At 43.6% G+C, this 57671-nt stretch carries 47 protein-coding genes (1 of these 47 running past the window's edge); 12 read left to right on the top strand and 35 right to left on the bottom strand.

Annotated elements, in window-relative coordinates; genetic code table 11:
• On the bottom strand, nucleotides 1-4780 hold the 5' portion of the coding sequence (locus EAE90_RS16435; RefSeq protein ID WP_246550853.1) for a Tc toxin subunit A-related protein. Its footprint begins 1865 nt before the window's first position; only the first 4780 of its 6645 coding nucleotides appear in the window; it begins with the start codon at nucleotides 4778-4780; its stop codon lies beyond the left edge, outside the window.
• A 966-nt stretch (nucleotides 4781-5746) separates the two neighbouring features.
• Here EAE90_RS16435 and EAE90_RS16430 point away from each other — a divergent pair.
• A complete protein-coding gene (locus tag EAE90_RS16430) occupies nucleotides 5747-6466 on the top strand; it encodes a class I SAM-dependent methyltransferase (RefSeq protein WP_214054380.1) in 720 nt (239 codons plus the stop codon).
• Between the two features lie 138 nt (nucleotides 6467-6604).
• On the opposite strand, the gene EAE90_RS16425 is transcribed toward EAE90_RS16430, so the two are convergent.
• From EAE90_RS16425 to EAE90_RS16400, 6 genes are all read right to left on the bottom strand, one after another.
• A complete protein-coding gene (locus tag EAE90_RS16425) occupies nucleotides 6605-7750 on the bottom strand; it encodes a DUF3396 domain-containing protein (RefSeq protein WP_214054387.1) in 1146 nt (381 codons plus the stop codon).
• Between the two features lie 37 nt (nucleotides 7751-7787).
• Nucleotides 7788-8933: a type VI immunity family protein gene (locus EAE90_RS16420; RefSeq protein WP_214054379.1), complete on the bottom strand. Its 1146-nt coding sequence runs from the start codon at nucleotides 8931-8933 to the stop codon at nucleotides 7788-7790.
• 16 nt (nucleotides 8934-8949) lie between these two features.
• Nucleotides 8950-10308, bottom strand: a complete 1359-nt coding sequence (locus EAE90_RS16415) for a VRR-NUC domain-containing protein (protein WP_214054378.1) — start codon at nucleotides 10306-10308, stop codon at nucleotides 8950-8952.
• Nucleotides 10309-10571: 263 nt separating this feature from the next.
• Entirely contained in the window at nucleotides 10572-16559 is a 5988-nt protein-coding gene (locus tag EAE90_RS16410) for a Tc toxin subunit A-related protein (protein WP_214054377.1), read from the bottom strand.
• Nucleotides 16516-17205 (bottom strand): Tc toxin subunit A, encoded by a 690-nt coding sequence (locus EAE90_RS16405; RefSeq protein ID WP_214054376.1) that lies wholly within the window; start codon nucleotides 17203-17205, stop codon nucleotides 16516-16518. The genes EAE90_RS16410 and EAE90_RS16405 overlap by 44 nt, the downstream gene beginning before the upstream one ends.
• A 609-nt stretch (nucleotides 17206-17814) precedes the next feature.
• Complete coding sequence (locus EAE90_RS16400; protein ID WP_214054375.1) at nucleotides 17815-18702, bottom strand: LysR family transcriptional regulator; 888 nt, start codon at nucleotides 18700-18702, stop codon at nucleotides 17815-17817.
• 92 nt (nucleotides 18703-18794) lie between these two features.
• Between EAE90_RS16400 and EAE90_RS16395 the strand changes: the two genes are divergently transcribed.
• The 8 genes from EAE90_RS16395 to mtr all read left to right on the top strand — a co-directional run bounded on the left by EAE90_RS16395 (nucleotide 18795) and on the right by mtr (nucleotide 27664).
• Nucleotides 18795-20162, top strand: a complete 1368-nt coding sequence (locus tag EAE90_RS16395; protein WP_214054374.1) for an MFS transporter — start codon at nucleotides 18795-18797, stop codon at nucleotides 20160-20162.
• Nucleotides 20141-20545 (top strand): hypothetical protein, encoded by a 405-nt coding sequence (locus tag EAE90_RS16390; protein ID WP_214054373.1) that lies wholly within the window; start codon nucleotides 20141-20143, stop codon nucleotides 20543-20545. The genes EAE90_RS16395 and EAE90_RS16390 overlap by 22 nt, the downstream gene beginning before the upstream one ends.
• A 14-nt stretch (nucleotides 20546-20559) precedes the next feature.
• The gene (locus EAE90_RS16385; RefSeq protein ID WP_214054372.1) at nucleotides 20560-21501 is read left to right on the top strand and encodes a flavin reductase family protein; all 942 of its coding nucleotides are present in this window, start codon (nucleotides 20560-20562) and stop codon (nucleotides 21499-21501) included.
• 13 nt (nucleotides 21502-21514) lie between these two features.
• On the top strand, nucleotides 21515-22807 hold the full coding sequence (locus EAE90_RS16380; RefSeq protein ID WP_214054371.1) for an aromatic ring-hydroxylating dioxygenase subunit alpha: 1293 nt from the start codon (nucleotides 21515-21517) through the stop codon (nucleotides 22805-22807).
• The gene (locus EAE90_RS16375) at nucleotides 22800-23282 is read left to right on the top strand and encodes an aromatic-ring-hydroxylating dioxygenase subunit beta (RefSeq protein ID WP_214054370.1); all 483 of its coding nucleotides are present in this window, start codon (nucleotides 22800-22802) and stop codon (nucleotides 23280-23282) included. The genes EAE90_RS16380 and EAE90_RS16375 overlap by 8 nt, the downstream gene beginning before the upstream one ends.
• 8 nt (nucleotides 23283-23290) lie before the next feature.
• Nucleotides 23291-24991, top strand: coding sequence for an NAD(P)/FAD-dependent oxidoreductase (locus EAE90_RS16370; protein ID WP_214054369.1), 1701 nt, complete (start codon nucleotides 23291-23293; stop codon nucleotides 24989-24991).
• Nucleotides 24992-25006: 15 nt separating this feature from the next.
• Nucleotides 25007-26350: an amidase family protein gene (locus tag EAE90_RS16365; RefSeq protein ID WP_214054368.1), complete on the top strand. Its 1344-nt coding sequence runs from the start codon at nucleotides 25007-25009 to the stop codon at nucleotides 26348-26350.
• 69 nt (nucleotides 26351-26419) lie between these two features.
• Nucleotides 26420-27664 (top strand): tryptophan permease, encoded by a 1245-nt coding sequence (gene mtr, locus EAE90_RS16360; protein ID WP_214054367.1) that lies wholly within the window; start codon nucleotides 26420-26422, stop codon nucleotides 27662-27664.
• A gap of 220 nt (nucleotides 27665-27884) precedes the next feature.
• On the opposite strand, the gene dtpB is transcribed toward mtr, so the two are convergent.
• From dtpB to EAE90_RS16340, 4 genes are all read right to left on the bottom strand, one after another.
• Complete coding sequence (gene dtpB / locus EAE90_RS16355; RefSeq protein WP_214054366.1) at nucleotides 27885-29354, bottom strand: dipeptide/tripeptide permease DtpB; 1470 nt, start codon at nucleotides 29352-29354, stop codon at nucleotides 27885-27887.
• A gap of 332 nt (nucleotides 29355-29686) precedes the next feature.
• Nucleotides 29687-30205: a 4-hydroxyphenylacetate 3-monooxygenase, reductase component gene (gene hpaC / locus EAE90_RS16350; RefSeq protein ID WP_214054365.1), complete on the bottom strand. Its 519-nt coding sequence runs from the start codon at nucleotides 30203-30205 to the stop codon at nucleotides 29687-29689.
• Nucleotides 30206-30224: 19 nt separating this feature from the next.
• Nucleotides 30225-31787, bottom strand: a complete 1563-nt coding sequence (gene hpaB / locus EAE90_RS16345) for a 4-hydroxyphenylacetate 3-monooxygenase, oxygenase component (RefSeq protein WP_214054364.1) — start codon at nucleotides 31785-31787, stop codon at nucleotides 30225-30227.
• A 483-nt stretch (nucleotides 31788-32270) separates the two neighbouring features.
• Complete coding sequence (locus EAE90_RS16340) at nucleotides 32271-35120, bottom strand: RHS repeat domain-containing protein (RefSeq protein ID WP_246550851.1); 2850 nt, start codon at nucleotides 35118-35120, stop codon at nucleotides 32271-32273.
• Between EAE90_RS16340 and EAE90_RS16335 the strand changes: the two genes are divergently transcribed.
• Nucleotides 35119-35271: a hypothetical protein gene (locus tag EAE90_RS16335; RefSeq protein ID WP_214054363.1), complete on the top strand. Its 153-nt coding sequence runs from the start codon at nucleotides 35119-35121 to the stop codon at nucleotides 35269-35271. The genes EAE90_RS16340 and EAE90_RS16335 overlap by 2 nt on opposite strands.
• A 207-nt stretch (nucleotides 35272-35478) precedes the next feature.
• Nucleotides 35479-36249: a hypothetical protein gene (locus tag EAE90_RS16330; protein ID WP_214054362.1), complete on the top strand. Its 771-nt coding sequence runs from the start codon at nucleotides 35479-35481 to the stop codon at nucleotides 36247-36249.
• A gap of 37 nt (nucleotides 36250-36286) precedes the next feature.
• Here the strand turns inward: EAE90_RS16330 and EAE90_RS16325 are convergent, their stop codons facing one another.
• The 22 genes from EAE90_RS16325 to EAE90_RS16220 form a co-directional block, all read right to left on the bottom strand.
• Entirely contained in the window at nucleotides 36287-37204 is a 918-nt protein-coding gene (locus tag EAE90_RS16325) for a hypothetical protein (protein ID WP_214054361.1), read from the bottom strand.
• Between the two features lie 404 nt (nucleotides 37205-37608).
• Nucleotides 37609-38355: an SDR family oxidoreductase gene (locus EAE90_RS16320; protein ID WP_214054360.1), complete on the bottom strand. Its 747-nt coding sequence runs from the start codon at nucleotides 38353-38355 to the stop codon at nucleotides 37609-37611.
• A 361-nt stretch (nucleotides 38356-38716) separates the two neighbouring features.
• The gene (locus EAE90_RS16315) at nucleotides 38717-39031 is read right to left on the bottom strand and encodes a hypothetical protein (protein WP_214054359.1); all 315 of its coding nucleotides are present in this window, start codon (nucleotides 39029-39031) and stop codon (nucleotides 38717-38719) included.
• A gap of 45 nt (nucleotides 39032-39076) precedes the next feature.
• Nucleotides 39077-39379, bottom strand: a complete 303-nt coding sequence (locus tag EAE90_RS16310) for a contact-dependent growth inhibition system immunity protein (RefSeq protein WP_214054358.1) — start codon at nucleotides 39377-39379, stop codon at nucleotides 39077-39079.
• Between the two features lie 45 nt (nucleotides 39380-39424).
• On the bottom strand, nucleotides 39425-39745 hold the full coding sequence (locus EAE90_RS16305) for a contact-dependent growth inhibition system immunity protein (RefSeq protein ID WP_214054357.1): 321 nt from the start codon (nucleotides 39743-39745) through the stop codon (nucleotides 39425-39427).
• 126 nt (nucleotides 39746-39871) lie between these two features.
• Nucleotides 39872-40180, bottom strand: coding sequence for a contact-dependent growth inhibition system immunity protein (locus EAE90_RS16300; protein ID WP_214054356.1), 309 nt, complete (start codon nucleotides 40178-40180; stop codon nucleotides 39872-39874).
• 83 nt (nucleotides 40181-40263) lie between these two features.
• The gene (locus tag EAE90_RS16295; RefSeq protein ID WP_112894629.1) at nucleotides 40264-40584 is read right to left on the bottom strand and encodes a contact-dependent growth inhibition system immunity protein; all 321 of its coding nucleotides are present in this window, start codon (nucleotides 40582-40584) and stop codon (nucleotides 40264-40266) included.
• Nucleotides 40585-40710: 126 nt separating this feature from the next.
• A complete protein-coding gene (locus EAE90_RS16290) occupies nucleotides 40711-41004 on the bottom strand; it encodes a contact-dependent growth inhibition system immunity protein (RefSeq protein WP_214054355.1) in 294 nt (97 codons plus the stop codon).
• Between the two features lie 17 nt (nucleotides 41005-41021).
• Nucleotides 41022-41891, bottom strand: a complete 870-nt coding sequence (locus tag EAE90_RS16285; RefSeq protein ID WP_214054354.1) for an RNase A-like domain-containing protein — start codon at nucleotides 41889-41891, stop codon at nucleotides 41022-41024.
• Nucleotides 41892-41893: 2 nt separating this feature from the next.
• A complete protein-coding gene (locus tag EAE90_RS16280; protein WP_036779293.1) occupies nucleotides 41894-42373 on the bottom strand; it encodes an Hcp family type VI secretion system effector in 480 nt (159 codons plus the stop codon).
• Between the two features lie 264 nt (nucleotides 42374-42637).
• Complete coding sequence (locus tag EAE90_RS16275) at nucleotides 42638-42949, bottom strand: YjeO family protein (RefSeq protein WP_214054353.1); 312 nt, start codon at nucleotides 42947-42949, stop codon at nucleotides 42638-42640.
• A gap of 313 nt (nucleotides 42950-43262) precedes the next feature.
• Nucleotides 43263-44153, bottom strand: coding sequence for a 4-hydroxyphenylacetate catabolism regulatory protein HpaA (gene hpaA, locus EAE90_RS16270; protein ID WP_036779296.1), 891 nt, complete (start codon nucleotides 44151-44153; stop codon nucleotides 43263-43265).
• Between the two features lie 24 nt (nucleotides 44154-44177).
• Entirely contained in the window at nucleotides 44178-45554 is a 1377-nt protein-coding gene (gene hpaX, locus EAE90_RS16265) for a 4-hydroxyphenylacetate permease (protein WP_214054352.1), read from the bottom strand.
• A gap of 98 nt (nucleotides 45555-45652) precedes the next feature.
• Entirely contained in the window at nucleotides 45653-46459 is an 807-nt protein-coding gene (gene hpaI, locus EAE90_RS16260) for a 4-hydroxy-2-oxoheptanedioate aldolase (protein ID WP_214054351.1), read from the bottom strand.
• Between the two features lie 10 nt (nucleotides 46460-46469).
• Nucleotides 46470-47273 (bottom strand): 2-oxo-hept-4-ene-1,7-dioate hydratase, encoded by an 804-nt coding sequence (hpaH, locus tag EAE90_RS16255; protein ID WP_214054350.1) that lies wholly within the window; start codon nucleotides 47271-47273, stop codon nucleotides 46470-46472.
• A 4-nt stretch (nucleotides 47274-47277) separates the two neighbouring features.
• Nucleotides 47278-48750 (bottom strand): NAD-dependent succinate-semialdehyde dehydrogenase, encoded by a 1473-nt coding sequence (locus EAE90_RS16250; RefSeq protein ID WP_214054349.1) that lies wholly within the window; start codon nucleotides 48748-48750, stop codon nucleotides 47278-47280.
• Nucleotides 48740-49969, bottom strand: a complete 1230-nt coding sequence (locus EAE90_RS16245; protein WP_214054348.1) for a Bcr/CflA family multidrug efflux MFS transporter — start codon at nucleotides 49967-49969, stop codon at nucleotides 48740-48742. Before EAE90_RS16245 ends, EAE90_RS16250 begins: the two co-directional genes overlap by 11 nt.
• A 2-nt stretch (nucleotides 49970-49971) precedes the next feature.
• Nucleotides 49972-50358 (bottom strand): 5-carboxymethyl-2-hydroxymuconate Delta-isomerase, encoded by a 387-nt coding sequence (locus EAE90_RS16240; protein ID WP_036779306.1) that lies wholly within the window; start codon nucleotides 50356-50358, stop codon nucleotides 49972-49974.
• Nucleotides 50359-50361: 3 nt separating this feature from the next.
• Nucleotides 50362-51249 carry a 3,4-dihydroxyphenylacetate 2,3-dioxygenase gene (gene hpaD / locus EAE90_RS16235; protein WP_036779308.1) on the bottom strand — a complete coding sequence of 296 codons (888 nt, stop codon included), beginning with the start codon at nucleotides 51247-51249 and terminating at the stop codon, nucleotides 50362-50364.
• A gap of 64 nt (nucleotides 51250-51313) precedes the next feature.
• Nucleotides 51314-52780: a 5-carboxymethyl-2-hydroxymuconate semialdehyde dehydrogenase gene (gene hpaE, locus EAE90_RS16230; protein ID WP_214054347.1), complete on the bottom strand. Its 1467-nt coding sequence runs from the start codon at nucleotides 52778-52780 to the stop codon at nucleotides 51314-51316.
• The gene (locus EAE90_RS16225) at nucleotides 52780-53541 is read right to left on the bottom strand and encodes a fumarylacetoacetate hydrolase family protein (RefSeq protein ID WP_214054346.1); all 762 of its coding nucleotides are present in this window, start codon (nucleotides 53539-53541) and stop codon (nucleotides 52780-52782) included. The genes hpaE and EAE90_RS16225 overlap by 1 nt, the downstream gene beginning before the upstream one ends.
• Nucleotides 53538-54170: a fumarylacetoacetate hydrolase family protein gene (locus tag EAE90_RS16220; RefSeq protein ID WP_214054345.1), complete on the bottom strand. Its 633-nt coding sequence runs from the start codon at nucleotides 54168-54170 to the stop codon at nucleotides 53538-53540. Before EAE90_RS16220 ends, EAE90_RS16225 begins: the two co-directional genes overlap by 4 nt.
• A 502-nt stretch (nucleotides 54171-54672) precedes the next feature.
• On the opposite strand from EAE90_RS16220, the gene hpaR reads away from it, so the two are divergent.
• Complete coding sequence (gene hpaR / locus EAE90_RS16215; RefSeq protein WP_214054344.1) at nucleotides 54673-55119, top strand: homoprotocatechuate degradation operon regulator HpaR; 447 nt, start codon at nucleotides 54673-54675, stop codon at nucleotides 55117-55119.
• A 76-nt stretch (nucleotides 55120-55195) separates the two neighbouring features.
• On the opposite strand, the gene EAE90_RS16210 is transcribed toward hpaR, so the two are convergent.
• The gene (locus EAE90_RS16210) at nucleotides 55196-55939 is read right to left on the bottom strand and encodes a 4'-phosphopantetheinyl transferase family protein (RefSeq protein ID WP_214054343.1); all 744 of its coding nucleotides are present in this window, start codon (nucleotides 55937-55939) and stop codon (nucleotides 55196-55198) included.
• Nucleotides 55940-55984: 45 nt separating this feature from the next.
• Nucleotides 55985-56995 carry a fimbrial protein gene (locus tag EAE90_RS16205; protein WP_214054342.1) on the bottom strand — a complete coding sequence of 337 codons (1011 nt, stop codon included), beginning with the start codon at nucleotides 56993-56995 and terminating at the stop codon, nucleotides 55985-55987.
• Nucleotides 56996-57671 lie beyond the last annotated feature (676 nt).

The raw sequence follows: 57671 nt of genomic DNA, 5'->3' as shown, positions 1-57671 counted from the left end.
ACATCTTAGCTTCGTTAAGCGTATCTCGTTCTAACTGACGATAGGCGTAATCTCCACGTGCCAGCAGTAGATCAAGGGTGCGCGTAAAAGTGACGACTTTATAATGCATTGGATCATATTGTGCTATCGCATCAGGATCGACCGAATCCAGTGGATCATCATTCCAACTGGTCTCTTCCAATAATGGGCGGACATTCCAGTGGCAGTGTTGAGTCTGACCATGTTCAATATATCCCGATGGATTCCAGACATATTTCAGCCAACGGTTAGCTTCATCGAAGTTTTGCTCGTGTAGTAGACGTTGGGCAATCAGCATCGGAGCATAGTAGAACAATTCCCAGAAATAGAGGCTGTTAGCGCCGCTGAAATCCATCGGTTCCGTGTGCTGATCGATAAGAATGGAAACATCAAGAAAACCTTTATATTTCTTAACGATTGTCTCAATATCGTTTATCACGACTTTCTTATTATCTGCATCATTAACCAACATAATTTTCTGGTTAGTCAAATTAAACTTGAATAGGGCTGTTTCCCAGTTTTGTTGATTCTGATAAAACTTACTCTGATATTCTACTGCTATTTCGACGCGTTCTTGTGTATTAGACCAAGGGATAAAAAGAGTGACGCTAGTTTCAGTATCAGTTAGTGTTCCTTTGTGGTATAAGTTCATCAGTTTATTATCATTTCTTATATGAATTTTAAACCAACGTTCGCTGCCATGTACATTTTGGTCATATTTAGGAAGAGTGAGATAAGTAAAAAATCCTTTCCCTAACTGAGGCTCTGGCAATTTCTGCGTCTCGATACTTAAAATAGTATCGATCCCGGTTGTAGCGCGACTAATTAATTTACGGGCAAACAGCGTATTAAGGCGGATACGATAGTCTCCCCACTGCATATATTGCGCCCCGTTGGTATCATGGTGAATGACCAGAATATGATCGTCATTAGTTTTCTCTGATAAAGTGATTCCATACTGATTATTAATCTTTATGCTATGATTAGCCTCAGTACTGATATCAAACTGGTTACGAATGTGAATTATGTCGTCACTAGGATTGAGATCTTCAAATAACATGTTTGAGGAGATACGCAGCCCTTGCATTAGTACTTCTGGTTTTTCTTCTATTTCTATTCTTGTTTTTTTTCTTTCTGTTATTGATATTCCTTTTACATTATATTTTTCTATTAATTTCGCTTTTTTTTCTGCTGTTGTTATTATCTCTATAACTTCTCTTTCATATTCGTCTGTTTTATCTTGTTTGCTATACAATATGACCAGTAATTTATCTTCGCCTTGATAATTTGCACAATAGAGTCTTGGTGGTTGCTTCATCAGCTCCTCTATCTTCTGCTGCATCTGTATCTTCGATTTCTTCTGGCCCTCTATTGTTTCCTTTAGCTCCGTTATTGCTGGTTCCAGTTTCTTCTGCTCTGGTCTCTTCTCCAGTTGTGCCAGATTCTGCTCTAATTGTTGCAATATTTCCTTAAATCTTACCCATTGTTCCTTTAATGACTCAGGGATTAAAACATCAGATACTTTGTCACTGACATCAAAGGTTATTGGTGTATTCCAGGTACCGTCATAACGGATATGTGCTAATTTTAGTTCATAATGATAATCTTCAACGGCTTGATTATGATCTGCTTGTTTAGCAATTTTCTTTTGCTCCAGCCAGATAAGATGCAGGCGGGATTGGAAAATTACCGGGCGAATAGTGCTCTTATAGGGATTCATTGGACAGTCAATTTTGTGCCACTCATTCCAAGCGTTAGCAGGAAATTTACCGTCATTAAATTTATTGTGATCCACGCTACGCCAATAATATTGATTCACTTCTGTTTTACTGTGTCCGATAAAATAGGTTAATCCCTGATTGCTATTGATGTCGTCATGATAGGCGCTGATGATTTCCAGATTAGCCACTTGTTCGAATGACGTCAGATAAGACATAAAGGCGTCTTCTACCGTGTCAGTGTTTAATTGACTCTGGCTGATGGATTGCAGCAACGTATCCATCATGTTTGTTCGCCCGATGCGTATCGTCGGATCGATGTAATTTTCTGGGTAGTAAATGAGTTTAGTCATGCTGGCCCAGGTGCTGTAGCGTTTATTGTACTTATCCCAATCGGTAAAGAATGGTCGGGTGATGACCTGCGAAATCGCGTTTCCCTCCATGTTTTTCATGGCCCGGTTAATATAGAGCTGGATGCTGGTAATTGCTTCTGCGATCGGGGTGGTTTTGATGGCGGCGGAAACTTGGTTATCAATCAATAAGTATTGGTACAAGTCATCACGGTTTTTAATTTCTGCATCTTTATCTTGGTTGGCGATATAGTACGTGCTTAATGCAGCACTGCGAGACTCATCCAGAAAGGTGTGTAGGATATCGGCTTTTGGGGTATCCAATCCGGTGGTTAATATTGCCGCTACCTTTTCCCACTGGCTATAGTCAGTGGAAGATTCTATGTCCAATATTTGCGCCAGTGTAGAAATGTCTTGTGGAGCAATATTCAATTGACGAGCGATATTCACCCATTGTCGGATGGTGCTGAGAGATGTCCAGTTGGAGAAATTAACTTGTGCTTGATTACTGGCTTGCTCCAGTAAATTTTTATCAAGGCTCATGGCATCAGCCAATGGTTTGGCCTCTAACGTTCCCTTTTCAAATTCGGTCAGTATAGAAGAGGCTTTTTCACCAAGGGAGTTAACCCAGTTAGTAAAATCCGTCAGCATTATTAGTGATGATGTATCGTGTGTTGGCGCGGTCCCGACTTTAATGCCAAAGCGTTGTGGTGTTGTGACAAACAGACGTAAAGTGCTTTCGCTAAGGCCGGTGGAACGATAAATCAGTGCTAATTGTGCCAGGCACTGGCAATATTGGGCGGCTTGTTCTTCTGTTACTGCGGTTGATTGCTTTGGATTATGTAAAGCTTGCAACCATTCCCAGAGTTTTTTTGCTGTCATTGCACCAGAACCAGGTTTTAGTTGATCTGCCCAGGTGAGTACATAATAAGCGGTATTTTCAGACGGTAATTGTAGAGCGGCGGCGATATAAGGCGAGATCTTCAACAGGAGATTTGCCTCGTTTTCACGGTTAAAGCCTTGCAAACCATTGTAGACAGCATCTAGCAGGTGCTGGATTTCCGGCGTCAGGGTTTGGTTATAGTCGGTAGTGGTCATCATAAACAACAGGTACATATCCCATTTCTGTGTATGCAGCCATTGGGTAACGCCATAAAGTTTTTCAATCAGAGCAAACAGATTATTATCACTGATCCCAGATAGATTGGTTGATCCTTCACCTATGGCAATTAGCAGTAAATTCAACTCGTTAACAGTTAATTGATGGACATCTGCGAGTAATTTAGTCAGATAGAGATAAGAGATATTAGTTAAGTTATTGATGATTTTTCCATTGTCATTGTCAAGGTGAGTCATCTTTAGTAATTGATGAAGTGAGATATCATCGACATTAAAAGCACGTTTAAGCACTTCTTTTTGCCAGCTATTGGCATTATTTGGGCTTAAATCAATTTCTTCATCATCCCAAACGTGAAAATCCTGGCCATTCAATGGTGGGGCATTAAATAAGCGACTAAATTGATCGGGGCTACGGCTATAGTAGTTTTGTGAAATTGGTGCATTGCACAGTATTAATGCAGTTTCAGCATCAATATTGTAACGTTGCATATAGTATTTAACGCGAAAGGTTTTCTTTAATATTTCTGTATTGATGTCTGGTATATCGCTCAGTTCATCGTATATAGTAGGGGCATATTCTAGGATGACTTCTATAGGTTGGGATATTGCCTGATAAGTTCTACTAGAGGCAATTTTTTTAAGAATTTCTGGTGCCATTTCTGTGGCCCGTGACAGAAGAATAATTTTATTGAGTCTAAGTAGATAATATTGAGCAGGTTGTTGGCTACCATATTCGGAATTCATTTCATCGTATATTCGTTTAATATTTTGCTGATTAATAGACTGATTAATTTCTTCATCAGTTAAATTATAATAACTTTTTAGATATTCTGGTGTTGCTATTAAAGAGGGTTGAATATTGCCAAAGTTTTTTTCATAGAGCCTTTTAATTTCCTCTTCGTCATCGGTGATCTTTTCCGTTAAAATATTAAAGAGTTCTGGAGAGATAGAAATATTAATTCCCAATAGGGCCGTTTGATATTTCAGTTTAGCGATTGTTGTTTCTGGGGCGATATTGAATTGCTCAAATATCGGAGCCTGTAACTGAATAACCTTACGTACATTTTCGTAAGCATCGTGATATGGCAGAGAACCAGAAGAGCGAAAGATTGATAACGTTTTCATCACGTTAGTATGGCCTTCCAGCCCGGTCAGCGTCTTAATTCCTGCCAGAAACACCTTATTAGATAGAGAAAGTGTAGAAACTTCATCATCCATATTTTGCTGACTGAGTGTCAGTGATTTTAAATCAGGGCGGCGTTTATCCAGATGGTAAATGGAATTTTCTGCATGTAAATCTCTTGCCTGCCGATAAAGTTCAGTCAGATATGCCGCAGGAGAGAACATAGAAGCAACTGTGCCGGGGGTGACATATTGGCTGGCGCGGCCACCAAATTTACTGTTATAACCTTGTTGGTCGGCATGGGGGGTGGTTAAGGCAAGATGTACCACATTTTGTAATTGGGGGTTAGCACGTTTGAGGATACTCGCTTCATGCAGTCGGTTAGTTTTTTGTGCCTGTTGTGTCATTTCAGGGTATTCTGACGTGATTGTTTCTGACATGATTGTGTTCATGTTTATTCCTTTTAACTATTTAATAAATAAAACATTTATGCTGCCTTTCATCCATGAATACTTTAATATTCATTAAAATAAAGCAGCAAATATGATGTCTGATAACGGGCTGAAATAGGTTGAAAATAACGGGTAGATAAAACGGTATCATTCTGTCATTAACTATTTCATGACGTTATTATCTATTGTTTCTCTAAATTCCTGTGACAATGCAATAACAAAATTTATAATTACATAAATAATAAATACTTTATTAATGATAAAATTATGAAATAATTGCAATTGTTTTTAATGGTGTTTTATGGAAAGTAAAGTGATTAATATTTTGTGATGAGCGAAGAGAATAATTAGAAAAAACATTATTTCGACTATTTTCTGGCCCCATTTTTGCGTTGTTTTAGGCAATTGCCAGATGGCATTCAGTGAACATTTTTTCTTTTTGGTTATCATTATAGTAATTATTGCGACTATATATTAGTCTGTATAAAGTAGTGATTTTCAATGAAGATAGTTATTGTTTTTTAAATATATTTTTAGAATGATAATATACCCAATTAATTTTAAAGTGCAGGATTCAAGTATATACAAGAAATATCCTGTAAAAAAAGGAATATTGTGATTGGACTCAATGTATAGATAATACTTATATACATATGGTTGTATTTGTGTCATGTTGATGTTGAATTTTTTTCATGATGGAATTCTGGAGGAGTATGATCAATTTAAAGAAAAAGCAATATTGCTAAATATGATTTAGGCATTGCAAAAATCAATTTATTATTTTAGGTCCTGTTAGACCTGTTTATTTAACTCAGTTATGTTTTTTCTTTGCAAAAAACGCCGTAAGCCTTTGTATCTTGAAAATTGATTGCAATATGACTAGGGCGAGCGAGTGCAGCCAACAGATAGGCGACTTGAAAGATAACGGGTTTGGTTATTACTGTATATATGAATATGAGATGACAAATGAATACTGACTGGATGAATGAAGAGGTTTCGAATTTATTCGAACAATATGATAATTATTTGGAGGATAGACTTGGGTACACGCCGTTGATTGAGAACCTTAAGGAGAGCTTGGGGCAAAACATATCGGTTCTTGATTACGGTTGTGGCGGCGGGAAAGTGTCACGTCGGCTAATTGCTGGAGGCATACAGACGGTAACGGGGGTAGATATCTCACAAACTATGGTGGACAAAGCCTCCAGCCACATCAATCGTGGAAATAGCTCTTATCATCAAATCAAAACCGGGGTCCTTGACTTCAAAGATAATACTTTCGACGCAGCCATATGCTGTTATGTGTTCATCGGTAGCAGTAAAAAGTCTGATCTTTTAAAAATCGCCAAGGAAATTCATAGAACATTAAAACCTGGCGGCATTTTTTACGTATTGGATAACAATCCGGATTCTGCGGGGATTAAATTCAGTTCTTTTATGAGCGGCGATCTAAATAAAAAATACAATGATGGAGAGATCAAGCCAGTGTATTTAAATCTGCCAAATGGAACTATTTTTAAGATTTCAGATACGCATTGGCATAAAGATACATATTATAAGATCTTGAACGAGGCCGGGTTCAAAACTATTGAGCTTTTTGAACACAGTGACGTGGATGCTTTAAAAGATACTGGAGATCTACGATGTTACCCACCTTTCGCCATGTTTAAAGCGACTAAATTCTAGATGCTCTATATCTGACCGATGGAATTCCTTGCTTATTATAAAAAATGCCGGTGAGGGATTCCATATGACTAGTTTCGAAGATGAAAAGTAAGCTGATATGAGAGAGTTTCACTGAAAAACTGGCACTCCAGTGAATTCTTATTCCTCGCTGTTTTCCGCTTCCTGTATCAAATGCCATACCGTTGTGCCCGGTTCTGCGCCTTCAATATCAAAAGCCATCGCGCCCTGAGCAAAGAAGTACTGTTTGTCTGGCAGGCTATCGGTTTGCCAGATCCCGCTGACCAGTGCCGGATGGTCGCCTCTCAAAGGGGTTACATGCAGCGGTCCTTGGTCATAACGGGCATACCAGGCTTGTGTGGAAATAGCATCAAAATGACCTTCACCATAAAAGTGCAGGGAATCACCTTCTCCCGGAACAAAACGTATCGGACGTATCAACTGGTTAATGGCAAAGTAACTCTCCGGGACACTGCCCGGTAGTGGCGTTAAGTCAGGGTATTGACCAGCCCGGATCATCAGACCATTGGAGTAAGGGCTGATCACCACATCCGGGTAGCGTGCCAGCGTGCGGCGTATCCAATATTCTCCACCCAGTCGGTTTACAAATCGTTTGGACAGCAGGGTGATCCAGTTAATGCTTCGTATGGAGTGGGCATAATCGTCCAGTGCGGTGTGAACAGTGGAATTGACTTGCAGGGAAGGGTAGCGCAGGGCTAATTGATACTCTAAAGGAAAATAATCATGATAATCTCTAGGTAAGACCAGACAGTAACCACAGTCTCCCCAGTCAGGTTCGAGTTGATCACACAGAAAGTCTAACCATGCCATAAAGCGAGCTATGCCTTCTTGTTCTTTGAGATAATCCCAAGGCAATACCAGATTCAGGTAGGAGCTACTGTTATCACCGCTTATTTCCCTGGAGTCCATATAACGCATCAGATAGAGAGGGGCTTCATAGATATTTTTAGCATCACTGACCACCCAGCTAGAAGGCTGGTTTTTTTGTCGGTTAAGAATGCTCTCTTCGACTTTGGCAATATTTTCCGGTGAATATTTTTTTAGCCCTTCCAGCTCATGACGGTGAAAACGCAGGTGGGTGCTAAATTCTTCACGAAAGCGGCGATAGCAGGCCAGAATGTGCTGTTTTTTCTCCTGAGTGTAGCCTTGTTTAAAAAACAGGGTAATCGAGATACCCAGACGGGAAACGGTTAGCCCATCGCCATTGAGGAAGGTAAACGCGGTCAGTTGTGATTTCAACTGGGCAAAGTCATCTACATTTTCCATCATTTTCTCCGTAAGTTATGAGTCGGTGGATAATCTGTTATTCCCACATATTTGCCGCTTCCCGTACCAGATGCCAGATCGTTGTACCCGTCTCTGCACCTTCAACATCAAAAGCCGTCGCACCCTGAGCAAAGAAGTACTGCTGGCCAGGCAGGCTATCGGTTCGCCAGATCCCGCTGACCAGTGCCGGGTGGTCGCCTCTCAAAGGGGTTACATGCAGCGGTCCCCGGTCATAACGGGCATACCAGGCTTGTGTGGAAATAGCATCAAAATGGCCCTCTCCATAAAAATGCAGTGAATCACCTTCTCCCGGAACAAAACGTATCGGGCGTATCAACTGGTTAATGGCAAAATAACTCTCCGGGACACTGCCCGGTAGTGGCGTTAAGTCAGGGTATTGACCAGCCCGGATCATTAGACCATTGGAGTAAGGGCTGATCACCACATCCGGGTAGCGTGCCAGAGTGCGGCGTATCCAATATTCTCCACCCAGTCGGTTTACAAATCGTTTGGACAGCAGGGTGATCCAATTCATGCTTCGTATGGAATGGGCATAATCGTCCAGTGTGGTGTGAACAGTGGAATTGACTTGCAGGGAAGGGTAGCGCAGGGCCAGTTGGTACTCCAGGGGAAAATAATCATAGTAGTCTTTGGGTAAAACCAGACAGTAACCACAATCTCCCCAGTCAGGTTCAAGCTGTTCACACAGAAAGTCCAGCCATGCCATGAATCGGGTCATGCCCTCTTGTTCCTTTAGATAATCCCAGGGCAATACCAGACTGAGGTAAGAGCTACTGTCGTCTCCATCATCTTCATCGGAATCTAGGTAATGCATCAGATAGTGAGGTGCTTCATAGATATTTTTAGCATCACTAATATCCCAAGTAGAAGGCTGATTTTTTCTCTGATTTAGGATGCCCTCTTCCACTTTGGCAATATTTTCCGGTGAATATTTTTTTAGCCCTTTCAGTGCATGTCGATGAAAACGTAGATGAGTATCAAACTCTTCGCGAAAACGCCGGTAGCAGGACAGAATGCGTTGTTTTTTCTCCTGAGTGTAACCTTGTTTAAAAAACAGGGTAATCGAGAGACCCAGACGAGAAATTGTCAGCCCATCGCCATTGAGGAAGGTAAACGCGGTCAGTTTTGATTTCAACTGGGCAAAGTAATCTACAGTTTCCATATTTTCTCTCCGTTAATTATGAAGCGGTGGTGAATGTCACACTCGCTAATATTGCCAGGACGGCGGCTAACGCAGCGGCGCTAACTGCGGCAGCGGCAGCTAAAATTTCCACCAGTGCAATCAATGCGGCAGCGACGGCGATGGTGACAAGGATAACAACGGCAACACCGGCAATAATCACCACCATTTCCAGCATGCCTTCCCCCACCTCTTTTAATATCTGCATCCAGCTAATGTTTTTTAGCTCTTCCAGGGTGATATCTGAGCCTTTTTGCACAGTCTGCCACCGGGCTTTTATCTCACTCTCCGTCCAGGTCACGATTTTTCCCGTTTGTTCATTAACCCAGGAAAACGCATAGCTGACCTGATGGCTTATCGGGTCAATAATCTCTTTACACACCCACTTGCCGGCTTGATTGAACCATGCTCCAAACTGAGCAAGGAGCTCCCGGGTACTGTCGCGGACATAATTCAACCCGTTTTCGGCCAGACCCGCCACCTCCTGCCCGAGGACAACCCAGTCTTCATAGCTGGGTAAAAACGACCAGCGGGAAGTGCTGAGAAGCGGTGGATTTTTTGTCAGCGGCTGTGGAATGGTCCCCGGCGCACCCTCTGCGGGAGGGGTGGGTAAAGCTTCATCATCAGGAGGCGAACCGGACGGCAGCGGAGCCAGTGGGATCGGATTTTTATAGTGTTGGGAACCGGGTTGATAATGTTTTCGCCACTCTTCATCATACTGTTTTTGCTCTTCTGTGCGGCTATCGTCGATGCGCATTACGCCAAAGCGGTCACGGGTAGCAATTTGAATATAATCTTTTTCTTGATCTCTGCTTAGCTCATCCCCCGGAAATTTCACCTCAATCAACATCTTTAGATTATCAGGGTGCACAGAACCATCGAAGTAGGTAGCATTTCTGCCCGGCCAGCGGAGAGCTTCATTTTTAACCAAAATAATATCGGGGCGGCGAATACGTTTAACCCCAAATTTCTCTGCATCGTCGGCAGAAGGCCGGGCAAACGGATTACTGGATTGCGGTAAGTTATCGCCATAACGCTGCTTAGAGACTTGACTGGTCGCCAGCATGGGTAAAGGAACATCTTTCTTCCCCCGGATAGCAAACACCACTTCTGCTTTATAGGGCCACAGGAAGTCATGTTTAAGTTCCTCAACCTTAATCAACCCACTCATAATGACTTGATTGAGAAAGCGAATAGCGCCCAGTTTGGTGATAATCATTGCTGGCAGGCGCAGGGCATACTCGGCTTTTTCCGCCAGATAACAGGGATCTTCATCGGCGGGAAAGACGCCTATTTCCATCGTACAGGTGATTGATGTGACAGCCGGGCACATCTTGCCGCTGTTGGATATTGCCATACTTATTTCTCCGTAAATTCCATATTTTTCATACCTAACTTACGTCTGCTTATTTTGCGATCAAACATTAATGTAAATTTATATTTTGAACTAATGGATATCAAGGTTAATAATTTAACTAAGTGTAAATTTCTGTTTAAAACTGTTAATGGATGTAAGTTTTATAAATATTTAATTAACGTGACGATGTAATTTATTTGAATGAGGTTTATCAGCGGTCTGAGGCCCCGTTTTGGGGCCTGTTTTCGTGTTATGTTGAGTAGTTATTCAAGAATCGTGTAACGAATATGCAGAATGATATCGTTTAATGTTTGCAACATAGCTTTCTGCTTGCTGGTGGCATTTGGGAAACTTAATGTTAGTGTACCTTTATCATCAACGGTAATCCCTTCAAACGGCAGGAATTTGCCATCGTTGAAATCAAGCTGGAATTGACCGCTATCATTCATTCCGTGAGAAATTGCCAGCGCTTTACAACCTTTGGCTAACCCGGTGGCATCTCCGCTATAAGACAAAATCGCTTGTATGTCCTGATAGGGTCCTAACAGTGCTGGCAGAGAAACACTAATCTGCTTGATACGACGAGTTTTACCAATAGATGCTGGGTAATCGCTGCGAATGTTCAGGTCAGATAATGAAATGGACGCTTGTAGTGAGATTTTGGTATCGGTACCGGTGCCGAATGCCAGTTTATTACTACCGCTGCCGGCACTACCTGATCCTTTACCCGCCAATTCGGCGATTTTCTCCGCAAGATTGAATTTATCGCTGGATAATCCGGCATAGAATTCGGCCAGAGAAACGGTACGTTCCACTTCTAACGCGCGTTGATTCCGCTTCAGATGAGCATTTTCCATTTGTGCCAAGCTTAGCATCAAGGCTTCACCGGTGAGCAGGCCGGCATAGGTTCCTTGCCAGGCTCCGGGTTTAATGAAGCGCGCAGCGGTATCATTAGTTTCCCAACGATAAGCCAATTCAGCCATTAAACAACGGGCTACCGCCAAATCGTAGAATTGGAAGTAAATGGCGGCCAGCCGACCACGTAGCCAGTTATACAGTGCCTGATTGCTGAATTTACGTTGCAGGAAGGTCAGTTGCGCCTGAGTCTGTTCTTGCTGGGTTTTCAGGCTGGTTTTTTGCAATACGGCAGCTTCACGGCGCACTGTTAGCGATTTAAGCTGAGCATCGATTTGTTTTATCTCTGCTTCGGCATTATTACGCTGAATCTCCCATTCCTGACGGCGACGGCGATAAGTTTCAGACTGACCAATTTTATCCGCTTCGGTGTTCATGACATTAGCGGAGAATTCCATGACATTACCTGTCGCTTCGGCAATCGTCCCCCAACGGCTGCCACCATCAGCGAAGCCGAAAATGTTGGGCGCCAGATCAAGCGCAGCGCCTGCCAGACGTGATGCTTGCAGGGCGGTGCTGAGGCCAGCAACGGAGGCATACAATGCCATAGCCCGGTTTTCACCCGCATTGATATTTTCGTCGTATAACTTTTTGTAGCTGTCAAAGCGTGATTGCGCCCCGGCTTTGGATTTTTCCAGTACGGTTTTTTCCGCATCCAGCTCTGCGATGGTTTTGTCCTGTATACTCAGATTAGTCAATATCAATTCTGCTGCTTGATTCTGCAAGAGCGTGTTTAAAGCTTCCGCATCCTGACGTTCGATAATATTTTGTAACGTGGAGCCGAATTGAGTGAGCTGATTGACCATACCACGCGCATTTTCCAGCATGTGTGGGAAACGCCACAGTGACATAAATGGCTGTGAGAGAGCTACTCCACCTTCGGAGCTAGCGACAGCGGCGCTAAGTAATGCTTTTGGATCTGCCGGTGTAGCGTAAATAGGCAGATGTAGCGGTTGGCCGTCAATAGAGAGGTTATGACGCAGGTTATACAGCCGTTGTTCCAGTTTTTGCCAGTAGTTTTGCATCACTTCATTGACCTGTGGCAAGAAATGATCTGTCGGGTTGCTGTGCCGACTAACATCACCTTGTCGCAGAGCAGCCATTGCTTGGGCGTGTTGCTCTTGTTTTTCCGTTCTGGCAGCGTCGCCTAAACTCGGCTTGCTCCACTCTGAACTGAACGATAGATGAGGTTTATCGCCTAACAGATGCAGTGCTTGCATATACCACATCTTGGCTTCATTGAGCGTGTCTCGTTCTAACTGACGATAGGCATAATCTCCACGGTCCAGCAACAGATCTAGGGTGCGCATAAAAGTAACGACTTTATAGTGCATGGGATCATATTGCGCTATAGCATCGGGATCGACGGAATTGAGTGGATCATCGTTCCAACTGGTATCTTCCAACAACGGGCGAACATTCCAGTGGTAATGCTGAATTTGACCATGTTTAATATAACCAGATGGGTTCCAGATATATTTCAGCCAGCGATTAGCTTCATCGAAGTTTTGCTCGTGTAGCAAACGTTGAGCAATCAGCATCGGGGCATAGTAGAACAGTTCCCAAAAATAGAGGCTGTTAGCACCGCTGAAATCCATTGGTTCTGTGTTTTGATCGATAAGAATAGAAATATCAAGAAAACCTTTATATTTATTGACGATGGCATCAGTATCATTTATCACTATTGACTTATTATCTGCGTCATTAACTAACACAATTTTCTTATTAATTTCATCAAAATGAAATAAAGCAGTTTCCCATTTTTGTTGTTCAAAATAGAATTTATTCTTATATTTTACTGCTATTTCGACACGCGATTGTGTATTAGACCAAGGGATAAAAAGAGTGATGCTAGTTTCAGTGTCAGTTAATATTCCCTTGTAGTATAACTTCATCAATCCATTATCATTCCTTATGTGAATTTTAAACCAACGCTCATTGCCATGTACGTTTTGATCATATTTAGGAAGAGTGAGATAAGTAAAAAATCCTTTCCCTAACTGAGGTTCTGGCAATTTCTGTGTCTCTGTACTTAAGATAGTATCGATCCCGGCTGTGGCGCGATTAATTAATTTACGGGCAAACAGCGTATTGAGGCGAATACGATAACCTCCCAACTGCATATATTGTACCCCGTTTGTATCATGGTGAATAACCAAAATATTATCGTCATCAGTTGTCTCTGATGAAATGATCTCATGTCGATTGTTAACCCGTATGATGCGATTGCCCTCAATATTGGTATCAAACTGGTTACTAATATGAATTATATCATCGTCAGAATTGATATCTTCAAATAACATGTTTGAGGAGATACGTAGCCCTTGCATGAGTACTTCTGGTTTTTCTTCTATTTCTATTCTTGTTTTTTTTCTTTCTATTATTGAGGTTACTTCTAAATCATATTTTTCTACTAATTTTACTGCTTTATCCGCTGTTGTTACTATATCTATGATCTCTCTTTCATATTCGTTTGTTTTATCCTGTTTACTATAAAATATGACCAGTAATTTATCTTCGTCTTGATAATTTGCACAATAGAGCCTTGTTGGTTGCGTCATTAGTTCCTCTATCTTCTGTTGCATCTGTATCTTCGATTTCTTCTGGCCTTCTATTATTTCCTTTAGTTCCGTTATTGCTGGTGCTAGTTTCTTCTGCTCTGGTCTCTTCTCCAGTTGTACCAGATTCTGCTCTGATTGTTTCAATATTTCCTTAAATCTTACCCATTGCTCCTTTAATGACTCAGGTATTAAAACATTAGATACTTTGTCACTGACATCAAAGGTTATTGGTGTATTCCAGGTGCCGTCATAACGGATATGTGCTAATTTTAGTTCATAATGATAATCTTCAACGGTTTGATTATTATCTGCCTGTTTAGCAATTTTCTTTTGCTCCAGCCAGATCAGATACAGGCGAGATTGGAAAATTACTGGGCGAATAGTGTTCTTATAAGGATTTATTGGGCAATCAATTTTGTGCCATTCACTCCAGGCGTTAGCAGGAAACTTACCGTCATTGAATTTATTGTGATCCACACTACGCCAATAATGTTGGTTCACTTCTGTTTTACTGTATCCGATAAAGTAGGTTAATCCCTGATTGTTATTGATGCTGTCATGATAGGCGCTAATGATTTCCAGATTAGCCACCTGTTCGAACGACGTCAGATAAGACATAAAGGCGTCTTCTACCGTGTCGGTATTTAATTGACTCTGGCTGATGGATTGCAGCAACGTATCCATCATTTTTGTTCGCCCAATTCGTATTGTCGGATCGATATAATTTTCAGGGTAGTAGACAAGCTTAGCAATGCCAGCCCAGGTGCTGTAGCGTTTGTTGTACTTATCCCAATTGGTAAAGAACGGATGGCAGATGACACTTGTGATTGTATCGCCTTCCATCTTTTTCAATGCCCGGTTGACATACAGTTGGATGCTGGCGATAGCTTCCGCAATCGGGGTGGTTTTGATGGCGGCGGAAACTTGGTTATCAATCAATAAATACTGGTACAGATCATCACGGTTTTTAATCGCTGGATTTTGACTAGCAACTTGACCGATATAGTATTTACTCAATGCGGCGCTACGAGACTCATCCAGAAAAATATGCAGGGCATCGGCCTTTTGGGTGTCCAGTCCTGCGGTTAATGTCGCAGCGACGTTTTCCCATTTGTCATAGGTCTGGGGGAGGGCTGTGGTTAATAATTTCACCAGATCTGAAACGCTTTGCGGAGAAACGTTCAATTGACGCGCGATATTAATCCATTGCAGGATGGCGTCGATAGATGTCCAGTTGGAGAAATTAACTTTGGCTTGAGTCTTGGCTTGCTCCAGTAGATTTTTATCAAGACTCATGGCATCAGCCAGCTGTTTGGCTTCTAATGTTCCTTTTTCAAATTCGGCCAATACAGAAGAGGCTTTTTCACCCAGAGAGTTAACCCAGTTAGTAAAACGGGTTAGCATGATCAGCGATAATGCATTGTGTGTTGACGTTGTTCCTGCGGTAAGGCCAAAGAGTTGTGGTTGTGTGACAAACAGACGTAAGGTGTTTTCACTAAGGCCGATGGAATGATAAATCAGCGCCAGTTGTGCCAGACACTGGCAATATTGGACTGTTTGTTCTTCTGTTACAGTGGGGGAGTGTTCTGGGTTGTGTTGAGATTGCAACCCTTCCCAGAATTTTGTTGCGGTCATTGCACCAGCGCCAGGTTTTAGTTGATCTGCCCAGGTGAGTACATAGTGAGCGGCATTTTCAGACGGCAATTGCAGAGCGGCGGCGATATAAGGAGACATTTTCAACAGAAGATTTGTCTCATTTTCGCTGTTAACGCCTTGCAAACCATTGTAAACAGCATCTAGCAGGTTCTGGATTTCTGGAGTCAGGTTTTTGTTATAGCTGGTGGTAGTCATCATAAACAACAGGTACGTATTCCATTTCTGTGTACGCAACCACTGGGTAACGCGATAAAGTTTGTCGATCAGAACAACCAGATTGTCATCATTAATCCCAGATAAATGAGTTGATCCTTCATCTATGGCAACCAGCAGTAAATTCAGCTCATTAACAGTTAACTGATGGATATCCGCCAGTAATTTGGCTAAATAGAGATAAGAAATATTAGTTAAATTATTGATTATTTTTCCATTGTCATTATCACAATGAGTCATCTTTAGTAATTGGTAAAGTGAAATATCATCGACATTAAAAGCCCGTTTGAGCACTTCTTTTTGCCAGCTATCTGTATTGTTTGGGCTTAAATTAATCTCTTCATCCCAAACGTGAAAATCCTGACCATTCAATGGTGGGGTATTAAATAAACGACTAAATTGATCGGAACTACGGCTATAATAATTTTGTGAAATTGGTGCATTACACAGGATCAATTCAGTTTCAGCATCAATATTGTAGCGTTGCATATAGTATTTAACGCGAAAGATTTTCTTTAATATCTCTGGGTTGATGTCTGGTATATCGTTCAGATCATCGTATATAGTAGGGCTATATTCCAGAGCGATTTCTATCGGTTGGGATATTGCCTGATAAGTTCTACTAAAGGCAATGTTTTTAAGGGATTCTGGTGCCATTTCTGTGGCTCGTGACAGAAGAATAGTTTTATTAAGCCTGAGTAGATAATATTGAGCCGGTTGTTGGCTGCCATATTCGGAATTCATTTCATCATGTATTAGCTTAATATTTCGTTGGTCAATAAACTGGTTAACTTCTTCATCAGTAAAATTATAATAGCTTTTTAGAGATTCTAGCGTTGCCATTAAAGAGGGCTGAATATCGTCAAAGTTTTTTTTTATAGAGCGTTTTAATCTCTTCTTCGTCATCTGTAATCTGCTCTGTTAGGATATTAAATAGCTCTGGAGAGATGGAAATATTAATCTCTAATAGGGAAGCTTGATATTTCAACTTGGCGATATCTGTTTCTGGGGATGGGCTAAATTGGTCGAATATTGGATTTTGTAACTGAATAACTTTGCATATATTTTCATAAGCATCGTGATACGGCATCGAACCCGTAGGGCGAAAGGTTGATAGCGCTTTCATCACGCTAGTATGGCCTTCCAACCCGTTCAGCGTCTTAATCCCTTCCAGCAACACTTTATTAGATAGAGAAAGTGTAGAAACTTCATCATCCATATTTTGCTGGCTGAGTGTCAGTAATTTTAAATCAGGGCGGCGTTTATCCAAATGATAATTGGAATTATCTGCATGTAAACCGCGCGCCTGCCGATAAAGTTCAGTCAGATAAGCGGCGGGAGAGAACATAGAAGCAACTGAGCCGGGGGCGACATACTGGCTGGCGCGGCCACCGAATTTACTGTTATAACCTTGCTGATCAGCATGATGCTCTGTAATAGCAAGATGTATTGCATTTTGTAGTTGGGGATTAGCACGTTTGATAATATTTGCTTCATGCAGTCGGTTAACTTTTTGTTCCTGTTGCGTCAGTTCGGGAGTGAGTGTGCTCATGATTATTCCTTCTAAATGTTAAGTAAATAAAACACTTATGCTGCCCTGAGTCCCATGAATACCGTAAAAAGATGCTTAATGTTCATTAAGAGAAGACAGCAAATATGACGTTTGATAACAAAATGAAACAGGTTGAAAATGGCTGAAAAATAAAAAGGTATTATTCAACTGTTAACTATTTCATAAAGTTATTATCTATTGTTTCTCTAAATTCCTGTGACAATGCAATAACAAAATTTATCATTATATGACAACTAATATAATTAATTGATAATAACAATATGAAATAATTACTTTTGTTTCATATGATATATTATGAAAAATAAGATGATTAATATTTTGTGGTACTCATGAAAGGCTAATTGGAGGGCATTATGGTGGGGCGCCATGAAAAATAATAAATTAACGTTTATTTATTACCCCTCATATGTCCAATTCAGTATTGCTGCTAACACAGTTCGCTTCCTTTGAGCTGTGTTAGCGTATTTTTATCCGGTACAACTCAAAATCAACTAAGTTGATGAACAGATATTTTCGTGGGGGTAACATGGATGTCATATTTAAAAATACCATATTAAAATCATCCAGTTTCTCCATACTTACTCATAGCTAAATTCGTAAATTTTCCAGTAGATAATCAATAAAAATGCGGCTTTTACGCTGCATTCGGGCATTATTCGGAAAAATAATGGTGACTGCTTGTTCCGGTAATTGATAATTCGGAAAAAGCTGTACCAGGTCACCGCGCATCAGATCGTCACGTACCATCCATTCAGGCAGCACCGCCACACCTAACTTTGAGAGTGCCATTGAGCGTATCGCTTCTGAGGAGTTAGAAGTATATCTGGCTTTGCCGCGAATGCTGATGGTAGGTAGGGTCGGATGACCCAGATCCCATTGGGTGGGAGCCTGTAAATTATTGTTGGCGATCCAGTCCACGTTGTTCAGCTCGCTTGGTTCCTTAAGCTGATGTTGTTCAAGCCAGCCGGGTGAGGCCACAAGCTGAATAGCATAGCTGGTAAGGCGTCGGCTTTTCAGGGTGGAGTCTCGTAGTGTGCCAAGCCGAATAGCAAGATCAAGCCGTTCGGCAATGAGATCGTTCAGGGAAGAGCCTGCAAAATAACTGATCTCAAGCTGGGGATAAATTTTGCAGAATTCGCCAATTAAGGGTAAAAGAAACTTTTCACCAAATTCTGGAGTAGCAGTAATACGTAGTGCGCCAGCCAAAGAGTGGTGCCGTTCGGCTACATTATCAAAGGCGTTCTGAATATTATTAAATATTTCCTTGAAGTCGTTGTAAAAATTCTTTCCGGCTTCTGTCAATGCAATCCCTCGGGTATTGCGCAGTAATAAAGGAACATCTAATTCCTCTTCCAGCGATTTAACATGAATACTTGCCATTGCTTTACTGATGAAAAGACTTTCTGCTGCACGGGTAAAAGATCCGCAATCCACAACAGAAAGGAAGGTCTGGATTCGGTTTAAATGATTCTGCATTTTATTGTTAAATTAACTTAAAAGGAGTATTAAATTTATATTAATAGACGTAATGAATCAAGAAATTATATATTTACGCAGGAGGAAAAATAATGACTTATCGCTATCGTATTGCATTGATTTTTCTAGTTGGCTTTTTTATAGACTGTGTAAATATTTTCATGTCGGCAATTGCCTTACCGGATATTGCCGATGAAATGTCTGTTTCCGAATCCAGTGTCGCGTGGGTCGTAAACAGTTATATTTTGGGACTGACTCTGGTTATTCCCATCAGTAACTGGCTTGCTGGTCGTTTTGGCACACGCCAGATTATGACCGCTTCAATGTTGCTATTCTCTGTGGCTGCGTTGTTTTCTGGGTTGGCAAACCATTTTTACAGCTTGGTGCTATGGCGTTTCATTCAAGGGCTGGGTGGTGGTCTATTGATCCCTGTAGGTCAGGCGTTGGCTTTTGGCCTGTTTAAGCTACATGAACGTGCAAAAATTTCGACGCTGGTAATGGCTGTGGCGCTGATTGCTCCTGCCGTCTCCCCAGGCGTAGGGGGGATGATTGTTGATCAGTACAGTTGGCGTTGGGTTTTTCTTAGCAATATTCCTTTCAGTTTGTTGGCGGCGCTGTTGGCATGGATTTGGATTCACAGCGAAAAAAAACCTGTCCAGCGTCCTGATCTTAAGGGGTTACTGCTGGTCAGCTGCTCTCTGGCGTCGCTGTTGCTTGGTCTTTCCATGTATGCAGATGCTTCATCGAAGCTCCTGCCGGTAATAGCGTTAATTTGTGGTTGCTTGTTCGTTCTATTCTACCTGCGTCATTTCCGCCGCTCTGGAGAAGCGATCCTTGATTTGAATGTATTGAAAAATAGCCGTTTGCGTTTCTCTGTGTGGGTTTATTATGCAGTACCAGGGGTTTTCACCGGCGTCAATTTGCTGAACATCTTCTATTTACAACAGGAGTTGGGCTGGTCAGCGGAAAAAACCGGGTCTCTGATGATTCTATATGCCGTCGGGGCATTTTGCGCCATGCTGACTTGTGGTCGCCTATACAACCGTCTGGGGGCTGTACGTCTTTTCTTCTGCGGTCTGGTGCTCCATGCGCTTGGTATCGCTTTACTGGCCACTATCAATCATGGAAATGATCTACCAAGCCTCGTTGCTGCTTATTTGCTGATGGGTATCGGTGGTGGTATTGGCGCCAATACCGCGCAGACTACCGCATTGATGGATTTTGAAGATGAGGCGCTCTCTCGCGCCAGCGTGATCTGGAATCTTAATCGACAGATGTCATTCAGCACAGGCGCGGCCCTTTTTACCATGATTTTTAATCTGTTGCAGCGGGAGTATATTTCCGCCAGCGCTTATCACTTAACCTTTATTATTGCAGCATTATTCGGCTTGCTGCCGTTAATTAAGTTGCGTCAACTAAAAAAACATGCGGAGAAGATATGCGAGAAGAGCGAGAGTTAATTGCCCGTCAGAGCGTTATTGAACTTCATCAATGGATTGAAGACGTTTTTACCAATAATCAGCAAAAAGGTAATGCGTCTATGGAGAAATTGCTGGCGAGTTTCAGTCCTGATTTCTCCATGATTACCACTGGCTGTCAGAGTGTCACACTTAACCAGGTGGAAGCGTTGTTTCGTAATAATATCGGTAGTCGTCCGGGGTTAAAGATTGATATTGATGCTTGTGAAGTTATTATTTCGGCAGATGATCATGTTGCCCTGCGCTATCGTGAAACGCACACCAGAGATGGCGAAATTGAGCGTCGTTGGTCGCTGGTCATTATCACTTTCAGCGAAGGAAATGCTTGCTGGCATTATCTACATGAAACACCGGCTGTGGAATAAGGACGTACCATACCATGATGAAATATCTGGTCACTCATGCGTACAGTTTGTCGGACTCGGTACGGGAATTCACCCTGGCAATATCCGAAGGCTCTGCGCCGCAACTGACGCCAGGCTGTCATTTTCGTGTGTTTATTCCCACCATAAATGACTGGCGGCACTACTCCTGCGTGATGTTTTCATCTGAGACGCGGGAAATCACCTTTGCCATTCGCTTGAATGACTGCTCGTCAAGCAGTCGTTATTTGGCTTCGTTACAGGAAGGTGATGTGGTGACGCTGGAAGGTCCTTTTAATCATTTTCCTGTCCTCAATGCGGAAGGGAAAGGGAGAAACATTGTTATCGCCGGAGGAATTGGCATCACGCCGCTCACCGGCATCGTAGCACGACAATGCGAGGCTGGCCGTACACCTCAGTTCCACTATTACGCCGCCACGCGTGAGCAGGCCATTTACTCTGATGAAATTATCAAGTTGGTTGGTGAGCAATGTCATTTTCACTTTGCCGACGGTAAGAAAATCTCGATTCAGCAATTGTTGCAAGATCTTACTGCGGCAGATCGTATTCACGTATGTGGCCCAGCTCGCTTATTGAACGATGTCCTGCATTATTGCGACAGCCAGGGTTTTCCACGTTGTCAGATCGCTTTTGAACTGTTTGGTACGGTACCCGTCAGTATTGAGGGCGACGAGGGATATGAAGTAGAAGCCGTCGAATCAGGCATCACTGTTAAGGTGGCTCCCGGCCAGTCGCTATTGGATGCGCTGGAGGCAGTTGGCCTCGAGCTGTTGTCAGATTGCCGTCGGGGCGAATGCGGTCTCTGTGCTCTTGAAGTGCTGGAAGGCGAGGTTGAACATCACGATTTCATTATGAGTCCAGAAGAGGCCGCCGCCAGCGACATGATTTACCCTTGTGTTTCGCGTGCCAAAGGTACGCATCTGAAAATTGCTTTGTGAGTCATAATAACAAATGAACGAAAATCCCCGGTTTAAAGGCGGAGAGATTCATAAATCCGTCTATCTCGATCAAACAATCTTTGCTGCCGAACAAAAATATATTTTTGCTTCCTGTTGGAGCTATCTTGGCCATGACAGCCAACTCCCGGAAGTAGGAGATTATCTGACTACTACAATCGCGATGCAGCCGTTGGCTGCGATACGTCAGAAGAATGGCGAGATTGTTGTTCTTTATAACCGTTGCCCGCATAAAGGGGTTAAAGTGTTGGCAGAGCCAGCAGGGAATACCGGGCGTTTTCTACGTTGCCCCTATCATGCTTGGACGTTTCAGACTTCGGGCGAGCTGTTGAGCATTCCGGTGAAAAAAGAGTATTCCACCTGTACTTTCGCCGCCTGCGAGGCGAGTGCAGGGATGCAACGAGTACCGAACGTGGTTAATTACCGAGGCTTTATCTTTGTACGTCTAAGTGATGAAGGGCTTCCTTTTGAAACGTTCTTTGGCGACTCTTTGTCAACGTTGGATAACATGGTCGATCGTTCTCCAGAAGGATCTCTGCGCGTAGTTGGTTTACCTTTGCGTCACCGTCACCGCTGTAACTGGAAGATGGTCGTGGATAACCAAACCGACACTTGCCACCCTATGGTGGCCCATGAGTCATCGGCAGGTGAAGCGGTCAAGTTGTGGGAAAATGTTGATAAACAGACCACACAGCCAATGGCAGTGGAATTATTTTCGCCGTTCATGGCTTCACACGCTTTTTTTGCTGATATGGGCATCCGTGTCTGGCCCAACGGTCATGGTCATACTGGCGTCAGCAACTCCATCCATAAAGATTATTCCGCCATTCCTGGTTATTGGGAGCGAATGGTTGCCAGCTACGGGGAGACAAAGGCAGCTCAGATTCTGGGCGACACCCGTCACAACACCGTCTATTTTCCAAACCTGATGGTAAAAGGGCCAATTCAAACGTTACGCATCATCCAGCCAATCGCTGTGGATGAAACAGTGGTGGAGTCCTGGATTTTTGAGCTGGTTGGTGCTCCTCAGGCGATGCTGGAAAGGACTGTACAGTACAACAATCTAATCAACTCTCCTTGTTCCATGGTCGCACATGACGACGTAGAGATGTATGAACGCGCCACCGAAGGTCTGAAAAGCCAAGCCAGTGAGTGGGTTAATGTGGCACGTCTCTACGAACATGGTGAAAGCTGGTCACAAACGGCCATCACATCGGGCACCAGTGAAGTCGCAATGCGTAACTTTTACGCCATGTGGCAAAAAATGATGGAGATGGAATATGCATAATAACAATGTTGCTGAAATCCTCACGGATCTCATCTACAGAGAAGCTTGGCTGCTGGACGAACAAGATTACGACACATGGTTGAGCCTGCTTGCCGACGATTACATTTTCTGGATGCCGCTGAGTCGCAATCAGGATAGTCCCCTAACGGCATCATCGTTGTTGTATGAGGATCATTTCTTGACGCGGCTGCGTATTAACCGTCTCAATAACGCCCGGAATTTCTCGCAGCAACCACGTAGCCGCTCACACCATGTTATCCAGCGGCCGCAGATTTTCTGTGAAACCGGCGCCAGTGATGCACGGAGCGTCAGCCAGGTACTTTACACCGAAACCCGCAGCGACAATGAGAGGCATTATGCTGCACAAACCGAACATCATTTTCGTTTGCTAAATGGCGAATGGAAAATCACAGCCAGAAAAGTTGTATTAGTTAACCCTCAACGCCCTTTGGACAGTCTGCAACTAATTATCTAAATTCTATAATGAAAACATTAACTACCTCCGGGGATCGCCTGCGCGTTTTCCCCTATATTGACTTGCTTTACGATTATGGCTCCTTCCTCATTCGGGCGGAAAACTTTGGGTCTGCGGGCCAACTGTCACAGGAAGTAGCTGACAGTCGGATCGCAATCGTAGGAGCCGGTTTAAGCGGCCTTATTGCTGCTTATGAATTGCTACGCGCTGGGGCTAACCATGTAACGCTTTACGAGGCTGAGCCTGGTCGCCACGGCGGCCGTCTGTTCAGCCAAGTGTTCGATCCTGATATGCCGGAATATATCGCTGAAATGGGTGCAATGCGTTTTCCTCCTACTGAAGTCGGCCTTTTCCATTATCTGGAAAAGTTTGCTATCGACACTGCGGTCACCTTTCCTGATCCCGGTATTGTTGATACGGAAATTCATTATCAAGGTGAAGCGATGAGTTGGAGTGCCGGCTCCATGCCGCCTGATCTGTTTAGACGTGTCGATCGGGGCTGGAAAGCCTTTTTGACCGAAGGTGCGGAATTGGATGATGGAACTCGATTGACAGCGCCTCACGACATTACCCAGGCGTTGATTGAAGGTCGTCTTACAGATGCGCGTGAGGCTTGGCAGATCTATCTGGATAACTTTGGCGACAGTTGCTTCTATTCCGCACTGGTTCGGTTGTTTACCGGCCGTCGCCCACCCGGAGGAGAAGCTTGGCGGAAACCGCAGGATTTCCATTTGTTTGGTTCGCTGGGCATTGGTTCTGGTGGGTTTCAGCCGGTTTTTAGAGCAGCTTTTATTGAAATTTTACGTTTGGTGGTTAACGGTCTGGAAGATGACCAGCGTCTTGTACCGGCGGGGATTTCTACCTTAACCGACAGGCTGGCTGCCAGTAAATTTAACGGCCAGTCGCTGGCGCAACGAATTTGCTATCAGAAGGTCACGAAAATCCAGCGCCTTGATGAAGGCGGCTTCCTTGTCTACTGCGCTGACGGGAATGTCACCGTCAATGATCGCGTTATTGTCACGACTTCCACTCGTGCTATGCAGGTGAATTTGCAATTGATACACGATCGTGGGTTGTTGCCAGCCGGAGTGATACGTGCCGTCAATGAAACCCATCTGATCGGTTCTTCCAAGCTATTTGTGCTGACTCGCGACAAGTTCTGGCTAAAACAGGGGCTGCCACACACCATACTTTCTGATACTTTGGTTAAAGGGGTTTATTGCTTGGACTATCAGCCAGATAACCCGGATGGTCATGGCGTGGTGTTGATCAGCTACACTTGGGAGGATGATTCCCACAAGCTGGTAACCTTGCAGGACAAAGCAGCAAGGTTGAAGCGGTTGGTTTCCGAGCTGGCTCAGACTGCCCCTGATTTTGCCCGTTACTTGATGCCAATGAATGGTGATTCTCGTTATATTCTTGAATATGACTGGCTGACGGACCCTCAGGCGCTGGGTGCCTTTAAGCTCAATTATCCTGGCGATGAACGTTATTCGGAAGCGCTGTTTTATCAGTTTCAGAGCGCCAGAGATAAGGCAACCGACACAGGATTGTACCTGGCGGGTTGCAGTTGCTCCTTTACTGGCGGTTGGGCTGAAGGTGCGGTACAAACTGGCATTAATGCCGCTTGTGCAGTGATCCACAGTCTGGGGGGCAGGTTACTGGCTGACAATCCGCTAGAGAATATGTCCCGACATTATCATTATTAACCCCATGAAGAGACGATGATGATAAACCCTTCTTTGTTACTGGCCGCTGAGGCGGCCATGAATATGTCACCGCATGGTTTCAGGCAAAACCGTCAAAAACGATTGCGACAGTACCAGCGCAGTCGTCATCAGAAGGCGTTTATCGCGCTGGATGAAGCACGGCTTGGCGGCAGTATGAGCCAACAAGCAGATGGCCTCCTGCCGCTGTGCGGATTGCCTTTTTCCTGTAAGGACAATATTAATGCTGTCGGTTTCGCTACCACAGCGGGTACTCCTGGCCTTGCGGATTTCTTCCCCTCGAGTGACGCTGATATTGTCGCCCGGCTGAAAGTGCTAGGTGCGGAGCTCGTTGGCAAGAACAATATGCACGAGCTATCCTTCGGTGTCACTTCATGCAACGGCACCTGGGGCCATGTACTCAACCCGTGCAGTGAAGCGCATATTGCAGGCGGCAGTAGCGGCGGCAGTGCTGCCGCTGTCGCTGCTGGGGTGGTGGCCTTTTCAGTAGGCACGGATACCGGCGGCTCAGTGCGCATTCCTGCGGCGTTGTGCGGTGTGGCAGGCTTTCGTCCCTCCACGGGGCGTTACCCCACAGACGGCATTGTCCCAGTATCTCATACCAAAGATACCCCGGGGTTTATTGCCCCTCAGGTCGCTGATATTGCGTTTCTTGATGCGCAGTTGATGAGGGGGACCGTTCCTTTACCTGTCATGCCTCGTCGTCTTGGCGTGTCTGAAGCGTTTCTGTGGAGTGGGTTGGATGAAAGCGTGGAACAACCGTGCCGTGTGGCGTTGGCAAGGCTGGTTGAGGCCGGTGTTACGTTGGTGCCGGTGGATGACCGTCACTGGGGGGAGATGAATGCTGAAATTCAGTTCCCTGTACCCTTTTATGAATTTTTTATCGACTTCCCGCGTTTTCTACTGGCTCATGGCTTAGAAGAACGTTTCACTTCGATCTTGGGACAGCTTAAGGATGAGCATGTGCGCCGTATTTTGCTTAATCAGTTGGAGCAAGCTCCCCTCTCGTGGAGTGACTATCTGACAGGGTTGATGACCATTGGTAAGCTGCGTAATGCCTGGAGGGCTGCTTTTGAAAAACATCGACTGGATGCTATGGTCTTTCCAACGGTGACCTGTGCCACACCACGTCATGATCAAGCCAGTTGTGAAGGTATTTTTGAGCAGTTGGTGCGCAATACCGATTTAGCCAGTAATTTGGGGGCGCCCAGTATCACTCTGCCGGTGGCGCCTGCTGGGCAACTGCCTGTCGGGTTATCATTGGAGGGTTTGCCGGGTGACGATGTGAAGTTGCTGGCATTGGCTCAAGCGGTCACTTCCCTGCTGGGTAATCACTCGTAGTAATTGTGCGCATTTAATACTGCCGACGACGCAACCTGCTGCTGCCGTCGGCCTTTAAACGGAAAACATATGGCCGAGATATTTACATCACGCCGGGCGCCCTCTATGTTGTGGGGCACCATGATTATCAGCGGCACCATTGTCGGTGCCGGTATGTTCACCCTGCCAATTGTTATGGCTGGCGCATGGTATTTCTGGTCAGGCGTGCTGTTGCTGATCGCCTGGGGAAGTATGTTAATGTCCGGGCTACTATTTCTGGAAGCGAACCTCAACTACCCTCTTGGTTCGGGTTACGACACTTTAACCCGCGATTTGCTTGGCAGAAGATGGAGCATCATTAACGGGTTGAGCATTGCCTTTGTACTCGGTATTCTCGCCTATGCTTATATTTCGGCCAGTGGGCCGGTACTAAAGCATTCTCTGAACAGCTTTGGATTGAACGTCTCCGTAGGCAGCGCAAAGGTACTATTCACGCTTTGTGTTGCTGTGCTGGTTTGGTTTGGTACTGCAATGGTGGGAAGAATGATCCTGCTGTGCCTGGGAGCGAAACTTATCACTTTCTTTTCCCTTTTTGGCGGATTGCTGAAGCAGGTAGACACGGGGAAACTCTTCAATGCCGTAGATCACCATGCCAGTTACCTGCCTTACACACTGATGGTCCTGCCGTTTTGTCTGGCTTCCTTTGGCTTCCACGGCAACATTGCCGGGCTGGTGGCGTATTATCGCCAGGATGTGCGACGGGTGGTGGGGTCATTGTTGTTGGGCACATTGCTAGCTTTGGCAATCTATCTGATCTGGCTGACAGGCACTATGGGTAATATATCACGCCATGATTTCCCGGCGATTGCTGCACGCGGTGGTGATGTGGAAGCGCTGATTAGCACCTTGAGGCCGATGCTGCATATCCCTTACCTTAATGTGTTGCTGGAGGTTTTTTCCCATTTTGCTGTAGCCTGCTCGTTTCTGGGCGTCACACTCGGGTTGTTTGATTACCTTGCTGACCGTCTGGGCTGGGGCAATGCTCCTTTGCAACGGTTAAAAACTGTCATACTGACGTTTGGCCCGCCGCTGGCCTTTTCCTTGTTGTTTCCTGATGGTTTTCTCTACGCTATCGGTTTCGCCGGTTTGCTTGCTACCTTATGGGCGGTGTTTACCCCAGCACTGGTGGCGTTGCGCGCCCGACAGCGTTTCGTCACTATGTCATGGCGTCTGCGCGGCGGCGTACTACCGATTATTCTGGTCTTGTTGTTTGGTATTGCCAATGTTGTCGTCTGGATCATGACTCAGTTCGGCTGGCTTCCGGTATATAAATAAGTTAAACGTGCGATTTTTGCCAGAAAAATCGCACGTTTATAGCCTTTAGCCATCAGTTTCCAAATTGTGTACAAGTGTATTTCTCTTCATCGAATAATTGGTGGTAGCCATCTTCGCTGGTCTGTTGAAATATCATCCGCTATAGGCCGTTTCCGGCCTGTTCTTATATCCTATTGATAGTCACAGCGTAGACTGTAGGCATCTTTTTGCAGAGGTTAAATCATATTTTTTGTTTTTCACTCATCATACGATTCAGCACCGGCACAGTGATCGACATGATGATAGCGACGATAAAGGTAGCAATCCCAATTTTGCCGAATACGCTGGTATAGACTGGTAATGTTTGCAATGGGTCGGTAATACCTTTTGGTGCGGCGGTAAGGGCTGCGACATAGCCGCCGAGTAAGGAGGAAGTTGCTTGCGTCAAATACCACATCCCCAGAATAAAACCCATCAGGTACTGGGGAACGAGAGCCGCAATCATTGCCAGGCCCAACGCACTGATCATCAATTCACCGACGCCTTGGAAGAGGTAAACCAGAACAATAAACCAGGCAGAAGTTAAACCTTGTTCATCAGCAAACCACAAACCGGCAGCGGCGGCGGTCAGGAAACCTAAAGAGCACAGGAACATACCCACCGCAAATTTAGCTGGCATTGTCAGGTCCTTACCTTTAGCGCCCCAGTGAGTGTATAGCGCGGCGAGTATTGGGCTGGCAACAACGATCCAGAATGGGTTAAGGGCCTGAAAACTGACCGGATTGATATTAAAACCAAGCAACTGATGGTGAACGTTGTGGATGGCGAAGAAGTTGAGAGAAGTTGGCATCTGAGCATATAGGATGAAGAACACAATAGCTTGAAGCATCAAAATGAAAGCAACAAACATTTTGTTACGGCTAACTTTATCCTGTTTGAGTGCTTCCCGGAAGAAGATAAACACCACGATGACAGATAGGGTAATCAGCATAATATTGGCTATTTTTACGTTGTGCATCAGCCATGCACAGACGTAAACCATCACAATACTTCCTGCCACGACCAGAAATAGGTTTTTGTAGTTGATTGGTTGATGGTCGGGTTCAGAACCAATATTACGCACGGTATTGCGACAGAAAATATAGACCAACAACGCGATAATCAGACCAATACCACAGATATTGTAGGTAACGGCATAACTAAATTTTTCCGCAATAACGGGAGCGAGGGCGAGTGAGAACAGCGAGCCGAGGTTGATTGACATGTAAAATAGCGTAAAAGCCCCATCCAGACGAGGATCTTTGGGTGGATAGCATTTAGACAGCAGGCTGGCTGGGTTGGCTTTGAACAGGCCGTTGCCAACGGCGATCGTTCCCAATGCGTAGAAAATTAAATTAGGGTGCAGGATAGAAAGGCCAGTCATAAAGTAGCCAATTGCCAGCACAATGGCACCCAACACAATGGTTCGTTTAGTTCCCAATAAGTGGTCGCCTATATAGCCGCCAATAGAGATTAAACCAAAAACTAACGCGGCAAATGCACCGAAGGTAATAAACGCTTGTTCTTGGGAAAATCCCAGTTTTTGTACAAAATAGACAGTGAGAACGCCTTGTACGCCGTAGTAGCCGAATCGTTCCCAAAGCTCAACGAAGAAAATCATATAGAACGGCTTGGGTTGCTGTAATAAACCGATGGACGCGGGTTTATTCATAGTTAATTGCCTCTGATTAGTTACTATTGGTTGAAATACACTCGGAAATGTACAGTGACGTTCAGTGACATGATTTGTCGCTAAAGTGATTTCCTTATGTACTTTATTTACGTGATCGGAGGGCAGTAGATTATTATATGGTTAAAATATGTTCCTGGTGGCTGATCACACTAACATAAAGATATTTATATTGAATTTAATAGTATATTCATCAAGTGAATGCTAAAAATGATCAGGGAACGGGCTGAATAGAGGCATTGACAAAGGAATGCTATTCAGGCCGTTTGAAGCCTGAATAGTGGAAGAACAATCACTGCCTGCTGGAGAGACAGTTAAACTGCGGCAGCTTCAATTTCCAACATAACTGGACGGAAATTACGCTTGAAATAGATGAGGCCGTGGCCTTGTGCGCTTACCGTGATATGTTTAATCTGAACCAGATACACGTTATGCGTCCCCACTTCTTGAACCTGTTCGATTTCACCTTCAAGGCTCGCGAGGGTGCCGGTTAACACCGGTTGACCTAATGGCCCTGTCTGCCAGATATTCCAGCGAAAACGCTCTTCCATGCTGACTCCGGTCATACCGGCAAAGTGGCGTGCCATCAATTCTTGTTCGTGGTTTAAAATATTGACACACAGGCGGCCATTTTCCTGAAAAACGGTATTCATAGCACTGCTTCGGTTAATGCATACCATCAACGTGGGTGGCGTATCGGTGATTGAGCATACCGCTGTGGCAGTGATACCACAGCATCCGGCGTGGCCATCGGTGGTGACGATATTCACCGCTGCTGACAGACTCGCCATCGCATCTCTGAAGTGCTGGCGATGTTCATTTTCTACAGACATATTGGCCTCCTGCTACCGATTATTTCAGCAGCTTATCTAACTGGTTGATATCGCTATTATTGTATAAGTGTGGTCTACGCCAGCCGTGCTGATCATAATCAGCAAGGCAACGATCAACCATATCCATCATTTTTTTCATATTGCCAGAGCCATGAGCATGACGCAGACATTGCATCCGAATTTCATCCTGACTACCGGCATAGTTGATTTCGTACAACTCGTGACGGCCGCCGAATTCACTGCCAATGGCGTCCCACATCAGTTTTAAAATCTTGATACGCTCAACGTGATCGATACCGTTGGAACCCCGAACATACCGGGCCAGATATTTATCAATTTCTGGGTTGTTCATATCACGTACACTAGATGGTAGATAAATTAGGCCACTGGTGACGTTACTTTCAATAATATTCTTAATCTTAGTGTAGGCCATTGGCGCCATAACGCGATAAGTTTGTATTGCCTGAGTATCCGGCATATAAGCGCCGCCTTTCCACGGTTTGGCTTCTGCCCACATCGCATCACTCAGTGACCAAAACAGGTTACGCCAGGCAACCACTTCACCCAGATTAGCCTGAACGCCACGGAATTCTATCACGCCGGTACATTCCAGGCTCCTTTGTAGCAGGGCAGTAATAAAATCCAGCTTCACCGCCAGTCGTATACAAGCCTGTAATGGGAACAGACTGGTGAAACCCGCTTGAATCGCCCAGTTGCGTGCACGGTCAAAATCACGGTAAATCAGGACATTTTCCCAAGGGATAAGTACCTTATCCATCACCAGAATTGCATCGTTTTCATCAAAACGGCTGGATAAAGGGTAATCGAATGGGGAACCTGTTGCACCTGCTACCAATTCATAGGAACCGCGAGAGATCAGTTTCACACCTTCCGCATCCATTGGCGCGACAAACATCAGGGCAAAATCAGGGTTATCCCCCATGACTTGTGCGGAGCCAAAACCGATAAAATTATAGTGGGTCAGGGCTGAGTTAGTTGCTACCACTTTTGCGCCGCTGACGATGATACCGGCATCCGTCTCTTTTTCTAGCTTAATATAGACATCACGTGTCTCATCAGCAGGTTTATGACGATCGATTGGTGGATTAACAATAGCATGGTTAAAGTAAACGCCTGTTTCCTGAATACGTTTGTACCAGGTACGGGCATTATCAGCGAATTGACCATAATATTCAGGAAATGCGCCGAGTACGTTGCCGAAGGCCGCTTTATAGTCAGGTGAGCGACCCATCCAGCCATAGGTTTGGCGTGACCATTCCGCTATAGCATCACGTTGTTGGCGCAGCTCATCCGCACTGGTAGCAAAGCGGAAGAATTTGTGAGTATACCCGCCATTGCCGGTATCGGTATTCCAGCACAGGGTATCATGAGTTTCCGGGGCGTGCAGGGCATCGTACAACTGACCAATTGAAGCAGCAGAATTGCGGAATGCGGGATGTGTAGTGACATCTTTTACGCGTTCGCCATAAATGTAAATTTCGCGGCCATCTTGAAGGCTTTTCAGGTACTCTTCACCGGTGAAAGGACGTTTTTTGTCGGCGCGAAAATCTTCTGGTTTCATGTCTACCTCACAGTCGTCATAAAAAGCGCCTGTCTTGATATAAGATAATCAATATTGGCACTAAAATGTTAATTTAATGTTTGTTTTGTGTTTCTTAATTGAAGCTTTAGAACGGCGTTTCTTGAATAGATTTTTGGAAGGTTCGCTGGTACTTTTCGTTGGGAAGAATGGTTTGTTTTTTAAAGTGTGATCCAGACGATATTTTTGTGATTGTTATTTCAAGGTCTTTTTTTGTTGGTTGGGTTAATCAGATTCGTGGTGATTTTATTATTGAGTTTGGTGATCGTTTATACGATCACCTTTAGTGGGATAATAGCTATACCCGTTATCTTTCAAGTTGCCTCTTTGTTGGCTGCACTTGTTCACCCCGGTAACATAGTTTGCTATGCTCCTGGGGATTCACTCCCTTGCCGTCGCGATGCTCTTGAAATCCATAGGGTATATATGAGCTTATGTACAAGAGCTTTGATGAAAGCACAGAGATTAATGTACATGCAATTTTTTATTTCTGGATGATGAAGGGGCATCTTCCAGATTTGCACGCTTTTTGCTTATTACCGGCTGACGTCTTTTAGCTGTAACTAATCCGATACTATATTTACTTTCTGGGTAATCATGGCCTCGAAATTCATTGACGTTTGTGATAAACATTGCGCTTACCTTTTTCGTGCTTTGCAAATACTCGCCTTCCTCTCTTTCAGGTTCAGATAAATCTGTCAGAATTGAAGCGGTTACTTTTTTATCCTCACCATATACAACAGCTATTGCGGCACCAAAATGAAAAGGATATGCCCCTTTTCCACTTTTTATTTTCTCGGCTATCATTAGCCCTTGTTTTAAATCTGGCAGATCTGTTTTATCCATTGTGGATTTTCCTAGAGGTAGATGTTCTTCCTTTAAATCTTCGTCAGATGCATTACCTATTGATTTATTTCCAAACTCCACGGACATTATTACTCCCAGATCTGCGCCAACTGTTGCTTCGTTTTCGTAAGGGAATGGTTTAGTCTCATGTTTGTTGTATAAGATATCAAGGGTATATTCTGTGTTGCTAATACAACTTATCGGTAGGTCTTTTTTGAAAGTTAATGTTGACACTCCATTCTCGGATGGACCTCTATCAAATAGCTCCTCAGGTACATTGAGTCCGGTTTTTTTTTCTTCTAACAGCTTATCTACAGGACCATAATGTAAAAATTCATCTTTGATTCTTATCAACGTTGGTTTTAATTTAGATCTTTTTTGCTCATCTATTTCTACATCAAAGTCAAATCCGGGAATATTGTATTTCGTAGGTGCAAGCCCAGAAATATCAACGAGTGTTGACGGATTATTTCTCACCATCCGGTATAGATTTAATCCATCGATTGTTCCAGCCGGATCGGCGCTTAACCACCTACCAACCCACGGCTGATAATAGCGATAGCCGTAATAGTAGAGTCCGGTCGCATCTCGTTCTTTACCTGAATAACGTAAGGTTTTATAGCTGGCTTCTATTTGGTTTCTTGCTGCCCATAACGCTGTGCCGCCAAATGGATAATACTCTTCCTGACTGATAATTTGTCCTGCCTTATCCAATTCAAGTTGACTGGAACCGATTAAATTATCATAGCTATAACGGAACTGATTATTGCTGATATCTGCTGGTGGTGTGGTTTCCCAGTGCAGAACCCGTATTTGCGCGTGGCCTGCCGCTCCCACGGTAATAACATGCAGGTCTTCTGATATCGTGGTTCCATTTTGTGTTGTACGTAGTTCCAGACCGGGAAGATAAGTTACTCGTTGCTGCTGCGTGCTGTTTCCAGTCTGCTGCTCACTGACTTTTAACCGTCGCATGCCGTCGTTGCCGTAACGATACCATTCCCGATCACTGGCACTCTCGCGACTGACTGGCGTTACCTGTTGTAATTCACCTCGTATATTCCAACTCAGCTCTTGCCCCGGCAGCAATTTTGTTTGATGTCCACCGGCATCAAACAATACATCCACCTGTGTTGGGTCTGAGGTTAGCGAACTCAGCACTGCCCGGTTACTGCGATTCGAAACGGTGATATCTGTGGTGTAGTTATTTTGGGTGGCGGGGGAACTGTGCCGGATTTGAACCAGATTGCCGCCGCGATCGTAATTATAGCTGCGAGTATAGTTGGTATATGAGTTGTCATCAGTAGGAAGAGGGATGATTGGCGAAGGAAGTTGGTTGCTTTGCTGACCGATGTTAGCTATCTCACGTCCTGTTGCACTGATGAGCTGATACAGGGAATCGTAGCTGTAGGTATTTTCAGGGACTATTTGCTGATTGCGCCAGAAGCGGGTGGCTTCTGCATCATTACGGACATTGATAATATTCCCGACAGGATCATGTTCATAGCGTAGATCTTGTAGCACCTTGTTATCTGCTTGACGGCGAGTGGTGGTACCGAGCAATCGTAGGGTTTCCGGTTCATAGCTGTATTCAGTGATAGCGCCATTACCGTGTTCTTCACGCAATTTCTGGCCTGCGGCGGAATAGGTTAGGGATTTGATAATGACTTGCTCACTTTGGTTTTTCAATATCAGCCAACTACCTTTTAACTGCCCGGCTACGTTGTAAGCCAGACGTTGTACGTTGTCTTTTGCATCGGTTTGGGTCAGCAAAGCGCCGGTAGCATCGAAGGTGCTTTGTGTCGTATAGATTTCGCTGTTGAGTTTGGTCTGCCAGAGAGTTTCATCATCACCTGTCCAGTCTGCTTGCTGACCATCGGCCAATAATTGACGAGATTGAGATAAGATATTTTCTGTCAATGACAGGCTTTTCAGTTGCGTTGCTCCTGCTGTGTCGTAGTGGCGTAAGTACTGGCCAGCAAGGTTATGATCTTTCTCCGTCTGTGTATTATCTGCCCAAATAAAATGCTCAGTAATGCGAGGTGTCTTTTCTCCGGGGGCTTGTTCACTTACGGACAATAAACGGCCGGGCAGGGTGTCCCCTTCATATTGTCGGATCTGAATGGCGCCGGTTGCGGTTACAATCAAGACTTGACGGCCTTCAATATCATTAAGGGCAACGGTACGGCCGACATCGGCACTTTCTGTTCGCAAAGTATCGCCGGTCAAATTGTATTGCCAAAGAAAGTTGGGGTTTATTGAGTTGTCGAGCTGTTTGGCGTCATACAGACGTGGATCAATGCTTTGGCTCAAGTGTCCTCGGGCATCATATTGGTGGCGGGTAATACGAGTGTCCGTATCACCTCCTGCGACGGTGCGGTGAAAGTCGATGTTGCGAATAGTCAGGCCACGGTTATCGTAGACGCTAATCGTGGGCGTATGTTGATAAAGTTTTGGGTCAATGTTTTTCATGATTTATCTCTTGGTTGTATTAGGATTTTGGTTGTTGCAGTTTGGCCTGCGTTCAACCGAATGGGCGCTTGGCATATCGTTTATCCAGAAAATAGCGATGAATCCTGTTATCAATATGCCAGCTCATAGTGACTACTCCCTACCTGATTGACTCCTATCCTATCCCTTATCTTTTTCGAATGGAGTTTAGCCGGGGCGGGATGTGAATTCGCTGGATTATAGCGAGCCACGGTTGTTTAAAGAAGCGACTTTCTAACCTCGCATTAGTTCCCGCTATAGACGGGCTATGCTCCTCCTTCGAAAAATGATTTTAGTTGCATCAGCTCGGAATTAAAGTCAACGAAAAAGGAGAGTCACTGTGAGTAATACAAAGGTAACGGGGGCATCGAATTTATTTTGTGAAAAGGACATTCAGGATGAGCTAAATAAGATACTTCGTAGCTCATCTTTTGCGAGAGCATCGCGGCTGTGTAAAGTTTTATCTTTTATGGTTGAAAAAGCGAGAGATACACCGGTAAGTGAATATGAACTTGGGATTACGTTATTTAATCGTGATCCTAGACGATATTCTACATGTGATGATCCGGTGGTTCGCGTGCAATTTGGTCGGTTGCGACAGAAATTGGAGAATTACTATATGACCGAAGGAGGCGGAGATCCTATAAGGTTTTCCATTCCTAAAGGAAATTATCAGCTTGTTATAAGTGCCTGTCCCACTAAATTCGTCATATTGTCTGAGTTCGACTGGTTGGTTTTACAACCATTGCGTAGTCTGACTCATGACGCGACTCCTTTCGTTCAGGGGTTAAGCGAGGAGCTAGGTTATCGGTTATTCAGTATGTTTGGCAATATACAGATGTTACATGCATTCACTCTGAAGGAGCTTGTGTGCAAGATACGATTAAGACAGGTGACTGGCGAAAGGCGGGGGTTGGTGCTGGAGGGTAGTGTAAGGGCTGAACCTCTGCGTATCCGGATTATCCTGCGTCTGGTTGATGCAATATGTGGAAATGTCACATGGACAACTCAATTTGATTTTGACGCAGCGTATGATATTTGCGGTCAGGAAAAAATTGCTCAGTTAATCTGCGATGCGCTGGCACGACACTTTCTTACAAAAAATCAGTGATTACATTAGTGAAAGGGGGCGTGATGCCCCCATGAAATTATTTTGGCGTACTCCATACGCCATTAGAATACAGGCGTACTGCGCTATTAGTTTCTGTAAGGTCAATCTCAATGGATTTTGAACGGGAGGTGCTGAACATTGTACTGGTGATAACATCTTGTTCGAACCAAACCAACACTTTTTCAACCGGTGTCAGGAGACATTCTCCGGTCACGATGGGATCGGTTGAGGCATAAATTGGTGTGCTCACTCTTTCGCCATTAATGCCGGTCGACAATTGTCTAATACCAGGATGAATTGAACCGTACTCGTTATACAACGTAAATCCGGTATCTGGACCGCCAGTAATTGCTTCCTGGAGATTACCGTTGGAATCAAGCGTAGATGTCTCGCCCAGTTGAATTGGCACCAGGTTGGTGGCCACATCGACTTTTACACCTGAATTAAAGCTGTTAGTGCCGAACAGCTGGTATATGGGAATCCAACTGAACGTATTGCTGCTAAGGAATTTATCGTAAGCCTGCCAGACGACATTGTAATTATGGTCGCCAACTTTTTTGGCAAAGCACAGTTTATATTTTGACTGTTTCAGTGTAGCTAAATCGTTTGGGGCGATCTGAATTTTTACCGATTTACTCACCGTATCCAGTAATGTACTGAACAGATGATGATAATCGCCCTGTGACAGGTTTTGTTTTGCTGCAAGGGTGGTCAATTTCAATAGCGTTGTATCACCCCAGATAAAATTCCAGCTAGTACTGCGCGCACGTTCGATATGCTTGATAAGATAATTTTCAAAATTATTGTGGTCAACATCACCCTTGAAATAAATGGTTCGTCTGGCATTATTTCCAGTCACTTCACCCGGTTCTCCTCCTACAGCGGTAATGGCGGTTTGTAACTGTGTTTCAGTAGGTGCACTGTTGTCACGTTTTTCTACGATAACAAATTTCATATAAATCCCCTTTATTGTATTGAGGTGTGTTGTCAGTAACGAGATAACGCTTTGTGTTTGGCTGACATGTTCACAATAGAGGAGAGCAAGGGAACCCGGTAGTAACAGCGAGTTACCCGTTTGATTGAGTCATGTTACAGATGTGTAATTAAAAAAGTTGTAACAAGTAACATGATCACTGCTGCATAAGGGGTCAGCAAAAAAGTAGGCTGCGTGAAGAAAACTTTCACCTTGTCATGGGGTGGTAGTACAAATAGTAGGCAGCGAATCGCAGTGGGGCAGTGGGTTTATTTTCACTCTTAGCAAGGAATGTCGGCCTTTTGCGACAGCCTCGATTGGCTGGCGGGCAGTCGCAAGGTTATATAATTGAAGGGCGCAACTTGATTCGATTTTTGGATCAAAATCTATTTCCCTCCGGCCAGATCAATAAAATTTCCGGTTACATATGAAGCTTCATCCGACAGCAACCAGGCGATAGCCTGTGCAACTTCTTTCGGTTGTCCGCCGCGTTTCATTGGTAAGGAATTTTTCACCCGATCCACTCGATTTGGCTCGCCGCCATCGGCGTGCATATTGGTATAAATGAATCCAGGACGAACGGCATTGACCCGAATTCCCTGATCTGCCACTTCCAGAGACAGACCAATAGTCAAAGTATCGATTGCTCCTTTTGATGCGGCATAATCTATATATTCGTGCGGTGCTCCCAGTCGAGATGCTGCTGATGAAACATTGACGATTGATCCACCGTGACCTCCACGTCGGAAAGACATTCTTTTAACCGCTTCCCGTGCACAAAGAAAACTGCCTATAACATTGGTGGCAAAAATATCATGTAAGCGATGAGCGGTTAATTGTTCAATTGACGCTTGTGGTTTAAGTATTCCGGCATTGTTGACTAAACCTGTGATGCATCCGAGTTCGGCATCAGTTCTTTGGAAGAGTTCTACAACTTGTTTTTCATCAGCGACATTGACCTGAATGGCGATAGCTTTACCGCCGATATTATGGATGATTTCTATGACTTCCTGAGCTTGATTTTGATTGGTATGGTAGCCAATGCAAATGTGATGCCCTTTCTCTGCCAAATAAAAAGCCGTTGCGCGACCAATGCCGCGTGATCCGCCAGTAATTAATGTAATTTTTTGCATAATATTCTCATTTAAAGTTTTATATTAAGAAATTAAATATCAAATGAACCAGTATTAGTAAAGAAAAACTGAATGAAAAGCAAATTTTTTCATATTTTATGGGAATGTTTATAATGTTTTTTTGTTATTTTTATGATTTTTTTCTAGTTAAAGGTGAAATAATCTAAGTATTATGTTATGGATATTATATAAATATCTTTAATGACATGTATATCTTTGTTTTTATTGACGATAAAATGAATTTGTTTGTAATTAATGTTTTTAAGGTTTGGTTAATAAATGACGCTTTTAAAGTATAATATATAATTAATTACCTTCAAAAGCGTTTTTTATTTGAATATTCTATAGATTCAAGGTTGATTTATTTATCCTTTTCATGGTGTTTATTTATATAACTTTGCATTATTTTAGATGACTCATTCAGATGTTCTAATACGGCGGAAATAGTGTCCCATAACTGTGGATTAGCTGCGCCATAATGATGAGTTCTAAAACATCCTTTTATATTGCTAGCACCAAGGATAAGATTATTAATATTTTTTAATAATATTAGTGGTGCAATATTAAGATAATTTCCTTGCAGCTCATTGAATATTCTTTGAAATGATTCATAATCATTCTTCTCAACAGCCTTTTTCATCTTATCTATGTACAGCCATTTTTCTCTCATGTCCATTATATTTAACCTCTTTATTTACTGTCACATTAAAAATTACTATGATTAGTCATCTTTATCCAAATATTCTTGTGCTAATTTGGATACATGATTTAGAAAATCTAACGCCGTGGTGTCCCATAATTCAGGAACAAATTCATCGTAATTCAAGCTCTGAAAGTCTTTTTCTACGTCATCAGAATTACGAATGAAATTATTAATCTCTCTTATTAAACTTATTATAGTTATTGGGTGTTGACAGTTTAGATAATCAGTTACTATTTCATCTATTGTTTCACCAAATAACAGATAATCTTGATGAAAATAAGTCAGTATTAAATCATCGATATATTTTCTTTCTTTTTCCATTGAATTAAACCTCTTTGTTTATTTTTTTATTTAAGAATACTTTAACTATTCATCTTGTTTAGTATGCTCGTTTAAATAATCTTGTGACTTATTTGACACATGCTTTAAAAACTCAAGTGCTGTCATACCCCACCATTCTGGGAGAACGTCAGCATCATGGTAATGATAATCAAATGTGCTCTCTACATCTTCGGAAATGTCAATAAGATCATTGATTTCTTCTATTAACCCTTTTATCATTCCCAGAGTTGCGACATGAAGAAAATCATTGATAACATCATCAAGCTCGGGACCTGATATTATATCAAAGTCCTGATTAAAATAAGCATGCATTAAAATATCTAGAAATGGATATTGTCCGGTCATTTTAATTGTGGCCTTTCATATTATTGCGATCTCCTGGTAATCGAAATCAATAGAATTACTTGAAATATATAAACTATTCTTATTTATTAAACTTCCTTGTTTGTTGCTATGTGAAAAAATTTTTAGTTACTCGTATTTATCTATGTAATCTTGTGCTTTTTTTGACACGTGCTCTAAAAATTTAAACGCTGTGAGGCCCCATATGTCAGGGAAAACGTCAGCGTCAGAATAGATAAAGTAAAATTCTTTCTCTATATCTTCGGAATTACATATGAATGTGTTGATTTCTTTTATGACTTCTCTTTTGATTCTATTGCTTGTGTTACTAAAAAAATCATCTATAACATCATCAAGTTCAGGGCCAGATATTATTTCGTAGTCTTGATTGAAATAGGCGTACATTAAATTATCTAGCAGTGGATATTGTCTGTTCATTTTTGTTTCCATTAACTTTAATTGGATTTTTGGTATGCTGTTAATATATAATATTGTTTGTCGTTAAATTCATAACGCCTTAATTACTCATCTTGTTCAGTATGCTCGTTTAAATAATCTTGTGACTTTTTTGACACATGCTTTAAAAACTCAAGTGCTGTCATACCCCACCCTTCGGGGAGAACGTCAGCATCATGGTAATGATAATCAAATGTGCTCTCTACATCTTCAGAAGAGTCAATAAGATCGTTGATTTCTTCTATTAACCCTTTTCTCATTCCCTGAGATGCGTCATTAAGAAAATCATTGATAACATCATCAAGCTCGGGACCTGATATTATATCATAGTCTTGGTTAAAGTAAGCATGCATTAAAATATCTAGAAATGGATATTGTCCGGTCATTTTAATTTTGGCCTTTCATATTATTGCGATCTCCTGGTAATCGAAATCAATAGAATTGCTTGAAATATATAAACTATTCTTATTGATTAAAATTCCTTGTTTATTTTTGAATTAAAAATCCTGTAATTATTTATTTTTATCTAGATGATCTTGTGCTCTTTTGGATACATGATTTAGAAAATCTAATGCAGTAATTTCCCATAAATCAGGATCAAAATCAGAATCAGAATAGACAAGTTTAAACTCTTCTTCTACATTTTTTGAGTTATGGATGAAAGAATCAATTTCTTCTATTAGTTCTCTTTTCATCTTGTCATTTGCAGTGTCAAGATAATCATTTATGACATCATCAAGCTCAGGGCCAGATATTATATCAAAGTCTTGATTGAAGTAGGCGTACATTAAACGATTTAGTTCCATTTTCTTCTCCACAAATTTTAATCAAATTTTGGGAATGCTGTTAGTATATAGTATTGTTTACCGTTAAATTCAGATTTATATAAAACTACCCTAACTTTATATAATTCCTGCAAATTTTCAGATTTTTTAGTAAATCCGAAACCAACAGGCGTGTTTGAAATATAATCTATCTCTTGTTTTACTCCTTTTGGGGTATGTTTCAATAAAGTAGTTATTTTTATCTGATTATTCTTTAAGGCTTTTGAAATCACTTTCTCTGCTACATCTTGATTATAAAATGTACTCACTCTGGATACCGATTTGTTATTTAATAGCCTCGCCCTCAATTCCTGCTCCGATAACCCAACATGTTTAGCCAAAGTATGTCCACCTGGTTTTAAACCTGTAGGCGATTCATGTTCAATTAACTTAATTCGTCCTACTCGTACAGAGGCAACTCTAACAGCGCCCGCTATTGAAGCAAATGACAATGGTACAGCAATATCGACAGTAAGCCCTATTTCAGAAGCGGTGTAATCATCAGCCCCAAATTCTTTTGCTAAATTTACCGCCTCGCGATAAGTTTCCGTCATGGTTTCTCTGCCGGTAATTATTTGACTGGCAGAAGCATTCATTACGTCAAGACTGTGCGCGCCGATAATAACGCAGGCAGTTTTGGTTAGGGTTGAAGGATCGGGCGCCAGACAAAGAGCGCCAGCGCCAATCAGTTCAACGACTCCTGCCGCTAAACCCGCTCCACCTAATATTCTGTTACTCCAAGTCTCTTCCTCGGTAATGGTATTATCCGACAGGACCGCCGCAAGTTGCACAGGTGATAAAACAATTCGTAATCCATTCTCAGATTCTGAATCAACGGGAGTATCAGTTAAATAAGCGGCATTATTCATCGTCAATAAATCCTGTCATCCCAGAAGCTATAAGAACCGGTTGAACAAGCAAGGTTGTTCCACGTGATATCTTTGTAAGTAAAACAGATGATTTCCTGTGGTACGCTGGCATTACTGTCTCTGGAATGCGGATAATTGCTTTTTATGCTGGATATCAAGGCGTGGCCTAGCCTGATGGAATAGTTTTTTTCTAATCCTCCGGTGAGTGATGTGCGATAATTCTCAAATAAACATTCCAGCTCTTCATTGTCATCGAAGCTTCGCGCCAGTAAAGGCGAAGATTTATCGATGGGTTTTACTACCATAACCGGATGATGGGATACGTGTTGTTCCCTCGTCATTAAATGTTGAAGAGAGTAAATAAAAATCTCATTCTCATGGCCGTGCTGGTAATTATTTCCTATGGAGTTTAAGGAGCCGCAGCCAGCGGAGATCAGCCCCTGTTTTTTGCCTTTCAATGTTAAATAAATGATATTTGCCATACTGGTTGATCCTCTAATGTACTTTTTTTATCCTGCGGTAGGGTGTGGGCAAAAAGCAATCAAAAATTTATAAATTTAAGATAATTTACATTTGTAAGAGGAATAAACATAAAAAACAGAATACTTATAAATATGTCATAAAAGTATTTAAGAGAGAGATTAAAAATCTGGGCTATCCAGATGGCGTGTTTGTGACAATTGAATAGCGTGAGTTGACATTCAGGTAGCTATTCAGCAGCCGCTACCTGAATATCTGAGATTATTCTAAGTACATACTATTAATCTGATGAAAAAACGCCATATCCAGTATCCTAGCAAGGCGAATGTAATGATATTAAGAGAGAGTGATTTGAATCTTTTTTTTACAGTTGCATAAATTAAGGGGGATAGAATCAGTAAACATGTTGGAGCAAATACATCACGGTTATCATCTATCAGCTCTCTGTAAACAGTACAGAGATTATCTATATCTTGACCACCGATATAATGCTCTTCTTCTAAATATGACATCATATATATAAATAATGCACAAAAGATAGCATAAGTGATATTTAAAACTATGGCTGATTTGCTCATTCTCGAATTCTCATGATTATATGAAGTCTATGACATCAAAAGGTGGGAATCCGAATTCGCCTGTCATATAGTAAGGATTTTGCATATGTTGTGTTTCCTTTTCTTAAATTAATTTATTTATACCGGCACTCCGGTTGCCATCATTTATCCTTCACAAAGCTCCAGTGGGTTACAGAGTCTCAGTATATTCAGAATTTTAATTCTTGGAAGAGATTTTGTAATAAAAATGAGTAAGTTTATCACGAATTAATAGAACGATGTTTGCGGAACAAGCAGAATAAAATGCCGGGCTTGGTATAATTAGCATGGATATTTATTTTTCGTGAATATTTCTTTCTCGCCAATGACTAGGCGAGCAGCCAACTAATCGATTAAAGAAGCGGGCAAAATAGGCTGGATCTTTAAATCCGAGCTGGTAAGCAACTTCAAATACTGGGCAATCACTGAATAATAATAGCCGTTTGGCTTCACGCAATTGACGGTCAAAGATGAGCCGTTTCGGTGGACGGTTGGTAAACCGACGGCACATATCTTTTAATCTCGATTCTGTAATATCTAACTTATGGGCATATTCCGGCACGGAAAGATGATGATGATAATAATTATCTATTAATTGGTTAAAGCGCTGAAATAATTTAATTTCTCCTCGCACGCCATTAATCGGGTGATCATCAAGAGGAATATTGCGTAATAACAGTGTAAATATAGCTTGTGCTAAGAATGTCAGCGATTGCTCTCGACCGATAAAGTTATTAGATGATTCGCGGGCGATTAACGCCCAATAGTGATTAAAAGCAGCCAGCTCTTCCGGTTTATCGGCGACAGATAAGCAAATAGCCGGAATGTCAAGAATATCTTTATTAGCCGGATAGAGTGATTCCAATAACGGTAATATCAGATCTTGCCGTACGGTAAGAACATATCCATCACTGTCGTCTTGAGTGAAAAAAGCGTGGGGAACGGAGGGCGGAGTCAGGATAAACAGCGGTGCTTGTACAGAATAGTGTTGAGCATCCAACTGTAATTCAATATGGCCGGTGATCAAAAAATGAAGTTGGAAAAAACCATCGTGACGATGAGCTTGCATATTACGACCAAAAAATGCCGCCATCCGGCCAAAGGTCTGATAATGCACATCATCAGTGCCTTGAGTTTCATCATAATCCTTGCTGATATCAATGTTGGCAATGATAGGTTCAGCCATGATGGTTTTTCCTTTTTATTGAAATTACTGCGTTGTTCTCTGTCTGGCGTGTTTCATTGGGATCAGCCAGATAATCGCTGCGCCAATGACCAATAACCCAGCAACGAAATAGAGGCCGGTATTAAAACTCCCGGTCTGATCTTTCAGCCAGCCGATTAATAACGGGCTGAGTGCCGAACCTATGTTGCCTGTAGCGCTAATAACCGCAATGCCGATCGCTCTTGCGCGTAAGCTGATAGCTTGATCCGGCGTGGTCCAGAAGACCGCCATTGCGGTAAATGAGCCGGTTGAAGCCATAATAATCCCGATGAGCTGAATGACGCTGTGGTTGGTCAATGAGGTCAGTATCCAGCCCGCGGCGGCGAACAGATAGGGTAGCGCTGTATGCATTTTGCGTTCTTGTAGTCGGTCTGAACGGCGACTCCAGTAAACCATTCCGATGATGGTACAAAACTGAGGAATGGCGGTCAGAATGCCGATCATGACGTTACTGCTGCCCTGATTGAAACTTTGCACAATCTGTGGCGTCCAGATATTAATCGCACTCAAGGTATTGGTAAGGCAGAAGTAGGCCAGGGTATACATCAGCATGATCGGCGCGAAAATTTCACGCCATATGCTGGGTTTTGGCATGGCCTGATGAGTTGATGAGTTTGTCGGTTGAACCTGAGCTGGCTGGTCGTTATCCATCATCTCTTGTAAGCATTTTTTGTCTTCATCTGTCAGCCAGTTAGCGCGTTTTGGCGAATCATCAAGATAGAACCAAACGACAATTCCTAGTAGCACCGAAGGAAAACCTTCCAGTAGGAATAACCATTGCCAGCCGTGAAGGTTCAGCAGGCCATCCATTTCCAGAATATAACCGGAAGCCAGAGAACCAAATGCCATCGTCACCGGCATTGCCACCATAAACAGCGCATTGGCGCGGGCACGATAGTAAGCTGGGAACCAGTAAGTCAGATATAGCAGGATACCCGGCACGAAACCTGCCTCGGCGATACCGACCAGCATACGCAAGATATACAAGCTGGTTGGTCCGGTGGCGAACATGGTGGCAGTGGAGGAGATCCCCCAAAGCACCATGATAGTCGCTATCCAGCGTCGCGCCCCGACGATGCTGAGCATGATATTGCTAGGAATACCGAAAATGACATAAGTGGCATAGAACAGCGTTGCCGCCAGACCGAACATGGTTGCGTTTAGTCCAAGATCTTTACCCATTGTCAGGCCGGCAAACCCGATATTGATTCGATCCAGAAACGAGAATACAAATAAGACGAATAGGAAAATAATCAGGCGACGGAATAGTTTGTTAATGACGGATTGCTGTTGTGCCGTGAGTTGCTTATGTTGAGCAGCGGGATTGCCCGGCTGTTGCGCAGCGGTTGATGAATCGCTCATTGTCATTTTCCTTAATTGCTTTTTTATTTGTATTACATGGTCATGGCAAATCAAAAGGTTATCGGGTAAATCGGTTGTTAATGTTGTACTGGTTGAGATTAATAAACATCAGATAAAGGCGCTGCCGGAGAGTCTTTATTCGCATTAAATCTTGCAGCTAGCGCTTCCGCTGTCCGAGCCAATAAAGTGGTGTCGATACCAACAGCAACAAATAGTGCGCCGAGTTTCAGGTAATGCTCGGCAACATTGGGGGCTGACATCAGAATGCCCGGCGCTTTACCCGCCGCTTTGATTTGAGCGATTGCCTGTTCAATTGCAGCTTTCACTTCAGGATGTTGCGGATTATTGGCAAAGCCCATATCGGAACTCAGATCCGCCGGACCGATAAAGACACCATCCACACCTTCTACTTTGAGGATCTCTGGTAGGTTACGGAGTGCTTCACGGGTTTCTACCTGAACCAGAACGCAAATTTCATCGTTGGCGCGATGGAGATAATCAGGAATTCTGTTCCAGTGAGAGGCTCTTGCCAGAGCGCTACCCACGCCACGGATACCCGCTGGTGGATAACGGGTTGCGCGAACCGCTTCATAAGCCTGCTCAGCGTTTTGTATCATGGGGATTAATAAAGTTTGGGCGCCGATATCCAGCAGTTGTTTAATGATAACCAGATCATTCCAGGGCGGGCGCACAATGGGATGACTTGGATAAGGGGCGATGGCTTGCAATTGGCTTAAAATCGTCTGAACATCGTTCGGTGCATGTTCGCCATCGATAAGTAGCCAGTCGAAACCGGCTCCGGCCACTAATTCAGCGCTATAGGGGTTACAAAGCCCCAACCATAAACCGATTTGTGGCTGGCCTGCTTTTAATGCCTGTTTAAATTTATTGGTTAACCGATCCATATTTTTCTCCTTAAACAAAACGGCAACTGATAGCACCGATGGGGCCGTAATCCACATGGAAGGTATCCCCTTTATTGGCTGGAACCGGGCGGGTAAAAGAGCCGCTGAGGATAATTTGCCCTGCTTCAAGTTGAACGCCATGTGGGGCCAGTTTGTTTGCCAACCATGCAACACCATTAGCAGGATGATTAAGTACCGCCGCCGCGACGCCGGATTCTTCAATCACGCCATTGCGATAGAGCAAGGCGCTGATCCAACGCAGATCAAACTGATCAGGTTTAATCGGACGGCCGCCCATAATGACGCCGCCGTTGGCGGCATTGTCAGAAATCGTATCGAACACTTTGCGTGGACGCTTGGTTTCCGGATCGATGTTATGGCAACGGGCATCGATCAATTCCAACGCAGGAATGATGTAATCGGTTGCATTGTAAACATCAAACAGGGTGCAGTTCGGGCCACGCAAAGGTTTTGCCAGGATAAATGCCAGTTCGACCTCAATACGGGGCACAATAAAGCGATCGCATGGAATATCACTACCATCAGGAAAAAACATATCGTCCAGCAGAGCGCCATAGTCCGGCTCGCTGATTTGTGAACTGGCTTGCATCGCTTTTGAGGTCAGACCAATTTTATGGCCTTTGAGTACGCGGCCTTCGGCAATTTTCAACTCCACCCAGTGACGCTGAATAGCATAAGCATCATCGATGGTGATTTCAGGGTAATCCAATGAGATCTGGCGTATTTGTTCACGGCTTTTTTCTGCCTGATGCAGACGATGTGCAACCTGTGATACGACTTCTTTCTGTAACATGCGGTTAAACTCCTGTGTCCTCGATGCCGCCAAAGCAGAGGTATTTCACTTCCAGATAATCTTCGATGCCGTAACGTGAACCTTCACGCCCCAAACCCGATTGTTTAATGCCGCCAAATGGGGCGACTTCATTAGAGATCAAACCTTCATTGATCCCGACCATGCCGCTCTCCAGCGCTTCTGCTACACGGTAGATCCGGCCGATATCGCGGGAATAAAAATAAGCTGCCAGACCAAATTCAGTATCATTTGCCAGATGGATGGCTTCTGCTTCATCACGGAATTTGAACAGTGGCGCGATAGGTCCGAATGTTTCTTCTTGAGAGATAAGCATGGATTCGTTGACATCAGCCAATACGGTAGGTTCGAAGAACAGACCACCCAGAGCGTGGGGTTTACCCCCTGCTAATATGCGTGCGCCGTGGGAAATGGCATCACTGATGTGTTCCTCGACTTTATCGACGGCGGCTTGATTGATCAGTGGGCCTTGTTGTGATTTGGCGTCGCTGGCCGGGCCAACCTGCAACCGATTAACGGCTTGTGCCAGACGTTCGGCGAAGACGTCATAAATGGTTTCCTGAACCAAAATTCGGTTAGCGCAAACACAGGTTTGACCGCTGTTGCGGAATTTAGCTATCAGCGCCCCCTGTACAGCGGCATCAATATCGGCATCGTCAAAAACGATAAATGGCGCATTGCCGCCCAATTCCAGCGATAGCTTTTTCACGGTATCGGCACTTTGTGCCATCAATAGCTTGCCGATGCGGGTTGAGCCAGTAAAAGAGAGCTTGCGAACAATCGGGCTTTGGGTCAAAACACCACCGATGGTTTTTGCATCGACGCCAGTCACCACGTTGAATACCCCCGCAGGAATGCCGGCTTGCTCCGCTAGCGCAGCCAGAGCCAGAGCTGAAAGTGGGGTTTCTGAGGCGGGTTTTAGGATTACCGTGCAGCCCGCAGCCAGAGCAGGGCCGACCTTGCGGGTGATCATGGCATTGGGGAAGTTCCACGGTGTGATGGCCGCCACAACGCCGATAGGTTGTTTGATCGTGACGATCCGTCGGCCTGGCATCGGGCTTGGAATAGTTTCACCGTAGGTGCGTTTACCTTCTTCCGCAAACCATTCGATGAAACTGGCGCCATAAGCGATCTCGCCCATAGCTTCTGTCTGCGACTTCCCTTGTTCCCGGCTCAACAGTTCAGCCAGTGCTTGTTGATTTGCCATTATTAACTGAAACCAGCGTTGCAGAATCTGGCTGCGTTGCTTGGCTGTCATTGCTCGCCAGGCAGGCAGGGCTTGCTGAGCGGCTTCAATTGCGCGTTCTGTTTCAGCCGCCCCCATATTACTGACGTGGGCAATAACTTCACCATTTGCCGGGTTAGTCACCTTAAACGTTGCCTGGTTGTCGGCATTAACCCACTGCCCGTTGATATAAGCTTGTTGACGCAGTAATTCTGTATTTACATTATTTGTCATGATTTTTTTCTCCTAAAGACACTTGTGTGAGAGGTTTTCTCTGGTAGAAAGTGGCTAGTTGTTGGCATAACCAACACAATCCAGCACAAACTGTCATTACAAGGGCCATAGCAAAAGGGGTTTCATCTTGTAGTAAAGAGACGGCAACACTGGCGAACGCCGCCATACCGAATTGTGCGGAAATAGCGAGCGCACTGGCGCTACCGGCAAGTTGACCGCGATGTTGAAGTAATAAAGCGAGGCTGTTAGTACCAATGGCATTAACCAGCGAGATAAACAATACGACCAAAATGACGACCACAGTCAGACTTTGCTGATAAAAGATAACCAGTAAGATGCCAAACAGTAATTGAGCACTGGTTTGGATAAATAACAGACGAGAAACATCGTAGACTTTTAGTAAACGGACATTAAGCAGCACTATTGCTATCATGCCTAGCGCATTACAGGCGAACAGTAAGCCGTAGTAATTCGCCGGAACCTGAAAGTAATTGATATAGACGAAAGGGGAACCACTGATGAATGCGAACATGGCGGCACAAGTGAATGCCAATGTGCCGATAGTCGCCATCGCTTCACCATCAGTCAGTAACTTGCCGTAATTTTTAAACGCGGTGATAAGTTTTCCGCTGTTACTCTGAGCAGGCAGCGTTTCTGGCAAGAAAAATAGTAATAATATTCCACTGATACAACCGAACAGGCTCAATAGCGTAAATATGGCCTGCCAATTGAAATAGGTTAACAATAAGCCACCGAGTAATGGGGCGATAAGCGGCGCTATCATGGTCACTAAAGTCATGAGTGATAGCACGCGCGGTAATTCCTGTGGGCCATAGATATCACGGGCGATAGCTCTGCCCATGACCACCGCGGCGCCGCTGCCAAATGCCTGTAATGCGCGCAGTAAAATCAGGTGCTCAACTTGCGTCGCCAAGGTACACAACGCACTGGCAACGACAAATAATGCGATACCGCTAAGCAGCAGTTTTCTTCGTCCTAAATGGTCGCTCAGTGGGCCGTATAACAGCATGCCAATACAGAAACCGGCGAAAAATACGCCTAAAGTATGTTGCATCTGCCCTTGTGTCGCCTGTAATTGCCTTGCCATTTCCGGCAAGGCTGGCAGGTACATATCAATCGACAGAGGCCCGAAGGCCACTAGCGCACCTAATAAAGGAATTAACCAACGAGGAGGATGCTGATGAAAAGACTTCGGCATCACTACTCCTTACGAAACAAGGCATGGACGTTGTTTTGTTTGTAGTTCAATACCGGATCTAATTCTTCCATCGTAAAAGAGAGGGCAAGGTAACGTTGCGCCATCAGCGAGGCAAAATGTTGTTTGATCAGAGGAAACAGTATCTCACCAACCTGTTGACGGCTTTCAAGGCTGCGTCCTGCGCCGATTTTTAGTGTCATATGGACGAATGCGTAATCGTGTTTACCATCAGCCATTTGCCAGGTATCTAGCCAGATGGCGCGGCTGCGTATGCCGCCTAATGGGAAAATGCCGGTATCCGCCAGCGCCTGATTCACTTTGGCAAACAACTCTGGCAAATTGGCTTGTTCGCGGATGTTTTCTGTACATTCAGCATAAAAATGTGGCATAGGTTACTCCAAATCAGGGGATAGACTGTTATTGGCGATGTAATCAGGTAGCGGGAATACGGCGTTGACTTGTCCGGTGCCGGAACTGGCAAACAGTTCGGTCAGAAATTCCACTTTACCGTCATATTTATCCCAACCGAGTAGACCTAATAGCATCACTGTGTCGTGCATATTGCCTTCGCCATAACAATAATCTGCATATTCCGGCAGCATCTTGCAGAACTCTTTGAATTTGCCCTCTTTCCAGAGCTGAACCACCCGATGATCCATCTGTTCGTCGAATTCTCGGGTGTAGCTGTTCATGCCCTCTTCGGCACGCTGATCATCAATAAAACGGTGAGAAAGGGAACCGCTGGCGAGTACAGCAACGGTGCCGTCATATTTTTCAATCGCTTTCAGAATCGCTTCCCCAAGACGACGACTGTCTTCAAAAGCATGGACAGTACAGAATGCGGAGATTGAGACGACTTTAAAATGCCGGTCACTATTCATGTAACGCATCGGTACCAGCGTGCCGTACTCCAGTTTCAGGCTTGGGATTTCATGCGCCTGAGCGCGTACGCCGACACTGCGCGCCTCTTCTGCGATCATTTGTCCCAATTCAGGATTACCGTCATATTCATAACTCATATCCCGGATGAAGTGGGGTAATTCATTACTGGTGTAAATGCCGGAGAAATGGTCGGCGCAATTGATGTGATAGGCACTATTCACCAGCCAATGCGTATCAAACACAATAATGGTATCGACCCCCATTTCGCGACAACGGCGGCTAATCTCTTTGTGACCATCAATGGCTCCCTGACGGCAACCATGATGCTTTCCCGGTAGTTCAGACAGATACATGGATGGCACATGTGTAATTTTGGCTGCTAACGCTAACTTACCCATAAAATCCTCATTTGATATCAGGACGGCGAACCGGAATTCGCCGTGGTTAACGCTGATGAAACGGTTATACCCCCCAACGTGGGATATGATGATCCCCCATAGAGATACAGACGTTTTTCATCTCAGCAAACACTTCGAAACTGTATTCACCGCCTTCACGGCCGGTGCCGGAGGCTTTCACGCCGCCGAATGGTTGACGCAGGTCACGAACGTTCTGGGTGTTGACGAATACCATGCCGGCTTCAATATTACGGGCCAGACGCAATACCTTGCTGACATCCTGCGTCCAGATATAAGAAGCCAGACCGTACTCCACATCATTTGCCAGACGCAGACCTTCTGCTTCATCCTTGAATGGCAACAGGCAGGCGACAGGGCCGAAGATCTCCTCCTGAGCCACCCGCATACGGTTATCAACATCCGCCAGAACCGTTGGGCGTAGGAAATTGCCCTCTTTTAGGTGTGCCGGTAAATCAATCGGTTTATCTGGGCCGCCAGCCAGCAGCGTAGCGCCTTCTTCTACCCCCAGACGGATGTAACCGGAGACTTTCTCCCAATGCGGTTTGCTGATAAGTGCGCCGATCTGAGTGTTTGGATCTTGTGGATCGCCAACCCGTAAACGATTAGCGCGTTCAGCAAAACGTTTAATAAACTCAGGGTAGATACTTTCCTGAATAAAAATACGTGAACCTGCGGTACAACGTTCACCGTTGATAGAGAAAATGGTGAACAGGGCGGCATCCAGTGCTCGCTCAATATCCGCATCTTCAAAGATCAGAACTGGAGATTTCCCCCCTAGCTCCATTGAATATTTTTTCAGGCCGGCATTTTTCATAATCTGACGACCGGTCACGGTGCCGCCGGTAAATGAAACTGCGCGTACATCGTGATGTTTCACCAGCGCGTCACCCGCGGTAGCGCCATATCCCTGAACCACATTCAGCACACCGGCAGGGATACCGGCTTCTAGCGCCAATTCTCCTAAACGGTTTGCGGTTAATGGAGAAAGTTCTGACATTTTCAGTACTGCGGTGTTACCTAGTGCTAAACAGGGAGCAACCTTCCAGGTAGCGGTCATAAATGGCACGTTCCACGGAGAAATCAGCGCACAAACGCCAACGGGTTGCACCAGTGTGTAGTTGAGCATCTTGTCATCGACGGGATAGGTATGACCGTTCATTTGCTGACAAATTTCAGCAAAGAAGTTGAAGTTGTGAGAAGCGCGTGGAATCAGGACATTTTGTGTTTGGTGAATGGGCAGCCCGGTATCTTTGGTTTCCATTGCGGCGATTTCAGGCACATTCTCATCAATCAAATCACCCAAACGGCGCATCAGACGCGCACGCTCTTTCATCGGCAGATCTGCCCATTTTGGGAATGCTTCCTTGGCGGCGGCGACGGCTTGATCAATCTCTTCCTGACCACCGGCAGCGACTTCAGCCAGCACTTCGCCGGTAGCAGGATTTGTGGTTTCAAAATAGGTTTTACTGCTGACGTTTTTGCCGTTGATCCAATGGTTAATCATGGTCATTACAAACTCTCCTCATACTCTTGCTGGCTGACAATACGGTTGACCAGACGCCCAACACCTTCAACTTCAACAATAACTTCATCTCCCGGCACCACATCGGATAACCCTTTTGGCGTACCGGTGGCGATCATGTCTCCCGGTTGCAACGTCATAAAGTCGCTTAGATAAGTGATCAAAAATGGAATATTGAAGATCAGATCAGCGGTTGTACCGCGTTGACGTAATTCACCATTAACCCAGGTGCTTAATGTCAGATTATGCGGATCGGGTACATCTTCTTTATCGACGAACCACGGACCGATGGGAGTCAATGTATCGCGGCTTTTTACCCGGAGATTAGGACGATAGTAGTTTTCCAGATAGTCACGGATGGCGTAATCGTTGCAGACAGTGTATCCGGCAACGTAATCCATAGCGTGTTCTTTGGCGACTTTGTGGGCGGTTTTGCCAATAACAACCACCAGCTCAGCTTCATAATGCATGTATTCCACATGATCAGGACGAACGGAAACCTGACGATGACCGGTCAGCGTATTGGCGGCCTTGATAAAAACCAGCGGTTCTTCGGGGGGCTTAAATTCCAGCTCAGTGGCGTGATCAGCATAATTTAAACCGAGGGCAAACAGGGTACCGTTTGCGGGGGGCAGCCACTGAACAGATTCGCTGCTGATTTTGCTGCCATCTGGCAGGCAAACATTTTCCTGTTCGTCGACAGTCACGAGCAAATCGCAACCTTGATAGTGAACTCTTGCGTGTTTCATGCTTTTTCTCCCGCTTGCACAACCTGATTTTCCAGTGATGGGAAACCTACCGCCAGAATAACAACCTTGTCGCCCGGTTTGATAACAACACGTTGGTGTGGAGTCCCAAGCAGGATCACATCTCCCTCTTTGAGAGTTGCGAAATCACTTAATGCTGCAACTAATTCCGTGGCTGAACGCACCAGATCGGCTGTTGACCAGCGATCGACTTCCTGGCCATTGATTTCGGTGATGATATCTAACGCATCAATTGATTCAGGATGAGCCATTTGGCCTATAGGGCAAAAACCATCACGACACTTCGCTTTTATTGCCGGACGATAGAAAGCGGTTTCTGGCAGGCTGACTTCATTCGCTAATGCATAACCTGCGATATATTCGGCCGCATTTTCAATGGCAACTTTGCGGGCGGTTTTACCTATTATTAATGCCAGCGTTGCACCGCTTTGAACCTCTTCACCTACAGGATGGGGAATCGCTTCACCGGAGGTGATAACGGTATTCCGTGGTTTAATAAACCACACCGGTGTTTTAGGTAAGGTGTTATAAGGTGCTTGCTGAAATGAGTCATGCCAGCAATCTATCTGGCTCTGATGGTTGAGGGCTACGGCGAAGACAGTGCCTTTCATTAACGATTCCTCATGAACTTAAACGGGTGGTTTTAAGATGCATTTATTAATATATTAATAAACTACAAAGCGCATTGTTGCAATATGTTAATGTGCTTGTTAATTTTAATTGTGATCTCAGTAACAATATCGCTGCTAAATTTATTTTTTATCGTTATTAATCAATTATTTATTATTTTTATGGATAAAGGGATTCCTTCTGCATTAACCTTTTATTAACTTGATTTTCAGAGTTTATTTTTATTTACTTATTAATATTTTTATGATTTTTTCTTTGTGGTTGATTGAGGGACGTGCTAGTCTTTTTATTGTAGTTATAGAGCGTATTGTAGTTATAGAGTGAGATAGTACTCTCAACAGAGAGTAAATCAGTGATTAACTGTCTATCCCAATAGGCGTTATTGTTGCAGGCCATTCTTATGAATGAACGTATTTATTGCAAACAATGGCAAATAAAATAGCCTAATTAGGATAGGCTCTAAGATAAGAGCCTTCATTACCCATGCATGAATCTCTGACAATTGCATTACTTCAGGCGCGAGAAACCGCGATGGGTTTTTTTCGCCCAATCCTTAAGAGTCATAATTTGACTGAACAGCAGTGGCGTATTATCCGCGTACTGTCTGATAATCGGTCGATTGATTTTTATGATTTATCTTGCCAAACCTGTATTCTTCGCCCAAGTTTGACTGGGATATTGACTCGCATGGAGCGTGATGGCTTGATCTTTCGTCTTAAGCCGATGAATGATCAGCGCAAACTTTATGTTTCTTTAACACCGGATGGTCAGAAACTTTATGAAAAGGCGAAAGAGCAAGTGGAACAGGGATATCAGGCTATTGAAAAAGCCTTTTCGCCGGAAAAACTGGTTCAGCTTTCAGCTTTGTTGGAAGAATTAATTGCTGTGGGCAATAACTCACTGATAAATACAGGAAAGGATATTAAATAAATAGCATTTTTATTGAAAATGATGGTAATGAATAATAGTGAAATTGCTGAGCAAAATCAGCAATTATCATTTTAGGCTATTGAATAATTAACGTTAATATTTCCTGTGGGTAGATAATAAATTGCCCACGAAATATTGTACCTGTTGGGTAATGATGGCTGAGAGTTTCCCGCAACACTAATGTTATTTCATTATTTTCTAGGGATAGGGCAGTAATTTCAGCCGCTTCAAAGCCAAAGAATTTTTTTACTTGTGGATAGAGCGCTTTATACAAGCTCTCTTTTACAGAGAAAGCAAGGGTAAACGCTTGTTCAAGTGGTAAATGACAATGTTTTAGCAGTTGAATTTCCCTGTCATTCACAATCATTTTTGTGATTTCATCCATATTTTGACGGTCGACGATAGCTTCTACATCAACACCAATTAATCGGTTATGAGTTTGCGGTGCAGCCAGCACAATTGCACAATAAGTTGAATGAGAAACAGAACCGCAAATACCTGCCGGCCAGATTGGCGCGCGATCATGACCAGAGATCAAATTAAATTCAGGTTGCCCTAATTGCGCTAAAAGTTGTCTGGCGCAATAACGCGCTGCCAGATATTCAGCCCGCCGTTTCTTGACGGCTTTAGTTAATGTGTCAGGGAAGGGGAGATTTAATTGATTGAACAATTCATCCTGATAATGCGAAAGTTCAAAGTGAGCTTGCCAGAAATGCACTTGGGGATGTTTAATAACCGTTCCATACTCGATTTGAGTCATAAATCCACTGTCATATTTGGGCAGTGATGCTTGATTGGCGTGTATAACTGTTTGTTCCATGTTGATTATCCAGATAAGAGAATGCTACACAGTTTATACTTAATATCACTCATATTGAACGGTAAAATGTGCTGTGGCATTAGCTTTTCCACCTGTTATTCTATCATCGGTCTGATAATAGCGGGCAGTGAAAGGTAAATTATAACGAGAATGCCTGTCAGAATGACCGACAACAAATGGTTTCCCAATAGGAACGGGAGTTCCCATATATAAGATTTGTACACCAACCCCTTTTGCTGTATTTGTTGCATTAGCTCTGTTTAATTGAATAATACTCTCTGGGGCGCCACTGATTGTTCTTGCTGAAAATGTAATTGTAGGTTCGATTTTTTCTGTGCATTCAATACCGATATTAAAATCAGCATGGCCGGCAGTTGTTCCCTTTCCTTTAAACGAAGAACTATAAACATCATGAAATCTAACGGTTTGATCACCAGATAGCGCCATGCAACCTTGAGCAGTAACACGATATCTTGTTTTGTTTCTTATTGTTATTAGACGGATGCCGTTCGATGTTTGTAATAGGGAAATTATTCCAGCATGCAATGATTTTCCCGATTTAATTGCGCCTTCTTTATAGAGATAAACATCAATATCACCGATATCTTTCCAGGTGATTTTTTTCTTTTCTGGCGGGTAATAGATATAACTTCTGCCATCTGCTGTGGGATATTTCATATTATTTAAGTTACCGGTAGGAGCAACAAAATATAAATAGAGATTCTCTATACCTGTTGTTAACTTTCCGGTTCCATGCTCCGTACTACCTGCCATGCCAGGATAAACACTTTCACCAAAAACCAAATATCCGTTGTCATCACATGAAAAAATAGGGTCATTTATATTGAGCCCCATACTGCTGGCTAATTGTTCAGCACTGAATCTGGCGACATGAATGCTTTTAGTGTTTGATGTATTTAAGTTTAATTTAAGTGAAGTTAAATCAAAATATACAGTGCCGCTACTCGTTGTGGACTCTGAAATACAAGCAGCATGTATTTTATTGATATTGAAAAGTAAAACAGCAGAAATTAATAACCGTAAATAAGATTTCATATCTATGCCTGTTGAGATTTATTCTTAATTACTGACAACATGAATTATTAATAAAATAATGAAGTGAGAGTGGCGCTACTATCTTCCCCGTATACCCGTTATCTTTCAAGTTGCCTCTTTGTTGGCTGCACTCACTCACCCCGGTCACATAGTTAGCTATGCTCTCGGGGATTCGCTCCCTTGCCGTCGCGATCCATCTTGAAATCCATAGGGTATATAAATTATTAGTGAAATTAATATGGCAGATTTATTTATCGTCTAAATCAGGTGTTAATTCTGCTGTATTACTAACATCACTGATGAAAATTTCTCTTTTTTCATGTTGTCGTGATGTTAATAATTTAAGTTAAATTGGATGATTTGTAAAGCTATTTGTATTCAATTGTAAAATGAATTGTTGCATTAGCTTTTCCGCCGGTTACTTTATCATCTATTTGGTAGTAGTGGGCAGTAAGCGGTAAATAATAAAGATCTTTTTCACCTCCCCATTCAGTTATAGCAAGAGATGTATCCATATCAACAGGGTTATTGTTATGTAACAATTGAACACAGGGCGGGATTCCACTTTGTATTTAATTTAATCAAAGATAAGTTGACTACGGAATTCCCCTGACCAAATGGCTCTTCGACGTTTAGCCGCCTGACTGTCTTTTATACTGGTATTCTGTTTAATCAC

It is taken from the genome of Photorhabdus caribbeanensis (assembly GCF_018448885.1).
GTDB classification, from domain to species: domain Bacteria; phylum Pseudomonadota; class Gammaproteobacteria; order Enterobacterales; family Enterobacteriaceae; genus Photorhabdus; species Photorhabdus caribbeanensis.
Note: the sequence above shows the minus strand (reverse complement) of the source record. Positions and strands in the feature narration are given on the sequence as shown.

Bases quoted from the DNA above. Each gene is read 5' to 3' on its own strand.
- EAE90_RS16430 (WP_214054380.1), top strand. From the start codon at position 5,747: ATGAATACTGACTGGATGAATGAAGAGGTTTCGAATTTATTCGAACAA.
- EAE90_RS16425 (WP_214054387.1), bottom strand. From the start codon at position 7,750: ATGGAAAATGTAGATGACTTTGCCCAGTTGAAATCACAACTGACCGCG.
- EAE90_RS16420 (WP_214054379.1), bottom strand. From the start codon at position 8,933: ATGGAAACTGTAGATTACTTTGCCCAGTTGAAATCAAAACTGACCGCG.
- EAE90_RS16415 (WP_214054378.1), bottom strand. From the start codon at position 10,308: ATGGCAATATCCAACAGCGGCAAGATGTGCCCGGCTGTCACATCAATC.
- EAE90_RS16410 (WP_214054377.1), bottom strand. From the start codon at position 16,559: ATGACGAAGAAGAGATTAAAACGCTCTATAAAAAAAAACTTTGACGAT.
- EAE90_RS16405 (WP_214054376.1), bottom strand. From the start codon at position 17,205: ATGAGCACACTCACTCCCGAACTGACGCAACAGGAACAAAAAGTTAAC.
- EAE90_RS16400 (WP_214054375.1), bottom strand. From the start codon at position 18,702: ATGCAGAATCATTTAAACCGAATCCAGACCTTCCTTTCTGTTGTGGAT.
- EAE90_RS16395 (WP_214054374.1), top strand. From the start codon at position 18,795: ATGACTTATCGCTATCGTATTGCATTGATTTTTCTAGTTGGCTTTTTT.
- EAE90_RS16390 (WP_214054373.1), top strand. From the start codon at position 20,141: ATGCGAGAAGAGCGAGAGTTAATTGCCCGTCAGAGCGTTATTGAACTT.
- EAE90_RS16385 (WP_214054372.1), top strand. From the start codon at position 20,560: ATGATGAAATATCTGGTCACTCATGCGTACAGTTTGTCGGACTCGGTA.
- EAE90_RS16380 (WP_214054371.1), top strand. From the start codon at position 21,515: ATGAACGAAAATCCCCGGTTTAAAGGCGGAGAGATTCATAAATCCGTC.
- EAE90_RS16375 (WP_214054370.1), top strand. From the start codon at position 22,800: ATGCATAATAACAATGTTGCTGAAATCCTCACGGATCTCATCTACAGA.
- EAE90_RS16370 (WP_214054369.1), top strand. From the start codon at position 23,291: ATGAAAACATTAACTACCTCCGGGGATCGCCTGCGCGTTTTCCCCTAT.
- EAE90_RS16365 (WP_214054368.1), top strand. From the start codon at position 25,007: ATGATGATAAACCCTTCTTTGTTACTGGCCGCTGAGGCGGCCATGAAT.
- mtr (WP_214054367.1), top strand. From the start codon at position 26,420: ATGGCCGAGATATTTACATCACGCCGGGCGCCCTCTATGTTGTGGGGC.
- dtpB (WP_214054366.1), bottom strand. From the start codon at position 29,354: ATGAATAAACCCGCGTCCATCGGTTTATTACAGCAACCCAAGCCGTTC.
- hpaC (WP_214054365.1), bottom strand. From the start codon at position 30,205: ATGTCTGTAGAAAATGAACATCGCCAGCACTTCAGAGATGCGATGGCG.
- hpaB (WP_214054364.1), bottom strand. From the start codon at position 31,787: ATGAAACCAGAAGATTTTCGCGCCGACAAAAAACGTCCTTTCACCGGT.
- EAE90_RS16335 (WP_214054363.1), top strand. From the start codon at position 35,119: ATGATTTATCTCTTGGTTGTATTAGGATTTTGGTTGTTGCAGTTTGGC.
- EAE90_RS16340 (WP_246550851.1), bottom strand. From the start codon at position 35,120: ATGAAAAACATTGACCCAAAACTTTATCAACATACGCCCACGATTAGC.
- EAE90_RS16325 (WP_214054361.1), bottom strand. From the start codon at position 37,204: ATGAAATTTGTTATCGTAGAAAAACGTGACAACAGTGCACCTACTGAA.
- EAE90_RS16320 (WP_214054360.1), bottom strand. From the start codon at position 38,355: ATGCAAAAAATTACATTAATTACTGGCGGATCACGCGGCATTGGTCGC.
- EAE90_RS16315 (WP_214054359.1), bottom strand. From the start codon at position 39,031: ATGGACATGAGAGAAAAATGGCTGTACATAGATAAGATGAAAAAGGCT.
- EAE90_RS16310 (WP_214054358.1), bottom strand. From the start codon at position 39,379: ATGGAAAAAGAAAGAAAATATATCGATGATTTAATACTGACTTATTTT.
- EAE90_RS16305 (WP_214054357.1), bottom strand. From the start codon at position 39,745: ATGACCGGACAATATCCATTTCTAGATATTTTAATGCATGCTTATTTT.
- EAE90_RS16300 (WP_214054356.1), bottom strand. From the start codon at position 40,180: ATGAACAGACAATATCCACTGCTAGATAATTTAATGTACGCCTATTTC.
- EAE90_RS16295 (WP_112894629.1), bottom strand. From the start codon at position 40,584: ATGACCGGACAATATCCATTTCTAGATATTTTAATGCATGCTTACTTT.
- EAE90_RS16290 (WP_214054355.1), bottom strand. From the start codon at position 41,004: ATGGAACTAAATCGTTTAATGTACGCCTACTTCAATCAAGACTTTGAT.
- EAE90_RS16285 (WP_214054354.1), bottom strand. From the start codon at position 41,891: ATGAATAATGCCGCTTATTTAACTGATACTCCCGTTGATTCAGAATCT.
- EAE90_RS16280 (WP_036779293.1), bottom strand. From the start codon at position 42,373: ATGGCAAATATCATTTATTTAACATTGAAAGGCAAAAAACAGGGGCTG.
- EAE90_RS16275 (WP_214054353.1), bottom strand. From the start codon at position 42,949: ATGAGCAAATCAGCCATAGTTTTAAATATCACTTATGCTATCTTTTGT.
- hpaA (WP_036779296.1), bottom strand. From the start codon at position 44,153: ATGGCTGAACCTATCATTGCCAACATTGATATCAGCAAGGATTATGAT.
- hpaX (WP_214054352.1), bottom strand. From the start codon at position 45,554: ATGAGCGATTCATCAACCGCTGCGCAACAGCCGGGCAATCCCGCTGCT.
- hpaI (WP_214054351.1), bottom strand. From the start codon at position 46,459: ATGGATCGGTTAACCAATAAATTTAAACAGGCATTAAAAGCAGGCCAG.
- hpaH (WP_214054350.1), bottom strand. From the start codon at position 47,273: ATGTTACAGAAAGAAGTCGTATCACAGGTTGCACATCGTCTGCATCAG.
- EAE90_RS16250 (WP_214054349.1), bottom strand. From the start codon at position 48,750: ATGACAAATAATGTAAATACAGAATTACTGCGTCAACAAGCTTATATC.
- EAE90_RS16245 (WP_214054348.1), bottom strand. From the start codon at position 49,969: ATGCCGAAGTCTTTTCATCAGCATCCTCCTCGTTGGTTAATTCCTTTA.
- EAE90_RS16240 (WP_036779306.1), bottom strand. From the start codon at position 50,358: ATGCCACATTTTTATGCTGAATGTACAGAAAACATCCGCGAACAAGCC.
- hpaD (WP_036779308.1), bottom strand. From the start codon at position 51,249: ATGGGTAAGTTAGCGTTAGCAGCCAAAATTACACATGTGCCATCCATG.
- hpaE (WP_214054347.1), bottom strand. From the start codon at position 52,780: ATGACCATGATTAACCATTGGATCAACGGCAAAAACGTCAGCAGTAAA.
- EAE90_RS16225 (WP_214054346.1), bottom strand. From the start codon at position 53,541: ATGAAACACGCAAGAGTTCACTATCAAGGTTGCGATTTGCTCGTGACT.
- EAE90_RS16220 (WP_214054345.1), bottom strand. From the start codon at position 54,170: ATGAAAGGCACTGTCTTCGCCGTAGCCCTCAACCATCAGAGCCAGATA.
- hpaR (WP_214054344.1), top strand. From the start codon at position 54,673: ATGCATGAATCTCTGACAATTGCATTACTTCAGGCGCGAGAAACCGCG.
- EAE90_RS16210 (WP_214054343.1), bottom strand. From the start codon at position 55,939: ATGGAACAAACAGTTATACACGCCAATCAAGCATCACTGCCCAAATAT.
- EAE90_RS16205 (WP_214054342.1), bottom strand. From the start codon at position 56,995: ATGAAATCTTATTTACGGTTATTAATTTCTGCTGTTTTACTTTTCAAT.